The sequence below is a fragment of the uncultured Porphyromonas sp. genome, assembly GCF_902489635.1.
Classification (GTDB): Bacteria; Bacteroidota; Bacteroidia; order Bacteroidales; family Porphyromonadaceae; genus Porphyromonas.
This window is the reverse complement of record NZ_CABUAN010000015.1, coordinates 1-46,059: the sequence shown is the minus strand read 5'-3', so window position 1 is coordinate 46,059 and position 46,059 is coordinate 1. Positions and strand designations below refer to the sequence as shown.

General features: G+C 53.5%; 36 protein-coding genes. 34 read left to right on the top strand and 2 right to left on the bottom strand.

The window, feature by feature from the left end; translation table 11 throughout:
- Positions 1-140: 140 nt before the first annotated feature.
- From RDM37_RS04465 to RDM37_RS04305, 33 genes are all read left to right on the top strand, one after another.
- Positions 141-1,061, top strand: coding sequence for an Ig-like domain-containing protein (locus RDM37_RS04465; protein ID WP_308555371.1), 921 nt, complete (start codon positions 141-143; stop codon positions 1,059-1,061).
- Positions 1,062-1,222: 161 nt separating this feature from the next.
- Entirely contained in the window at positions 1,223-3,817 is a 2,595-nt protein-coding gene (gene clpB / locus RDM37_RS04460; protein ID WP_308555369.1) for an ATP-dependent chaperone ClpB, read from the top strand.
- A gap of 155 nt (positions 3,818-3,972) precedes the next feature.
- Positions 3,973-4,659, top strand: coding sequence for a 16S rRNA (guanine(527)-N(7))-methyltransferase RsmG (gene rsmG, locus RDM37_RS04455; RefSeq protein ID WP_308555367.1), 687 nt, complete (start codon positions 3,973-3,975; stop codon positions 4,657-4,659).
- On the top strand, positions 4,656-5,309 hold the full coding sequence (locus RDM37_RS04450) for an MBL fold metallo-hydrolase (protein ID WP_308555365.1): 654 nt from the start codon (positions 4,656-4,658) through the stop codon (positions 5,307-5,309). The genes rsmG and RDM37_RS04450 overlap by 4 nt, the downstream gene beginning before the upstream one ends.
- A 5-nt stretch (positions 5,310-5,314) precedes the next feature.
- Positions 5,315-8,200 carry an aminomethyl-transferring glycine dehydrogenase gene (gene gcvP / locus RDM37_RS04445; RefSeq protein WP_308555363.1) on the top strand — a complete coding sequence of 962 codons (2,886 nt, stop codon included), beginning with the start codon at positions 5,315-5,317 and terminating at the stop codon, positions 8,198-8,200.
- Between the two features lie 8 nt (positions 8,201-8,208).
- Complete coding sequence (gene mscL, locus RDM37_RS04440) at positions 8,209-8,634, top strand: large-conductance mechanosensitive channel protein MscL (protein WP_308555360.1); 426 nt, start codon at positions 8,209-8,211, stop codon at positions 8,632-8,634.
- A 519-nt stretch (positions 8,635-9,153) separates the two neighbouring features.
- A complete protein-coding gene (locus RDM37_RS04435) occupies positions 9,154-11,961 on the top strand; it encodes a TonB-dependent receptor (RefSeq protein ID WP_308555357.1) in 2,808 nt (935 codons plus the stop codon).
- Positions 11,962-11,983: 22 nt separating this feature from the next.
- Complete coding sequence (locus tag RDM37_RS04430; RefSeq protein ID WP_308555355.1) at positions 11,984-13,300, top strand: DUF4876 domain-containing protein; 1,317 nt, start codon at positions 11,984-11,986, stop codon at positions 13,298-13,300.
- A gap of 80 nt (positions 13,301-13,380) precedes the next feature.
- Entirely contained in the window at positions 13,381-14,910 is a 1,530-nt protein-coding gene (locus tag RDM37_RS04425; protein WP_308555353.1) for a DUF6850 family outer membrane beta-barrel protein, read from the top strand.
- A gap of 31 nt (positions 14,911-14,941) precedes the next feature.
- On the top strand, positions 14,942-17,362 hold the full coding sequence (locus RDM37_RS04420) for a hypothetical protein (protein ID WP_308555351.1): 2,421 nt from the start codon (positions 14,942-14,944) through the stop codon (positions 17,360-17,362).
- A 121-nt stretch (positions 17,363-17,483) separates the two neighbouring features.
- A complete protein-coding gene (locus RDM37_RS04415; RefSeq protein WP_308555349.1) occupies positions 17,484-18,071 on the top strand; it encodes a hypothetical protein in 588 nt (195 codons plus the stop codon).
- 24 nt (positions 18,072-18,095) lie between these two features.
- On the top strand, positions 18,096-18,677 hold the full coding sequence (locus RDM37_RS04410) for a PepSY-associated TM helix domain-containing protein (protein WP_308555347.1): 582 nt from the start codon (positions 18,096-18,098) through the stop codon (positions 18,675-18,677).
- Positions 18,678-18,744: 67 nt separating this feature from the next.
- Positions 18,745-19,629, top strand: coding sequence for an ABC transporter ATP-binding protein (locus RDM37_RS04405; protein WP_308555345.1), 885 nt, complete (start codon positions 18,745-18,747; stop codon positions 19,627-19,629).
- A 10-nt stretch (positions 19,630-19,639) separates the two neighbouring features.
- Positions 19,640-20,311, top strand: a complete 672-nt coding sequence (locus RDM37_RS04400) for a hypothetical protein (RefSeq protein WP_296951620.1) — start codon at positions 19,640-19,642, stop codon at positions 20,309-20,311.
- A gap of 6 nt (positions 20,312-20,317) precedes the next feature.
- Complete coding sequence (locus RDM37_RS04395) at positions 20,318-21,352, top strand: DUF4857 domain-containing protein (RefSeq protein WP_308555343.1); 1,035 nt, start codon at positions 20,318-20,320, stop codon at positions 21,350-21,352.
- 637 nt (positions 21,353-21,989) lie between these two features.
- The gene (locus tag RDM37_RS04390) at positions 21,990-23,420 is read left to right on the top strand and encodes a DUF4270 domain-containing protein (RefSeq protein ID WP_308555341.1); all 1,431 of its coding nucleotides are present in this window, start codon (positions 21,990-21,992) and stop codon (positions 23,418-23,420) included.
- Positions 23,421-23,452: 32 nt separating this feature from the next.
- Positions 23,453-24,727: a nucleoside permease gene (locus RDM37_RS04385; RefSeq protein ID WP_308555339.1), complete on the top strand. Its 1,275-nt coding sequence runs from the start codon at positions 23,453-23,455 to the stop codon at positions 24,725-24,727.
- A 31-nt stretch (positions 24,728-24,758) separates the two neighbouring features.
- Positions 24,759-25,514 (top strand): ABC transporter permease, encoded by a 756-nt coding sequence (locus tag RDM37_RS04380; RefSeq protein WP_308555337.1) that lies wholly within the window; start codon positions 24,759-24,761, stop codon positions 25,512-25,514.
- A 22-nt stretch (positions 25,515-25,536) separates the two neighbouring features.
- Positions 25,537-26,256 carry an ABC transporter ATP-binding protein gene (locus tag RDM37_RS04375; protein WP_374043025.1) on the top strand — a complete coding sequence of 240 codons (720 nt, stop codon included), beginning with the start codon at positions 25,537-25,539 and terminating at the stop codon, positions 26,254-26,256.
- A 36-nt stretch (positions 26,257-26,292) separates the two neighbouring features.
- A complete protein-coding gene (locus RDM37_RS04370; protein WP_308555331.1) occupies positions 26,293-27,207 on the top strand; it encodes an HlyD family efflux transporter periplasmic adaptor subunit in 915 nt (304 codons plus the stop codon).
- A 4-nt stretch (positions 27,208-27,211) separates the two neighbouring features.
- The gene (locus RDM37_RS04365; protein ID WP_308555329.1) at positions 27,212-28,147 is read left to right on the top strand and encodes an ABC transporter ATP-binding protein; all 936 of its coding nucleotides are present in this window, start codon (positions 27,212-27,214) and stop codon (positions 28,145-28,147) included.
- Positions 28,148-28,150: 3 nt separating this feature from the next.
- On the top strand, positions 28,151-28,897 hold the full coding sequence (locus RDM37_RS04360; protein ID WP_004331448.1) for an ABC transporter ATP-binding protein: 747 nt from the start codon (positions 28,151-28,153) through the stop codon (positions 28,895-28,897).
- A gap of 143 nt (positions 28,898-29,040) precedes the next feature.
- Positions 29,041-29,472, top strand: a complete 432-nt coding sequence (locus tag RDM37_RS04355) for an Hsp20/alpha crystallin family protein (protein WP_308555327.1) — start codon at positions 29,041-29,043, stop codon at positions 29,470-29,472.
- A gap of 531 nt (positions 29,473-30,003) precedes the next feature.
- Entirely contained in the window at positions 30,004-32,133 is a 2,130-nt protein-coding gene (locus tag RDM37_RS04350; RefSeq protein WP_308555325.1) for a hypothetical protein, read from the top strand.
- An 865-nt stretch (positions 32,134-32,998) separates the two neighbouring features.
- Positions 32,999-33,778, top strand: coding sequence for a ParA family protein (locus RDM37_RS04345; protein WP_299366819.1), 780 nt, complete (start codon positions 32,999-33,001; stop codon positions 33,776-33,778).
- Between the two features lie 24 nt (positions 33,779-33,802).
- On the top strand, positions 33,803-34,699 hold the full coding sequence (locus RDM37_RS04340) for a ParB/RepB/Spo0J family partition protein (RefSeq protein ID WP_308555323.1): 897 nt from the start codon (positions 33,803-33,805) through the stop codon (positions 34,697-34,699).
- Positions 34,683-35,576, top strand: a complete 894-nt coding sequence (locus RDM37_RS04335; protein ID WP_308555321.1) for a DUF5683 domain-containing protein — start codon at positions 34,683-34,685, stop codon at positions 35,574-35,576. The genes RDM37_RS04340 and RDM37_RS04335 overlap by 17 nt, the downstream gene beginning before the upstream one ends.
- A 12-nt stretch (positions 35,577-35,588) precedes the next feature.
- Positions 35,589-36,953 carry a transglycosylase SLT domain-containing protein gene (locus tag RDM37_RS04330; protein ID WP_308555319.1) on the top strand — a complete coding sequence of 455 codons (1,365 nt, stop codon included), beginning with the start codon at positions 35,589-35,591 and terminating at the stop codon, positions 36,951-36,953.
- A gap of 48 nt (positions 36,954-37,001) precedes the next feature.
- Positions 37,002-37,472, top strand: coding sequence for a hotdog domain-containing protein (locus RDM37_RS04325; RefSeq protein WP_308555318.1), 471 nt, complete (start codon positions 37,002-37,004; stop codon positions 37,470-37,472).
- A 144-nt stretch (positions 37,473-37,616) separates the two neighbouring features.
- Positions 37,617-38,567 carry a YitT family protein gene (locus tag RDM37_RS04320; RefSeq protein ID WP_308555317.1) on the top strand — a complete coding sequence of 317 codons (951 nt, stop codon included), beginning with the start codon at positions 37,617-37,619 and terminating at the stop codon, positions 38,565-38,567.
- Between the two features lie 3 nt (positions 38,568-38,570).
- Positions 38,571-39,248 (top strand): peptidylprolyl isomerase, encoded by a 678-nt coding sequence (locus RDM37_RS04315; RefSeq protein WP_308555315.1) that lies wholly within the window; start codon positions 38,571-38,573, stop codon positions 39,246-39,248.
- A gap of 13 nt (positions 39,249-39,261) precedes the next feature.
- Positions 39,262-40,647 (top strand): hypothetical protein, encoded by a 1,386-nt coding sequence (locus tag RDM37_RS04310; protein WP_308555313.1) that lies wholly within the window; start codon positions 39,262-39,264, stop codon positions 40,645-40,647.
- Positions 40,648-40,678: 31 nt separating this feature from the next.
- Complete coding sequence (locus tag RDM37_RS04305; protein ID WP_308555311.1) at positions 40,679-41,650, top strand: NAD(P)-dependent oxidoreductase; 972 nt, start codon at positions 40,679-40,681, stop codon at positions 41,648-41,650.
- A 66-nt stretch (positions 41,651-41,716) separates the two neighbouring features.
- Here the strand turns inward: RDM37_RS04305 and RDM37_RS04300 are convergent, their stop codons facing one another.
- Positions 41,717-42,931, bottom strand: coding sequence for an Ig-like domain-containing protein (locus tag RDM37_RS04300; protein WP_308555309.1), 1,215 nt, complete (start codon positions 42,929-42,931; stop codon positions 41,717-41,719).
- A gap of 376 nt (positions 42,932-43,307) precedes the next feature.
- On the bottom strand, positions 43,308-43,544 hold the full coding sequence (gene xseB / locus RDM37_RS04295; protein ID WP_308555307.1) for an exodeoxyribonuclease VII small subunit: 237 nt from the start codon (positions 43,542-43,544) through the stop codon (positions 43,308-43,310).
- Between the two features lie 108 nt (positions 43,545-43,652).
- On the opposite strand from xseB, the gene RDM37_RS04290 reads away from it, so the two are divergent.
- On the top strand, positions 43,653-45,773 hold the full coding sequence (locus RDM37_RS04290) for a M3 family metallopeptidase (protein ID WP_308555305.1): 2,121 nt from the start codon (positions 43,653-43,655) through the stop codon (positions 45,771-45,773).
- Positions 45,774-46,059: the final 286 nt, after the last annotated feature.

Sequence of the window (46,059 nt, the reverse complement as noted above, 5' to 3'; positions counted from 1 at the left end):
GAAGTTATCAAAAACATCATTCTTGAGAAATTGCATTAGCGGGTGGAATGTACGAGGGCACAGTGCGACAAGTGGCATGTTTTTTCTACCTTTGTACCACTTAGACAAAAAGACTCTCTACCCCCCTAAGATCCAACCATATGTTCTTCAAGACACTACCATTAAACGTTTTACTCCTAGCTCTGACGCTCTCTCTCATAGCTTGTCGCAAGGAGCCAGGCACAACGCCGAACCCATCCACGGAGCCTACTCACACGACGCTCTCCGTCTCACCCGAGAGGCTCTCACTACGGGTAGGAAAGCGTGCACAGCTGAGCGTCTCAGCGACACCCGCCGATGCGACACTGCGATACACCTACCAGTCAACAAATGAGGCTGTCGCCACCGTCAGCAGCCAAGGATTAGTAACCGCCGTGGCTGAGGGGCACTGTACTATAACTATCGCTGCTGGCGAAGCTCGTGCCACCGTTTCTGTCCAAGTCTTGCCGGCTGTCCAGATTGATGCCAAGAGATATATAGGAGCTGATGACCCCGACAGACGATTTGTCCCAATCTACATACCAATCCTTGCGGAGATAGAGCAACGCAAGGATGAGATACAGGCGGCAAACGAGGCTAAAGACTGGCTCTTGGAAGATGATCGCAAGGTGCCTGGGGGCTCTTCCTACGCACTCTCCTTTATTGCCCCGAGTCAAAAAGGTAATTATACCGATATGCGCTACATCAAGCGCATCGCTTACAGATACACTCCTGGACGTACGGATCGATCTTTCCTGCTACTCTTCACCGCCTATCTATCCAATGAAGACATTCTCATCAAAGCGTACCAAAAAGACAGCGAAGCTTACGACCTACTCAAGAGTATCGCTCAGGGGTACGGCTTTACCGACGACTTTAGTATGACAAAGGATGAAAGAAAAGGGCCACTCTTCCATGCTTATTGTAGAGACCGATACCCCGAGGGTGACTTGTGGCTTTGCATCCAGTCTGTGCCAGCTACCGATGGGGCTGGCTTCGGGCTGAGACTACAGATTGCCACTTCTACGGCCCCGAAGAGGTAAGCTGCCAATCAAGACACCCTTATATATATATAATAGTAAGAGGAGGTGAGCGAAATGTGCTTGCCTTCTCTTCTTTTGTATGAACTAAAGATGCTAGTGCGTGACATTTTGTCCTTTGGCACATCAGTTGCTTGAGGTAGTCAAAATCAAACCTTAAACACATGAACATAGATAAGTACACCATCAAATCGCAGCGGGTGATCCAAACGATGATCGCCCAAGCGCGTCAGCAGGAGCATCAGGCTCTAGAGCCTATATGCCTCCTAGATGCGCTGCTACGTGAGGGGCGTGACGTCGTCGAGTATGTCGCTACCAAGGCAGGTGCTTACATGCACCAGATAGAGCAGTCGGTAGCACAGCAACTGGAGCGTCTGCCTCACGTATCTGGCGGAGAGCCTTACCTCTCTAACCAGACAAACCAAGTGCTCACCCAGTCCGAGCAGATAGCTAGTGAGATGGGTGACCAATACATAGCTGTGGAGCATATCTTCCTAGCCCTTCTCAAGGTGACCAGCGATGCGCGTCAGCTACTCCTCGATGCAGGCTTGACCTACGCTGACGCTGAGGCGGCTATCCGTGAGCTGCGCAAGGGACGCAAGGTAGACTCCGCCACGAGTGATCAGCAGTATAACGCCCTTGGCAAGTACGCTATCAACCTTTGCGAGCGAGCTCGTGAGGGCAAGCTAGACCCGGTCATAGGTCGTGACGAGGAGATACGTCGTGTCCTACAGATACTCTCTCGCCGTACGAAAAACAACCCTATCCTCGTCGGTGAGCCGGGTGTCGGTAAGACCGCCATCGCTGAGGGGTTGGCGCACCGTGTCATACGTGGTGACGTGCCTGAGAACCTCAAAGACAAGCTCATCTACTCACTCGATATGGGTGCTCTCATAGCAGGAGCAAAGTATCAGGGAGAGTTTGAGGAGCGTCTCAAGTCAGTCGTCAACGAGGTGACCGCCTCCAATGGTGAGGTAATCCTCTTCATCGATGAGATCCACACACTCGTCGGTGCGGGAGCTTCGCAAGGTGCTATGGACGCGGCAAACATTCTCAAGCCGGCCCTCGCTCGTGGTGAGCTACGGGCTATCGGTGCCACTACCCTCGATGAGTACCGCAAGTACTTTGAGAAGGACAAGGCTCTCGAGCGTCGCTTCCAGATGGTAATGGTCGACGAGCCAGACGAGATGAGCAGTATCTCTATCCTCAGAGGTCTGAAGGAGCGGTACGAAAACCACCACAAGGTGCGTATCCAAGATGATGCTATCCTAGCGGCTGTACAGCTGAGCGAGCGATACATCACCGACCGCTTCCTCCCCGACAAGGCGATCGACCTCGTGGACGAGGCTGCTGCACGACTACGCATCCAGATAGACTCGATGCCCGAAGAACTAGACGAGCTAGAGCGTCGTATCAAGCAGCTAGAGATAGAGCGTGAGGCGATCAAGCGTGAGCACGACGAGCCTAAGCTGGCGGCTCTCTCCAAGCAGATAGCCGATCTAGAGGAGGAGCGCAATGCACTGGCAGCTCAATGGCATGGTGAGAAAGATCTAGTCAATGAGGCACAGCAGCTGAAGGTAGAGCGTGAGCAAACCTCTATCGAGGCCGACAAAGCGGAGCGACTAGGCGACTACGGTCGTGTGGCTGAGCTACGCTACGGACGACTCAAGGAGATCGATGATCAGATAGCTCAGATCAATAAGAAGCTTGCCGAGCAGCGTGCATCTGGCACCGCCCTAATCACCGAAGAGGTGACAGCCGAAGATATCGCTGACATCGTAGCGCGCTGGACTGGTATCCCCGTAAGCCGTATGCTCATGAGCGAGCGCGACAAGCTCCTCAACCTAGAGACCGAGCTGCACAAGCGTGTTGTCGGTCAGGAGGAGGCGATCACCGCTATTGCCGATGCGGTGCGTCGTAGCCGTGCCGGCTTGCAGGACCCCAATAGACCGATTGGCTCCTTTATCTTCCTCGGCACGACAGGTGTCGGTAAGACTGAGGTGGCCAGAGCTTTGGCTGAGTGTCTCTTTGACGATGAGCACATGATGACTCGTATCGATATGAGCGAGTATCAGGAGAAGTTTAGCGCGACTCGACTCATAGGAGCACCTCCCGGCTACGTCGGTTACGACGAGGGTGGTCAACTCACCGAAGCTATCAGGCGCAAGCCATACTCGGTTGTGCTCTTTGATGAGATTGAGAAGGCTCACCCCGACGTCTTCAACCTACTCCTCCAAGTACTGGACGATGGCAGGCTTACGGACAACAAGGGGCACGTGGTCAACTTCAAGAACACGATCATCATCATGACCAGCAACCTAGGCTCCGACTTGATCCGTCGCAACTTCGAGCATATCGACGAGCAGAACCGCGAAGAGGTCATCGAGCGCACCGAGGAAGAGGTCAAGACGCTACTCAAGCAGACGATCCGTCCTGAGTTTGTCAACCGTATCGACGAGACCATCGTCTTCACGCCGCTGACTAAGCCTCAGATCGCTCAGATCGTACGTCTACAGCTCGACAAGGTAGCTCGTACACTCAAGGAGAACGGCGTAACGCTCCACTACAGCGATGCCGCCATCGACCTGCTAGCCGAGCGGGGCTACGATCCCGAGTTTGGCGCACGTCCTGTCAAGCGTGTCATACAGCGTCTCGTCCTCAACGAGCTCTCGAAGGCACTCCTTGCTGGCACCGTAGAGCGCACGAAGCCTATTACGCTAGACGTAGGGGCTGACAAGCAGCTCACCTTCGTAGACTAACTAGACAGCGCCCTACACTTTGCTGCGGCTTCTAGTAGAAGAGCAGCACGAAAAGATCAAGAGCACAACTCACTACACCGTGGGTTGTGCTCTTTTTTCGTACATTTGTGGGGAGATATGACGCTTCTCCCCCTATTAATTGTGCGTTTGTAGAGATGCCCACCACACCAAGCACGACCCCCACGGAGCAATTGGATAGGCTCCTGAGGCAGTTTCCTGCGCTCTCCCCAACTGCCCAGCAGCAGTTGACCGCGCTCTATCCGCTCTACAAAGAGTGGAATGCACGCATCAACGTCATCTCCCGGCGAGACATAGACAATCTCTACCTGCACCACGTGATGCACTCACTGGCACTCGCGTGGCTTCTGCCCCACGAGCCGACCAGCTACACCATTGCTGACGTGGGCTGTGGCGGTGGCTTCCCCAGCATCCCGTTGGCTATCCTATATCCTCAATATCAGTTCCTGCTGATAGACAGCATTGCCAAGAAGCTCCACGTAGCTCAGTCCATCGCTGACGAGATAGGCCTGACCAATGTCTCTACGCACCACACCCGTGTCGAGAGCTGCGACCTCCACTGCGACTACATCGTGTCACGCGCTGCCATGCCTCTGGGACGTCTCTATGAGTACACACAGCACATGCTCCAAGGCTCACAAGCTCCCCGCTCTGGCATCTACTGTCTCAAGGGCGGCGATCTCAGCGAGGAGATAACGCAAGCAGGAGTGCCCGCACAGCTCACCGCGATCAGTACACTGGCTGACTACCCCGACTACTATCAGGACAAATGGATCGTCTATGTCGCCAAGCAGGACAAACCAACTAACCGAAAAGGACTATGAACTGCGAAGTATCTACATTCGTATGTAACGTCATACAGGAAAACACTTACCTTCTCTCGACCAGCGATGGTCACGCAGCCATCATCGACTGCGGATGCGCCACCGCAAGCGAGCAAGAGCGTCTCGCACAGCGCATCAAGCAGTGGGAGCTGAGCGTAGACCTGCTCCTCTTCACGCACCTGCACTTCGACCATCTCTGGGGCTTGCCCTGGGCACTCCAGACCTTCCCCGAGGCAAAAGCTTATGCACACCCTGTCGAGCTAGCACAGGCGGTCTCTCCCGAGGCGCAGATGCGCGCTTGGGGATTCGAGGTACCAGAAGGGGCCTTCGATCTCTCTCAGATCCATCCACTGCCGAGCGACCAGCCGCTACGACTGGGCGAGCTACCTATCTACGATCTCTTCGTGCCAGGACATACAGCAGGCCATGTCGCTTACTACCTACCGAGCGAGCGGATCGTCTTCACAGGCGACGTACTCTTCCGAGGCGACATCGGTCGCAGTGACCTCCCAGGCGGAGACTACCAGACACTCCTCCATAGTATCAAGACCCAACTGCGTCCCCTGCCCGACGACACCATCGTCTACCCAGGGCATGGACCACACACAACCATATACAACGAAAAAAGTAATAACCCTTATATCAACTAAAATAGATGGATACAAGAAACTTTGCCTATCGTCACATAGGCATCTCCGAGGCTGACCTGCCCGAGATGCTCCAGGTCGTCGGCGTAGACAGCGTAGATGCGCTAATGCACAAGGTATACCCCGAGGGCATCTTCCTCGAGAAGCCTCTCGATCTACCAGAGCCAATGACTGAGCGTGAGCTCAGCGAGCATCTCTTCGAGCTAGGATCTCGCAATCGTATCTTCACCTCATACATCGGTATGGGCTGGTATGATACAGTGACTCCACAGCCTATCATCCGCAATGTCCTAGAGAATCCCGTATGGTACACCAGCTACACACCTTACCAGGCTGAGGTATCGCAGGGTCGTCTCGAGGCACTCTTTAACTTCCAGACCATCATCACAGATCTGACAGGACTGCCTCTGACCAACTGCTCGCTACTTGACGAAGCTACCGCAGGCGCCGAGGCTGCCCTCATGCTTTACAACGAGCGGTCTAGAGAGCAGAAGAAGGCCGAAGCCAACCAGCTCTTCATCGACAAGCGCGTCTTTGCCTCTACGCAGGCAGTCATCCAGACACGCGTTCCCCAGCAAGGTATGGAGATCGTCGTAGGCGACTACGAGACCTTTGACTTTACAGACAAGGTCTTCGGAGCTATCATTCAGTACCCAGACGAAAAGGGTAGCATCCACTGCTACCACGACTTTATGGAGCGTGCCAAGGCTGCGGGTGTACGTGTAGCCGTAGCCGCCGACCTGATGAGTCTCGTGCTCCTCACACCTCCAGGCGAGTGGGGCGCAGACATCGTCTTCGGATCTGCACAGCGCTTCGGTATCCCCATGTACTTCGGCGGTCCTAGTGCCGGCTATCTAGCCTCTACGATGGACTATAAGCGCACCATCCCTGGACGTATCATCGGTATCTCCAAGGACACCTACGGTCGTCCCGCCTATCGTCTAGCGCTACAGACACGCGAGCAGCACATCAAGCGTGAGCGTGCTACTAGCAACATCTGTACAGCACAGGCTCTGCTCGCTACGATGAGCGGCTTCTACGCTGTTTACCATGGTCCCGAGGGGCTACGTAACATCGCTCACCGCATCCATGCTTATGCAGGTTATCTAGCAGAGCAACTTGAGGCGATGGGCTACAAGCAGCTCAACGACAACTTCTTCGACACTCTATACATCGAGCTACCCGAGGGACTCGCTGCCGAGAAGCTCCGTGAAATCGCCCTCGACTGCCAGGTCAACCTACGCTACTACGAGGATGGTCGTCACGTCGGCATCAGCATCGATGAGACCACACTCGAGAGCGACCTGTCCGTACTCCTCTACATCTTCGCACAGCTCCAGGGCAAAGAGGGCGACATCGAGGGCGTTGAGGTCAATGAGACGAAGGTTTACTTCGACAAGAAGTTCGCTCGCCAGAGTGACTTCCTGCAGTATGACACCTTTCAGAAGTATCACTCCGAGACCGAGCTGATGCGCTACATCAAGCGACTAGACCGCAAGGATATCTCACTGGCTCAGTCTATGATTTCGCTAGGCTCCTGCACCATGAAGCTCAATGCTGCTTCGGAGGTAGCACAGCTGAGCAATCCACAGTTTGCCAATATCCATCCCTACGCTCCCGATGATCAGGTCGAGGGCTACCTAGAGATGATACGCAATCTGTCCGCTCTCCTCTGCGAGATTACGGGTATGAAGGGTGCTTCGCTCCAGCCCAACTCAGGAGCTGCTGGTGAGTACACCGGTCTGCGCGTCATACGTAGCTATCTACAGGCTACCGGTCAGGGTGCTCGTGACCTCGTCATCCTACCCGCCTCTGCACACGGCACCAACCCCGCGAGTGCTGTACAGGCAGGCTTTGACACGATCACCATCCGCACGGCCGACAATGGCGATATCGATATGGATCACTTTATGGAGCTCACCGAGCAGTACAAGGATCGTATCGCAGCCATCATGATCACCTATCCGAGTACGCACGGCATCTTCGAGAGCAATATCCGCACCATCATCGACCGCATCCACGAGATCGGCGGACAGGTCTATATGGACGGTGCCAACCTCAATGCGCAGGTAGGCTGGACCAACCCCGGCTATATGGGAGCTGACGTCTGCCACCTGAACCTACACAAGACCTTTGCGATCCCGCACGGTGGTGGCGGTCCTGGTGTCGGTCCGATCTGTGTCACTGAGCACTTGGTACCCTATCTACCCAAGCATGTGGAGCGCTGGTCTGATGCTACAAACCAAGTATCGGCAGCACCCTTCGGTAGTGCTGGAGTCTTTGTGATCACCTACGCTTACATTCGCCTCCTAGGCTACGAAGGCTTGCGTCAGGCTACCGCTATGGCGATCCTCAATGCCAACTATCTGAAGGCACGCTTCCACGACAACTACGGTGTTGTCTATACGGGCGACCGTGGCTTCGTCGGACACGAGATGATCCTCGACTGTCGTGGCGTCAAGGCTCAGGCAGGCGTCGACGAGGGAGACATCTCTAAGCGCCTGATGGACTTCGGCTATCACGCTCCGACGGTTTCCTTCCCCGTTCACGGCACGCTCATGATCGAGCCGACCGAAAGCGAAAGCAAGGCTGAGCTAGACCGCTTTGTCGCTGTGATGAATCAGATCTACCAAGAGGCTCAAGATATCGCTTCGGGCAAGGCTGACGCAGAGGACAACGTCATCAAGAACGCACCACACCCGCAGTACGAGGTCTGTGCCGACGAGTGGCATCACGCTTACACACGTCAGCAGGCAGCCTTCGCACTACCCTACCTTGAGGACAATAAGTTTTGGGTCAATGTGTCTCGCATAGACAACGGCTTTGGCGACCGCAACCTGATCCCAGCTTTTTGTGCCTGCACTCCAGAGCTCATCGATGAACTAAATAAATAAACAACACTATGGCTAGTTTCAAGCAAGAATTCAAGGAGTTTGTCCTCCGTGGCAATGTCATGGATATGGCAGTCGGTATCATCATCGGCGGAGCCTTTGGCAAGATTGTCTCCTCACTTGTTGACGACATCCTGATGCCCGTGATTGGGCTATTTACGGGTGGTATCAACTTCTCCGAGCTCGCTTATGTGATCAAGCCCGCTGAGTTCAATGCCGCTGGCGAGGAGATCGTCGCAGCTACGACGCTCAACTACGGACTCTTCATTCAGAACGTCGTCGACTTCCTCATCATCGCGCTGGTCATCTTCATGATGATCCGTGCGATCAATAGTCTGAGGAGAAAGCATGAGGAGCCCGAAGCACCCGCTCCCGAGCCCTCTGACGAGGTCAAGCTACTGACCGAGATCCGCAACCTGCTCGACAAGAAGCAGTAAGCCGCCTCGATCTGTAGGCTACATAACTAAAGCACCGCCCGTGTAGGTCACTCCTACGCAGGCGGTGCTTTTTTGTCTCTTGTCTCTTCGGATAAATCTCCACGTAGATATCGCCCGTTCCCGCCAAAAACGTGTCCCGACCCACCAGCCAGCTTCCCGTCAATCCCGAGGCTCCGCTCTATAACCTCTAACTTCTAACCACTAACCACTATTTACATATCTTTACGGGGGAATTCGTCCGATTACCTCCTTTCTCGAATATCCACGTGGAGAATCTCAAATCTCCACGTGGATATCACTTTTCCCCGACACAGCTCCGTATCGATATGTCGTCAACTCTAAATTATTGTAACGAGTCGGCGTTGTATTTGTCCAGCCAGGGAGCAGGCCGAACTTTTGACTCCTTGCTCACAGCTCCTACCCAATATCAATGAGTGGAAGAGGTCAAAATACCTACTAGTAGTTATTTCTTCGGGGGCGAAGCCGCCGTACCTTTGCAGAGGTTTTTATGCTTCTCCTATGAGTAGGTCTATCCGTAGAGTTCTTCTATCCTACATACTCTTTTCATTGCTCTCCTGGAGTCTATATGCTCAGGGTGCCCGTCATACCTTCACCGGGATGGTGTACGATGCGACTACTAGCGAGCCGATAGCCTACGCTCTAGTGGCTCTCTCTGCCGAGGGGCATAAAGATGTCGTGACCTACACGGATGATGACGGACGCTTTGCCTTTCAGTCTGTACTAGCGGGGCGATACCGCCTACAGGTGCGCTACGCAGGTCTGCGCAAGGAGCAGACGATCACCTTGCAGCGAGACCAATACCTGCGCATCCCCTTTAAGCTGGAGCAGATACTAGGAGAGGTGGTCGTGACTGCGCAGGAGGGACGACAGCTGACCAGCTCCTCGACGATCGAGCGGGCAGCTATCGATCATCTGCAGCCTAGTAGCTTCTCCGACCTGACGGCACTCCTACCTGGTGGCAAGAGTAGCATACCTAATATGAGTGGGGTCAATAACCTCTTGCTCCGTGAGACAGGCACTATCAATATGCAGGGCAATAAGACGAACAACCAAGACTACGCCATCAGTTCGCTGGGTACCCTCTTTATGGTAGATGGAGCTCCGCTCAACACGGATGCGGATATGCAGTACACAGCCTCGCCGTCTGGCTCGCTCCTTGGTGCTGGCAAGGTCAATGTGAATCGAGGTGTGGATATGCGCACGCTACAGACGGACAATATAGAGCGGGTCGAGTTCATCCGTGGTGTCCCCTCCGTAGAGTATGGCAATATCACCTCGGGTGTGGTGCTGGTGCATCGTAAGCGACAAGCCTCGCCTATGCTGAGTCGCTTTAAGGTAGATGGTTATAGCAAGCTGGCCTCTGTGGAGAAAGGCTTTGCCCTCACACCCTCCCAGCACCACATCCTCAATGGGGATGTGAGCTATCTAGATGCTAAGCCCGATCCACGTGTTCCCTTTGAAACTTACCGGCGCTTGACTGGCTCACTGCGCTATCACGGTACGAGTAGTGACCAAGCGCATAGATGGGAGGTGAGTGGAGACTATACGGGTACCTTTGACAAGAATAAGGTAGACCCCGACCTCTCCTACGGACGCACCGATGAGTACCGCACAGACTACAACCGTATAGCACTCACCTCACGCTATATATACGCTCCGTCAGGCCGCAGGGAGGGCCTACAACGGGTGGAGCTAACACTATCCGCTGCGCAGCAGTTTGACTACCTACATCAGCGCCGTCTCGTAGCTCCAGACCGCATGTCTATAACCCCTACGGGCGACCAGGCTGGCGAGCACGAGGCTAGACTGATCGGCGGTGAGTATATAGCAGACTATGTGAGCGATGGTAAGCCTCTGACGCTTTTTGCCAAGGGCCAGACACTATATAATATAGAGTGGGGAAAAGCTTCGCATAAGTTGAAGGGAGGCTTTAACTATGAACTGTCCAAAAACTTCGGTCGCGGGCAGGTCTACGACCTCTCCTATCCACTCTTTCCCAAAGCGTGGGACAGTCGTCCACGACCCTACTACCAGATTCCCGCCTTGCAGCAGCTAGCACTCTATGCGGAGGATCTATACAGGCAACCGCTCGGAGCGCATACGCTCCAGCTAGAGGCAGGCGTACGACTCTCCATGCTCTTAGGCTTAGCACCACAGTACACGCTGAGCTATAAGCCTTACCTAGATCCACGTGTCAACCTGCGCTGGAGCTTGCCTACCTGGGAGCTGCTGTCACGAGATCTCAAGCTCTCACTCGATGCCGGCTGGGGCCTGACGACTCGTATGCCTACACTCAACTATCTATACCCCGACCCGCGCTACATAGATATAACGCAGCTAGCTTACTACGACATCAATGCACCTTATGAGCGCAGTCTATACTACGTCCGCACCTACATAGAGGACGCAACGAACTATAAGCTACGCGCTACGCGCAATCAGAAGCTAGACCTACGTCTCTCGGCCGAGTGGGGACGTAACAAAGTCTCCGTGAGTTACTTTCGCGAGTTGATGACCACGGGCTTTAGATACCGCTCCACGGCACAGGTCTATGCCTATAATAAGTATGACGCCTCGGCGATCGACTATACCCAGCTGACGGGACAGCCCGACATCTCTACCATCCCCTACACTCCCGCTGCGCGTATCGAGTCGACGAGTCGCCCAGAGAATGGCAGTATGATCCGCAAGGAGGGTGTAGAGTTTCAACTTATGACGGAGCGCATCCCCGTGATCAATACGAGTCTGATCCTCGGGGGCGCATGGTTTCGCTCTACCTACTCGAATAGCGTACCGCTCTTCTATGCCGTCTCTGGAGTCTACGGAGATGTAATCCTATCGGATCAATACTTAGGGCTCTACAACTGGCAGGATGGATCGGAAAATCAGTCGCTCTCGACTAACCTACTCCTCGACACGCAGATCCCGCAGTGGGGACTTATCCTGACGACTGCCATAGAGAGTACCTGGCTGGTCTCTCGTCGCCGCCTCCCCCAGGATGGTCGTCCGATAGCTTACCTAGATGTGCACGACGGCAAGCTACACCCCTACACATCGGAGTCAGAGCGAGACACCTATCTGCAGCATCTCTTGATACGCTATAGTGACACGCTCTTTAAGCCGAGTCGCATACCTCTAGCTCTTGGGATCAATCTAAAAGTATCCAAGCAGCTGGGCAAGCTCTTTACGCTATCGCTCTTTGCCAACAATGTCTTAGACTACCTGCCCGACTACAAGGTGGGGACGGCTACACTCAGACGTACTGCCACGCCTTACTTTGGCATGGAGCTACGCATTAAGATATAATCAACTCAACAAATAGATCTCTATGAAACGATTACTGTATATACTACTTTTACCAGCCCTGCTGGTCACTGTGACCGCCTGTCGTCCAGACCCAGTCACACCAGACAATCCCAAGGAACAAAAGACCATCGCTTGCCTCTTCGAGCGCACACTGCCTGAGGATGTCACGGACTTGACCATACAAGAGGAACTCCTCACGATACGCAACATCACCACGGGTCAGGACGTGGAGTATAAGACGCTGGAGGGTATCAAGCTCGCTCCTGGACTGTACAACCTAAACTACACAGCAAACTGCCGCTATAAGCTCAAAGGGGTCTCAATGGAGGGACGACTGGTCGCACAGATTGAGAATATGGAGGTGACCGACCAAACGACCGAGCCACTCAAGCTACGCCTAGAGCTACGCATCGTGCCTACGGTTCAGGACTTTGTCATTCAGGAGATTTTCTTTACGGGCACACTGACCCCTGCAGGCAAGCAGTATCATGGGACCAGCTATGTGGTTCTCTACAATGGAACAGACAAAGTCCTTTATGCAGACGGGGTCGCCTTCTGTGAGAGTGGATTTAACCCCGCAAACAAGTTTGACTACAAGCCAGACATACGTCAAGAAGCCATGGCAGTACACGCCGTCTATGTCATCCCGGGCAGTGGTAAGGAGCACCCCGTGAAGCCTGGCGAGCGACTGATACTGTGCGACATAGGCATCGACCACAAGGTGAATAACCCCAATGCTTTCGACCTATCCAAGGCTGACTTTGAGTGGTATGACGTGTCTAGCTCACCGGCACATCAAGACTTTGATAGTCCCACAGTGCCTAACCTTGATAAGTGGTATTGCTACACGAAGTCGTTTTTCATCCTACACAATAGAGGCTTTGCATCGTACGCTATAGCCCGTATGCCGATAACTAAGGAGGAGTACCTCAAGGACTACAAGTATGACTACACCTACGTCTTGACACACAATGGGAATAGCTATGATATGTCAGGCTCATGCTATAAGCTACCCAACGATTGGATCATAGATGGAGTCAATTGCAGTGTCGAGGCGGTGCATCAGTGGACGATCCTACCCGAGACGATAGACGCTGGCTATACAAACTGTGGCACAGTAGACGGACAGAAAGATCGCTACTTCCACAGCGTACGACGTAAGTACCTAGGCAAGGATGCCGAGGGACATGTGATCCTGCAGGACACCAATAACTCGTTCGAGGACTTCAACCCGATGGTCACGGCCTCGCTCATTGAGGAGCAAGGTACAGCGATCAATGCTAAGGGTACACCCTGCACGACTAAGACTTATGATGGGGTCGTGCCTATTGAGCAGTAAGGTCTCTTCGATAGATTATGGTGCATCATTCTTCGGTTTGTTTTAGCAGATCTCTTGCGCTCTTACTCTGTCTCCTAGGTATGCTTACGAGCTCGCTCTATGGGCAGCAGCAAGAGCCAGAGATGACCTCACGACCTGCTGATACCCTCTCGGTGGCGGGGTCGCTCCTAGAGCAGAGGCGACCTGGCTACGACCTATCGGTATCGCCAGTAGTGTCGCCGCTCTACTTTTTCTCAGAGCGAGGCTCTCGTACAGACCTCTCGCTGGGCGGAGCTATGCGGCGAGATAGAGGCGAGACAATGATCCCGCAACTGGGCAAGCAAGACATCGATGGGTCGGTGCATATCGAAAGTGCTTTGCGTCAGCGCAACAACTTCGCTTGGGGTGCTGCCTCCTACACTTATCGTGCTACGGAGGGGATACGCTTCAACGAGACGACAGACTACCCCCTCCTCGCGCCCTACGTCATGGGAGACACGGCGCATACAGCGCGTCTGCACCAAGATCTCTACACCTTTGGCGCAGGTACGGTGCATCGTCTCGGCAATTGGCTACTCTCCCTGACAGCTGACTATCGCGCCACCTTTGCCTACCGCACGCAAGACCCTCGCCCTCGCAATCTGGCTACACACCTGGAGGGGCAGATCGGCATCGGCTATCAACTTACCGACTATGCGCTAGCTCTAGCAGGTACGCTAGGTCGCTACAAGCAAAACAATCAGGTAGGCTTCCTGAGTGAGCTCGGAGTGGCTAGTGAATATCACTTTACGGGCATCGGGGGAGACTACTATCGCTTTAGGGGAGGCAATACGTCGCTCTTCTATCAAGGGCTATCTTATGGCATATCGCTCGGGCTAACCCCTACTAGTGAGGCGCGTCAAGGCTTCTATGCTTTGGCTGCGTGGCATCTGCTAACGACCGACCGTATCATACGAGAGCTCAACAACCTCCCCCTCTCGACACTCTCCAGTCACACGATAGATCTGCAGGCGGGGTACACCGCTCGCTCAGCACGACTGGGGCGTTGGGGCGTAGCACTCTACACACAGGGCGACATACGTCGAGGTGCTGTCCACCTCTTCGGTGATCCTAAGGGAAATATCTACCCACGCATAGCCACTGAGCGGTCATACTATGGCCAGACCTTAGAGTTTGGTGCTAAAGGCTTTTGGGATAGTCAGGACACGCCTCGCACGCCTTGGTCGTGGGGCGTATCCACTTCGCTCGGCTATCGACTACACGAGGAGGACTTGCTACCCCAAGCAGAGCGGCTCTTCTACCATCTAGGAGGGACATTGGCTCCGTATGTTAGCTTTTATCGTGGGCAGTACTTTGTCTCTCTGACACCTACTTATAGTGTATGGGCAAAGACGGGACACCCTTCGCTACAGTTAGCACCTCAGCATCAGCCTATACCTACTTATGCTGAGACACTGGAGCGAGCCTTCCAGATAGCTAGTTCCACGCAGATGACCTACGGGCTCTCTATGACTCACGGCTATCAGCTCGGCAGTAGCTATGCGCTGTGGCTCTCACTAGACTACCTCCATATGCAGACGAGTCTGTGTGGTAGCAACTACGGAGCCATACGCTGTGGCATCTCATTCTAATAGTAAATCCAAACAATCAAATATCTTCAGTATGCGAAAACAACTACCAGTATTACTTATACTCCTCACGCTCTTCTGTACTGCGAGTGTGACGATAGCTCAGACTCCAGACGAGGGTGTCGCAAAGAACTTCCTCTGGTACCGTCTTGTCTCCAATAGTGTAGACCGTATGCAAGTACCTCAGCAGGTGGTCGCCTCAATGGATGGCAATCTCTTTGCGAGCAATGCCTTCTACAGTAAGGAGCGCACGGACGCTAGCTCAGTCTTCAACTTTGACGCATCCAGCGATGCTGACAAAGCAATCTCCTATGGCGATGACGGCTCGGCTACCAACGGCAACACCGCCCTCACTATCTACAAACTGACTCCTGAGGGCAAGCTACTCTGGCACATATACAACAGCCGCGGAGAGATAGCAAACAATGTCAACTGCATCACGGCTACTCCCGACGGAGGCTTTGTGACCATCTTGATGGCACGCGATGCTCAGGCTAAGTCTAAGAGCAATACAGACACGCTACGCCTGGTGCAGGCTGACGGCACTCCTTACGATATAGAGATGAAGTCTCTATTTGTCGGAGTTGGCGACGACGCCTCCGCAGGAGCTACGCGTCGCAAGATCATACCACTCCTTGTCAAGGTTAGTGCTGCGGGACAGATCGAGTATCACAAAGCTTTCGAAGTAGACCACACCCCTATGCCCGATGCAACTCGCTATAGCTACGGGACCCCTACGGGCTGCGACTTCAAGGGCACGGCTGTAGATCCCGAGGGCAACGTCTATGTCTGTGGAGCCGTCCGCACGGCCATAACCATCGGCGAGACAACCATCAAGGCGAAGAACAATGTCGGGTGGAATGGTGACTCACAGAAACAGATTGGAGACTTCTTCATCCTCAAGTTTGACAACAAAGGTAACCTTCTCAAGTATCTCACCGAGCAGGGAGACCCCATCGGGCGCTCTATGCTAACGGTCATCAAGTATCAAGACGGCAAGCTCTATGCGGCTGGACGCTTCACAGGAAGTAAAGCGAAGACCCCTATCACCATCGATGGCAAGCAACTCATCCCTAGCGATAAGGAGAGCCTTGTCACCCTCTGCCTAGACACAGATCTAAAGGTCTCGTGGATCTCTCAGATTGATGTCAAGGCTGTAGCTTTTGTCGATGGCATAGCTGTCGGCAAGGACAAGGTCTATATCGCAGGTCGCTGTGTTGGAGCTCTTGTTGATACTGAGGGAAATGTGATCCTCGAGCAAAAAACCAAGATGCACAGAGGCTATGCTCTAGCAATAGACAAAGCTACGGGCAAGCCCAATGCGGAGTGGCATACACTCCTCCCAGAGAAGGGAATCTCCAACTGTACGGCTATCTCTACGCAGGGAGATCGTGTCATCTTGCATGCCTATGCTCTAGGTGCGCAGACCTACTATCGTGTACTAGACCTCAACCTCTCAGAGGGCTCTATACAAGACTACCCGATGGTAAGTAAGGCTATGGTTCCATTCGGTGGCGATATAGTCGCCAATAGCTATGTAGCAGCTGCGCGTTGTCGCGACAGTGCTAAGCTCCTTACGACCGAGGGCTATAAAGAGATGACTTACAAGGGCTGGTTTAGCCTCTTTGTTGCCCACAAGCTCCCCTTCCCCTCAGTCTCTGCTAGCTGCAAGGCTCTCCACCTATCAGAGGGCAAGGGTACTCTACAAGTCCTAGCTTCTGACCTTAAAGATCCGATCCAGGTGACATGCTCTGGCGAAGGCTTTACGGCACAGCTCAAGGAGCTACCCGCTACGGGTGGAGCTCTCGAGATTCAGTTCAAGACGGCTGTCACCAAGACGCCCGAAGAGCGTATCGGCAAGCTCACCCTCACTTCTGGTGGAGCTAGCTACGAGGTTTACCTCTACGCAATGACCGAGACAGAGCAGTACATCAAGGTCTCTCAGAGCGAGATCGACTTCACGATGATACCTGTCGGTGAGCATAAGTCTGTCGATCTGATCGTCACACAGAAGAACCTCATGGACGCTATCACCTGTACGATCGAGGGTGAGGGTGCTAAGTACTACTCAGTGGACAAGAGCGAGATCGCCGTCTCTAATGAGCCTGCGACCCTCAAGGTCACCTACACGCCAGACAAGACCATCGCAGCTAATGCCAAGGCTACAGCTCAGCTCGTCCTAACCTCTGGCGATGTCAAGACGATTGTCACACTATCTGGTCAGAGCAATACAGCTATTGAGGAGGTTGCAGCAGCCAAGCTCTCTATCGCTACCGCAGCTGGTACGCTCTACGTACATAGCGACGAGGCGCGTCCAGTAGCTATCTACACGTCAGCTGGTGAGATGGTTGCACAGCAGCTACTCTCTGGTGACATGGAGCTCTCACTACCTGCTGGTGTCTACTTCATCCAGACAGATCGTGAGGCCTATCGTGTCTACATCCCCGCTATTTAATCTGTTTAGTCCCTCTTCTCTCTATGTAGAGGAGAGGGACTATCCTCTTTTATAAGCAAATCTGTGAAGCTCGCACTTCACACCCTATTATCTCAAAACACAGTCATCACATCAACACAGTATGAACAATAAACTATCTCTCGTGCTTCTCACAGCACTACTCGCCATCGCCCTCATCGGGTGCAATAAGCAAAAGCAAAATCAGACAGCAACCACAGAGACGGAGGCTCCGACCTACATGGAGGTGGACGCACTCCTCGCCTCTGCCGATAGTCTCGTCGGTCAGACGGTTACCGTGCAGGGCATCTGCACCCACCTCTGCAAGCATGGTGCTAAGAAAGCCTTCCTCATGGGCAGTGACGACACCAAGGTGATCCGCGCTGAGGCTAGTGAGGAGATGGGTGCCTTTGCCCAGGAGTGTATCAACAGTATAGTCACCGTCACAGGACAGCTTGTCGAGGATCGTATCGACGAGGCTTATCTGCAAAACTGGGAGGAGCAGCTCAAAGCTCAAGCCGCCAAAGAGCATGGCGAGGGCAAGGCAGGCTGCGCCAACGAAAAGAAGGCTCGTGGCGAAACGGCCGACACACCGGAGTCTCGTATCGCAGACTTTCGCAAGCAGATCGCTGAGCGCGAAGCTCAGGAGGGCAAGGCATACCTCTCCTTTTATCACATCGATGCTACAAGCTATCAGATAGAGCAGCAGTAATCCATCTGGAACTGACAAGACTCTATGAAAGTAAACTTCAAGAAAGTAGGTAGGAGCGTGCGTCGCTGGAGTAGATTACTACACCGCGACCTATCCTTCCTACTTGCTGCACTTATATTCATCTATGCTCTATCGGGTCTCTACATGAACCACCGAGACTCGATCAATCCACACTACATCATCACCCAGCGGGAGTATCAGATCCCGCTAGAAGAGCTACAAGCTGCTGGACGCCTTGACGCATCTGCCGTCCGTAAGCTCCTAGACGAGATAGACCTGTCGGGTAGCTATACCAGGCACTACTACCCTGACGATCACACGCTCAAAGTCTTCCTCAAGGGACGTGCCACCCTACTCCTCGATACCTCAACGGGGGTAGCCGTCTACGAGTCGATCGAGCGACGCCCGCTCATCAGCTCTATGACACAACTGCACTACAACCCAGGGCGCTGGTGGACGATCGTCGCTGATGTGCTAGCCATCGGGCTTATCCTCATCACCCTCACGGGACTACTCATCGTGCCGGGGAGACGCGGACTCATAGGTCGTGGAGGCATCCTTCTCTTGATCGGGCTGGCGGTACCACTACTCTTCCTTTTCCTATAAGGACAAGTAGCATTCACTACTGCCTAAAGAGTAGCCACACCCTCCCCTTATATACCACTTAACTAACATGGACAACTTAATCGAGTGTCACAACTTGACTCACTACTACGGCAAGCGACTGATCTACCGTGATCTTTCCTTTGCCGTGCCTCGTGGTCGCATCCTCGGTCTGCTTGGCAAGAACGGTACCGGCAAGACCACCACAATCAATATACTCAGTGGCTTCCTCCGCCCCAAGTCGGGCGTCTGTCGCATCCTTGGCGAAGACATAACCCGTATGCCTGATCGATTGAGACAAGATATCGGGCTGCTCATCGAGGGGCACGTTCAGTATAGCTTTATGACTATACGGCAGATAGAGCACTTTTACGCTCCCTTTTACCCCAAGTGGCGCAGAGAGGCTTACTACGAGCTGATGGAGCTACTCAAGGTCACCGAGAGACAGCACCTCAGTCGTATGTCTTGTGGTCAGCGCTCACAGGTCGCTCTCGGACTGCTCCTAGCGCAAAACCCCAAAGTCCTCATCCTCGACGACTTCTCGATGGGACTAGACCCAGGCTATCGGAGGCTCTTTGTGGACTACCTGCATCATTATGCCAAGGAGCAGGGTACCACGATCTTCCTCACCTCCCACATCATCCAGGATATGGAGCGCCTGATCGATGACTGCATCATCATGGACTACGGCTCTATACTCCTGCAGCGACCCGTTGCTGAGATACTAGACGAGGGGCGACTCTACAGATGCACCCTCACAGACGATCGTCCTCTCCCTGAGATCAACGGGCTGTACCACTTTGAGGCGCACCACAGACGTGGGGAGTGCTACTCATTCCTTCCACTGCTAGAGGTCGCCGAGCGACTCACTCAGGCTGGCGTCCCCTACCAAGATCTCACAGCACACGAGACGACGCTCGAGGATGCCTTCATAGGACTCACCGGTAAGTACTAACGCTATCTATATGTTTGCCTCTATAATATATAAGGAGTGGCTCAAGCTCCGACTATACGCACTGCTATCGACACTTGTCGCACTGGCCGTACCGCTCTACGGCGTCATACGCATACACCGAGCCATCGCACTACAAGGTGCTGACCATATCTGGCTCGTGATGATACAGAAGGGAGTAGTCTTCGTAGAGAGTATGCGCTACGTACCGCTCATACTAGGCTTGCTCTGCGCCATCGCTCAGTTTGCGCCAGAGCTCTCTCGTCGTAGTCTCAAGCTCACCCTGCACCTACCTCAGTCACCGCTCCGCTCGACCTACCAGATGCTCGCCTGCGGGGTGACGTTACTGCTGTGGCATACCCTATTATATATAGGTGTCCTCTTCATCGGACTGCAAGGAGTCCTAGCTTACGAACTCCTCGCCTACGTCCTCTCCGCCACATTGCCGTGGATCTTGGCCGGCTTCCTCGGCTACCTCCTCATGAGCTGGATACTCCTAGAGCCCACTTGGCGCAGACGCATCCTCTACACCCTCATCGCTGTACTCCTGATGCGTCTCTGCTTTATCTCACCCACGGCAGGAGCTTACGCACCCTTCCTGCCCACGCTACTTATCTACACCATCCTCTCCTCGACACTCGTGTGGCTCTCCGTGAGCCGCTTCAAAGAGGGGAGACAAGACTAGAATATTATGAAGCGCATAGCCACAATACTCCTATACATCACCGTAGCACTACTCATCGCCTGGCAGATACCCTGGTGGTACAACTACCTCCGAGCCGATGCAAGCCGTGAGCCATTCACTATCTATAGTCAGCTACTAGGCGACTTCATCGTCACAGGTCATGATGAGGGAGCGATAACCTACCATAGCGGTAAGGGCGTGCAGTATAGTCGTGAGGAGGTCGACAGCTTGCTCCCCACCTTCTACTACCGCCAGCTCCTGACTGATGGTCGCCTACCCGACACACTCTATGGAGAGGCTGTGACCCCACAGCTTATACAGCGGAGTGGCGTCACCTTTCGCAGCTCACCGCGCACCCTCTCTGCGCCTACCGTAGCGCTCTACCCCCTCCTGGAGAGTGCCTCACGGAGAGTCAAGCTGGAGATGCCCGAAGATCTCTTTCGCATCACCGATCAGGCGATCGAATTTGTAGATATGCAGAGCAATCAGCTAGACAAGGCGAAGAGTGCTAGCTATACGAAGCTCTTTCAGGATAAAGGCTTCGCCTTCCCCGCACAACGGGTTGCTGGCAATGCGACTGCACAAAAGGAGTATGACAACGGCTACCTCCTCATTGATCAGCAGGGCAAGCTCTTTCACCTCAAGCAGATGGCGGGCAAGCCCTACCTGCGGGCTATTGACCTGCCCGAAGGCGTAGAGGCTGCCGAAGCCTTCGTCTGGGAGCTGCCTAGTCGTCGGCATATCGGTCTCGTCTCTACCCGAGACCATCAGCTCTATCTGATCGAGCGTGAGGGCTATCGCCCCTGTCGCCTTGAGATACCCTCGTGGGACCCACTCCGTGAGGATCTCACCATCATCGGCAACGACCTAGACAGCTACACCCTCAAGGTCTCCACTGCCGATGCCACGAGCTACTATGCGCTAGACGCTACGAGCTATACGCTACTGAGCTCGCTACAAGTAGATCACCCTGAGCGGGCTATGCCGGGGCTGCACTTCACCTCGCGCCTAGATGGCTGGGTCAAGCCTCGACTAGACTAACCGCGAGGCCCCTTCTGCCCCCTTCAGGAGGGAGGCATAGATGAGGTCATTATATTATAATGTGTCAGCCCTGCCCTCTAACCTCTACCCACTAACCACTAATTACATATCTCTACAGGGAAATTCGTCCGATTCCCTTCTTTCTCGAATATCCACGTGGAAAATCTCAAATCTCCACGTGGATATTTTTTATTTTCCACGTGGGCGTCATTCATTTCCTCCGAAGTTTCATTTGATTCCTCCGAGGAATTTTTTATTTCCTACCTGGGAAATAAAAAATCTCCACGTGGATATTTCGGAATATCCACGTGGAAATCACTTTTACCCGACATCGCGCCGTTTGGATATGTAGTCGAGTCTAAATTATTGTAGCGAACCAGCGTTGAATTTGACCACTCACGGCTGATGCATTATAATCGCTCTGTCGGGAGCTACACATGAGCGACCAGCAAGGAGAGGCGAGGCCGATGAACTCATTGTAGATAGCGCGTCAGCCCTGTGGCGAATGATAGGAATATGCGGTCAAATCGTTTTTTTCCTTACCTTTGGAGCTAGATTACATGTTAGGTGCTGTCGAGAAGTCTCTAGCTCATCTACCGAGACTGTCGGCACAGCACCCGACACTTAGACTGAATCTATGAATCGGACTATAATAAAAACCCTCCAGATACCACTCCTGATCTGCATCTTATGCGCCTTAGGACTGACCTCTTGCAACGATGACTACTCCACCCTCGGGGGGAGTCTGCGACCTGAGCGAGACCTCGTGACGGCTCGGGGAGACTCGCTACGCTTTCGTGCTGAGACGATACCTCTAGACTCTATATATAGTCGTAGTGCTATCTCGCTATTGGGGCAGATCTCAGATCCCGTCTTTGGAGACTTTGAGGCGTGCTACATCAGTCGGCTACAGTGCGCACCGGGCTTCACCTTTACACAGAAGCCTATCAAGGATCGTATCGACTCGGTTACTATCGAGCTCTCTTACCTAAGTGCCGTAGGCGACACCACCACATGGGGCAAGGCGCAGGTCTATGAAATCACACAGCCTCTGCCTAAGAGTCGCTACTCGGTCGACGATCTGACGCCCTACACGCGAGGGGCTAAGCTGCTCGGTGAGCTGACTTACCAGCCCTCCGATACGGCGGGTGTCAAAGGCCTTGTAGTACGGGTACCCAACGAGCTGGGAGAGCGTTTTCTAAAGGCTTCGCGTGAGCATCCCGAGTGGTTTGCCTCCCAAGAAGCTTTTGAGTCCAATCTACTCCGTGGTCTCTACGTCACCTCGACGACGGGTACCGGGCATATCCTCTCGATCTACTCGACGGCTCTCCGCATCTTCTACACCTTTGAGACGACACAAAAGTCCTCCAAGGGTGAAGACTCGACAGTCTACAAACCTGGGTGGGAGATCTTTAGCAGTAACAAGAGCCTCTACGCACTGAATAGTCTCAAGCACAGCCACATCGAGGAGTTACTCAAGCCTTCGCCTGATGGCAAGACCTATATCAAGTCACCCGCTGGAGTCGTCACCAAGCTCACCTGTAGCAAGGAGGAGCTCAGCCGACTGCTCCACCAGTATGAGGCGATGAGCAAGGATAAAGAAGGCTTCGGATGGGTCATAAATGAAGGCAAGCTACAGGTATCGGTAGATGTTCCCAACGTAGACACGCACTTCAACCCGCCCCCTCAGCTACTTCTGATACCGCAGGATAGCGTGGCGCACTTCTTTGCTAAGAGTATCAACGACCCCCGGGTCGCCTCTACATCCTTTGTGTCTGGGCGTTACAGCGTCTTGGAGCGCAACTACACCTTTAACAATATCAGTCACCTCATTGAGGCGCACATGCGAGGCAATATGGAGACCGATGCGGACGGCAATCATCGTGTGACAAGAGACTTGGAGCTACTCCTGATCCCCGTAACTACAGAGATAGCATCGACACCTAGCTCGTCTGGCCAGACGGTTGCTATCACCAACCTGCTCTACCCCTCAGCCGTACAGCTCAAGTGGGGTGACAAGGGCTTCAAACTGGGAGTCATCGGGACTGGCTTTTATAATCGGAGATAGACCTGAGAGGAAGCACATTAGCGACAAAAGGTATGACTAAAGAAAAAGAACAGATCAAGCTCAAACTGATCGTCATGAACTTCCTCCAGTTCTTCATCTGGGGGGCATGGCTCATCTCGATGGGTCGCTACATGGGCAATGTGATGCAGTACGACGGGCAGGAGGTCGGCGGACTCTTTGCCACGGCGGGCTTTGCAGCAATCATCACGCCCGCACTGACGGGTATCATTGCTGACCGGTGGATCGGTGCCGAGCGACTGCTCTCGATCTGCCATCTGCTCACGGGAGCCTGTCTGATCGCTGTCGGCTGCTTACCTGTGGGGACGTCCTTTGCGACTACCTGGCTGGTCATCTTTGGGGTCAACCTCTTCTTCATGCCTACCCTATCGCTCTCCAACACGGTCGCCTATCATGCGCTCGGCACGGTGCAGGCAGACATTGTCAAGGACTTTCCCCCGATACGTGTCTGGGGTACCATCGGCTTCATCGTGGCGATGTGGCTGGTCAACCTATTTAAGTGGATGGACAGCCCGATGCAGTTCAACCTCGGAGCCTTCGCCGCCATCGCCCTAGCGATCTACGCCTGGACACTTCCTGCAGTACCTCACGGAGTCAAGAAGGCTCAGGAGGGACGTCGCTCGCTCCTATCCATCCTAGGACTGGACGCTCTGGTGCTCTTTAAGAATCGGCAGATGGCGGTCTTCTTTACCTTCTGCATACTCCTCGGTGCAGCGCTACAGGTGACCAATGCTTACGGCAATATGTACCTCGACCACTTCAAGGGGGCCGCTGAGTACGCCGATAGCTTTGCGGTCAAGTATCCGAACATCCTACTATCACTCTCTCAGATCTCGGAGACGCTCTTTATCCTCGCGATCCCATTCTTCTTAAAGCGCTTTGGCATCAAGGGCGTGATGACGATGAGCTTCGCTGCGTGGTTCCTACGCTTCGGACTCTTTGGCCTAGGCGACCCCGGGATGCCGGGCTTCATCGCACTCATTCTCTCGATGGTGGTATATGGTATGGCGTTTGACTTCTTCAACATCTCAGGCTCCATGTTTGTCGATCAGTCTGTCTCGCCCTCGATGCGTGCCAGTGCTCAGGGACTCTTCCTCCTGATGACCAACGGGCTAGGTGTCGTGATCGGCTCGCTAGGTGCGGGCTGGGTCGTGGAGCACTTCACCACGGCTGGCGTGACTGCCTGGACGACCGTCTGGTACATCTTCGCAGGCTATGCGCTCGTCACAGGAGTCCTCTTCTGGCTCCTCTTCCATCCCAAGCAACACGCGACAGCTCAATCCGCTTAAGAAGAAGGCTATCATCCAAGTCCGCTAAGCTATGGCTAATCCAATCGGCAATGCGCTCAGTGTCATGGGCGAGTACACGCTCCTCATGGCGCAAGTCTTCAGACGGCCGAAGAAGTGGGGCATCTTCTTCAAGCAGCTAATCCGAGAGATAGCTAAGTACGGACTCGACTCGATATGGATCGTCGTGATCATCAGCTTTTTCATTGGCACGGTGATCACGATCCAGCTATCGATCAATATGAACTCGCCACTCATACCTCGCTTTACGATAGGCTATGCAGGGAGGGAGATCATGTTTCTCGAGTTCTCCTCCTCTATCATGTGTCTTATCCTCGCAGGCAAGGTCGGCTCTAGCATCGCCTCCGAGCTAGCTACCATGCGTGTGACCGAGCAGATCGACGCTATGGAGATTATGGGTGTTAACTCCGCCAACTTCCTCATCCTCCCCAAGATCCTCGGGCTGATGCTCTTTATCCCAGTGCTGAGCGTCATCAGCATGTCTACGGGGCTGGTGGGCGGATACTTAGCCACTTACTTTATTCCCTCGATCACCCCGTCAGACTTCGAGATGGGACTGCAGACATTCTTCGTTGCGAAGAATATCTTCTACTCGATCATCAAGTCTCTCGTCTACGCTTTTATCATCTCATCGGGTGCTAGTTACTTCGGCTACACGGTCAAGGGGGGTGCCCTCGGCGTAGGACGCGCCAGCACCAATGCAGTGGTGTCGAGCTGCGTGCTGATCCTCCTCGCCGATGTTGTACTCACCAGTCTATTGTTTATGTAAGGCTATGGGACAAGTGACTAAGATCATAGAGGTCAGAGGGCTCTGCAAAGAGTTTGACGACAAGGTAGTACTGGATCACATCAATGCCACCTTTAAGCCAGGAAGCATCAACTGCATCATCGGGCGTAGTGGTGCGGGCAAGACGGTTTTGCTCAAGAGTCTCATAGGTCTCATACAGCCCACGTCGGGAGAGATACTCTTCGATGGGCACAATATGATGCTCTTGTCCAAGGAGCAGCTCAAGCGACTAAGACAAGTGACGGGCGTGCTCTTTCAGGGATCAGCACTCTTCGATAGTATGACCGTCTTGGAGAACGTCCTCTTTCCATTGCAACTTTTCTCCAAGCTATCGCCACGAGAGCGCAAAGCACACGCTATGGCACTCCTCGATCGGGTCGGACTAGAGGGTGCTCAGCGCAAGTTCCCCTCAGAGATCAGTGGCGGTATGATGAAGCGCGTAGCCATAGCCCGTGCCGTGGCACTCAACCCACACTACCTCTTTTGCGATGAGCCAAACTCTGGACTAGACCCTACCACCTCGGCTTCGATAGATAAGCTACTCAAAGAGCTCACCGAGGAGTACCAGATCACGACGGTGGTCAACACGCACGACATGAACTCCATCAAGACCATTGCTAATCATGTCCTCTACCTAGACAAAGGTCAAGTCGCATGGCAAGGCTCGCGAGAGGAGCTCAGTGGTGACATTCCCCTCTCTCTCAAAAACTTTCTTTACCTTTGATACGTCCCTTTCCTTTTTCTTTCTTTGGCAAATAAGATGACACACGCTAAGCGATATATAGGTTACCTCTTCCTCCTCACCCTCCTACTCTCATGGGGGTGCAAAGACCACAGTAGCGACTACTCCGCCCAAGGTATCTTCGAGGCGGAGGAGATCGTTGTTTCGGCCGTCACCTCGGGCGAGCTACTGCGTCTAGACGTCTCTGAGGGGGACCAGCTAGAGGAGGGACAGGTCGTAGGACTGATCGACACCACCTTCCTCGCCCTGCAGAAAGACCTCGTTGACACGCAGCAAGCGACAGTCAATGCAGCGGGACATACCAATGCAGCAACACAGGTCGCACCTCTAGAAGCTCAGCTCGAGGCACTCAACAAAGAGCGTGACCGCTATGCCCCGCTCGTAACTCGTGGCGTCATGGCACAGCGCACACTAGACGAGATCGATGCCAAGATCTCTGCTGTCAAAGGGCAGATAGCCGCCGCCAGAGCTACCATCGGACAGCAAAATCGCTCCGCCACAGGTAGTGGCGACGCACTCACCGTACAGGAGAGTCAGGTAGACCAGATGATCTCTCGGAGCTTCATCAAGGCACCTATCTCGGGGACGGTGCTCACCGTTTACCTGCATCAGGGCGAGCTAGCAGGACAAGGCATGCCGCTCTTTCGCCTAGCCAACCTCAAGCAGATGTATCTGCGCGCTTACGTCACCGCAGAGCAGCTAGAACACGTAACCCTCGGGCAAGAGGTCTCCGTCTATAGCGACATGGGCGAGGAAGAGGCACAAGCCTACACAGGCGAAGTGGTATGGATCTCCGACCGAGCTGAGTTTACCCCCAAGAACATACAGACGCCCGACGCCCGCGCCTCGCTCATCTATGCGATCAAGGTACGCGTCCCCAACGACGGCAAGCTACGCATCGGACAGTACGGACGTGTCGTACTAGACCAGTAGACCTATGTCTGTAGCTCAGGCGACCCAACCAGCAGTATCTTGTCAGGGCGTATGCAAGAGCTTTGGCAAGACCGTTGCGCTCCAGGGCATCGACCTCAGCGTCCGTGAGGGCGAGCTACTAGGGATCATCGGCCCCGACGGAGCCGGCAAGACGACCCTCATACGCATCATCGCCACGCTCCTCAACCCCGACGCTGGCGCGGTCACCGTCTTAGGTCACGACGTCAAGCGCGACTACCGCCCGCTACGTCATCAGATCGGCTACATGCCTGGTCGCTTCTCCCTCTACCAAGACCTCACCGTGCGGGAGAACCTCGAGTTCTTCGCCACCGTCTACAAGACGACCGTTGAGGAGAATTACCACCTCATCGAGGACATCTATAAGATGCTCCTTCCCTTCGAAAAGCGTCCCGCTGGCAAGCTCTCAGGCGGTATGAAGCAAAAGCTAGCTCTCTCCTGCGCACTCATACACAAGCCTCGCCTCCTCCTACTCGACGAGCCGACGACTGGCGTCGATCCCGTCTCACGCCGCGAGTTCTGGCAGATGCTCTCCAAGCTACGCGAGCAGGGCGAGATCACGATGATCGTCAGCACCCCCTACATGGACGAGGCGGTGCTATGCGACCAAGTAGCCCTGATGAAAGATGGCCAGATCCTCTCCATAGACACCCCCGACGGGCTCGTCTCAAACATGGATCGTGCCCTTTGGTCCGCCACCGCAGAAGATATGGGCGACCTGCTCCTCAAGTTGCGCAGCCTCAGTGGCGTACTCAGCAGCTATGCCTTTGGCGAGGCGCACCACTTCACCTTCGACGAGCAAGTGATCACCCCCGAGGAGATCCACACGCGCCTCCTAGAGCAAGGCGTCAAGGGGCTAGACATCCGCAAGATCCCCCCCTCCATCGAGGACTACTTCCTCATCATCTCTCAAGAGCCCTAGCCCATGCCCTCCACCGAGTATAGTATATTGGCCAATAAGCTCACCAAGCGCTTCGGCGACTTCACCGCTGTCGACGAGATCACCTTCGACGTCTTGCCGGGCGAGATCTTCGGCTTCCTCGGAGCCAATGGTGCTGGTAAAAGCACCGCCATACGTATGCTCACCGGACTGCTCAAGCCCACCTCAGGTTACGCCGAGGTAGCAGGCTATGACGTGCGCAAAGAGACCGAGCTGATCAAGCGAAACATCGGCTACATGAGCCAGAAGTTCTCACTTTACGACTACCTCTCTGTCGAGGAGAACATCTTCCTCTACGGACGCATCTACGGTCTCTCGCGACGCATCATACAGAGCCGTATGGAGCGACTCCTCGAGGAGCTCAACTTCTACGATCAGCGCAAGCTCCGCGTGGGCAGCCTACCCCTCGGGTGGAAGCAGAAGCTGGCCTTCTCCGTCGCTATCTTTCACCGCCCCAAGATAGTCTTCCTTGATGAGCCTACGGGAGGCGTAGACCCCGTGGCACGGCGACGCTTCTGGGAGCTCATCTACAACGCTGCCGCCGAGGGCATCACCGTCTTCGTCACCACACACTATATGGACGAGTCGGAGTACTGCGACCGCATCTCCATCATGGTAGACGGACAGATCAGAGCCTTAGACACCCCACGAGCCTTAAAGCGACAATTTGACTGTGACTCGATGGACGAAGTTTTCTACCAGCTAGCCCGCGGTGCCAAGCGCTCCGAGTAGTTTCGTCAGTCGCCTTTTGCGACAAATTGTCGCACTTCCAGCCGTTGGCTTACCCTTTGCTAGATAGTTAGTGCAGGTCTCCCGAGAGATCGGAACCCCTGCACAGAGTAAGTACACAAACACCTATTAAAATCAATACTACTATGACACTATCAAGAAGAGACAACAATTGGAGGCCCACACTATGGAGCGACCTCTTTGACAGCAACTGGATGGTAAGACCCAACGCTACCGCACCCGCTATCAACGTACTAGAGACTCCCGAGGAGTTTCGCGTAGAGATTGCAGCTCCAGGCATGAAGCGCGAGGACTTCAACATCGAGATCAACGAGGAGCACGACCTAGTCATCACGATGGAGCGCCACCACGAGGAGGAGCAGCACGAAAACGAGCAGAGTCGCTATCTACGTCGCGAGTTCTCCTACAGCAAGTTCGAGCAGACCCTCATCCTGCCAGACAATGTCGACGAGGAGCGCATCCAGGCTCGCATGGCCGACGGCGTCCTCACCCTCTCGATCCCCAAGATCAGCGAAGAGGAGCAGCAGAAGGCTCGTCGCACCATCGCTATCGAGTAGTAGCGCCACACCGCTAGACCTGAGCCTCTCGCTCTAGTCTCACCATAAAAATCTAACACACCTAGTAGCCCCGCCCAGCACCTATGCTGCATGGGGCTACTACTTTTCGCCCCTGAGGAGACTGTTGAAAAAGCCAACAGGCTCTTTTGAGACTGTTGCAAAGTCAACAGTCTCAAAATCTTGCTTGCAAGATTGTCTAGACTTTGCAGAAAGGATGAAGCGCAAGGCGCTGAGGGTGAGGTCTGAAGGGAGCATACCTACGTATGTGACCGAAGCCGAATCCCGAAAGCAACACAGCGATGCGCCTTTATGCAACAGTCTCCTTTTGGGTCAAAGTCCTGCCGTTACACTGTCGCCTCATAGGCTATAGACGATGCAAAGGTAATAAGTATGACAAGTGAGGCTACCCGCTACCACCCTAAAGAGCAATATGCTCCAAACTTCTAATGCTATTGCCCTGTTACACAAGTCCAAGAACCTCTACAATTCATTTTTTGTATCTTAGCTGGCATAAACAAGATATGTCTTCGTATGAAAGCTCACAAATCTCTCCGATGCTCCCTGTTGTGTGGGTGGCTACTCCTCTCACTCCACCTCCTCTCATATGCCCAGCAGACAGAGCTACAGGTCTACGGTCTTGTCAGCTCTGACGCAACGACACCTACTGAGGTGTATTCACCTCGTAAGGTGCAACAACTCTCTATGAGAAATATGCAACGAGGGAAGCCTCTCCAGATAAATCTCGTCTACAAGGATGATGTCCCGATGAAGATGGGGTACAAAGAGGTACTAGAGCATGCCGCCAAGATGTGGGGTGACAACCTAACAGTCTCCGAGCAAACGGAGGGAACGCTCAATATAGAGGTCAGCTTCTCGGATGGGATGCCTGAGGACTTAGCCTATGTCGCTACACCATTCTGTCTTAAGGTTGATGATGCCATAGTCCCTGATGCCGTACTATTTGCGACAGGGGAGAAAAAGAATTCAGAATTTCCAAATGGAGCAGTTGGTCGTATACAAATAAATAGAGAGCTCAATTGGTTTGTAGAGGGTTCTATTAATGAGTCTATAACAGCTCAACAGTACGATCTAAAGACAGTCACATTACGGGCGATAGGAAATGTCTTAGGCTTTGCATCCTCTGTGGGAGCTTCAGCTCCTCCTAGCTCTAAAAGGATTGTTCAGGGTACAATACTTGACAAGCAGATACTAGATTCTAGCGGGCTATCTCTTTTTGAGCAAGTAAATGGGAAGGAAGTAGGACAGCTCTCAGCAATAGCTAGTCGAGAGTTCTATTGGATGGGTGACAAGGCTCTCCCTTTGTATAATCCAAGAGTCGTATCTAAAGAGAGCTTTATGAGCTTCTCCGACAAGGTGTCAGGACTATTCTCATGGAGGATCAAGAAGGGTCAAACTGCGCATCAAGTCGACCCCAACTCGCTTCAAGTAATGTGGGGTGTCGGATGGAAGCAACATCACAATAATGAGGTTACTATTCGGGTGAAAGGACAGAGTAGCGAAGATATCCTAAGCCATGGCTCTAGCTACACATTCACATATAAGACCTCCTCATCTCTACCCATCTCACCCATCACATGGCGTGTAGAATACTTGGGAAAGGATGGGCAGTATCATCTGATGAGTTTATCTGAGTCTCAAGATTTAGTTACGGCCATTCGATTCGATACAGACGATGCTTATGTCAACTCTGCTGGTCTCTATATGATACGAGCCAGTCTAGAGGGCATCTGTCAGGGGGCAAAGATATCAGGAGAGCAAATCTACTATGTAGCAACGGCTCCAGGATCTATAAAAGTAACCTTTACGGAGACTGCTAGGACAGCCTATTTTGTTGATGGCATTGTTCGTATTGAGAGTCTAGGAGCAGAAGAATTTCAAATCAGAGTCGCAGACTACGAAGATGGTCACGAAAGAAAAGGACGTATAGAGCATCTCAACTATACAAGCTTTCGAGTTCATGCTCTGCGAGCAGACGGCTATACTGAAGTAGAAGTAAAAGCAACAAATAAGTATGGCTCCCGAGAAGCAGTTATCCCTATTATTGATGAATCTAGATCTAGTAATAATGGGAATAGATCAATAATGCTATCAGAATGCATATCTGATGAATCTGGATGCCTAGAGTACATTTCTGTAACTCCTTGGAAGGGGGATTGGAGTTGTAGGAAAACACAAACAAGCTATCAAGTACGACAAGATTACATCTACAAGGGAGAAATCATAGAAACATTCTTGTCAGAAGAAGAAGAGATAGAATCGGGAGTCTTTATGTATGATGTCAAACTCCATCGTAAGCTGTGCAGAAACGAGCCTGATGATATTTACATCACCTTATACTTACGCACTGAAGACGACAAAGTATTCCAATCTCTTCCCCTATCTATCAGACAGGATTTGAATATTACTTCCCTTTCACGTCCCACTATAGAGGCTCTTGGCTTTGACATAACCTTGCTTTCACCATCTTACCTACAGATTACATTCCAAGATGTAACTAAGCATCAGATCCGACTGCATAGCTTATCAGGAGAGTTGCTTATTTCTGAAGAGGCTCTAGGAAGTACAACCTTAACACTGCCGACCACCTTAGATATAGCTCACTATATCCTCCAAGTAGATAACAAAACCATCAAACTATAACACGACCTAGTCATCACGATGGAGCGCCACAATGAGGAGGAGCAGCAGAAGGCTCATCGCACCATCGCTATCGAGTAATAGCGCCACACCGCTAGACCTGAGCACCTCGCTCTAGTCTTACCATAAAAATCTAACACACCTAGTGAGACTGTTGACTTTATGCAACAGGCTCATAGTAGCCCCGCTTGGTTCGCACCGAGTGGGGCTACTTGCTTATAGGGCTTTCTAAGAGCTCCCCCAGTGGCAAAGGGTGCCGCCGATCAACTTTCCAAAAAGTTTCCACCCTTGGAAATTTAATTTTCCTCCGTAGGGACTTCCAAATTCCTACCTAGGAACCGAAAAGTTCCTCCCTTGGAACTAAAGAGTTCCTTCCTTGGAACTTTTTAGTTCCAAACGAGGAACAACTTTTGGAACTCGTATCCATCACACAAACAGCGCAATACGAGTAGCCCTTTGTAGGGACGCACCGTGGTGCGTCCGTTGTATCAAAGGTTACAGCGTCATGATTTTAACTGGGACGGGCGGACACATAGGTCCGCCCCTACAAGACGTAGTAACACCAGCCAAAAGCCAACAGCTAACAGCCAACAGTCAAGAGCTAACAGCCAAAAGTCAAGAGCTAACAGCCAAAAGCCAACAGCCAAAAGCCAAAAGCTAACAGCCAAAAGCTAACGGACACAACGGACGCCCTTCCGCTAGACACTCCCAGTGCGTCCTTACATTTCGCTGCTCGCCTCGAAACCTCTACAAACCGCTTTGTGTCTCGCTTTGCCAAGATCTTACGGGTGTTAAGTTATCAACAGTTAAGCGTCTATGTCTAGATTATTCAGTAGCTTTGACGCGTTATTTATGACTGATATGTATCATGGGTAGAATCATCTCTCTTGCTAATCAGAAGGGTGGAGTCGGCAAAACAACCACTACGATCAACCTCGCAGCCTCTCTAGCTGTACTCGAGAAGAAGGTGCTCGTCGTCGATGCCGACCCGCAGGCTAACGCTTCGTCGGGACTGGGCGTCAACTCCACGACCCTCAGCGAGACTATCTACGAGTGTCTCATAGGTGGACTACCGCTCGACAAGGTGGTGCGCCCCACGCACGTGGACAATCTCTTCATACTCCCCTCACACATTGACCTCGTCGGAGCGGAGATAGAGATGCTTCAGCTCAAGGATCGAGAGACCGTGATGAGAGAGATGCTCCGCCCTGTCGTGGATCAGTATGACTATATCCTCATCGACTGCTCGCCCTCACTCGGCATTATCACGGTCAATGCTTTGGTTGCTAGTCATTCGGTGATCATTCCCGTGCAGTGTGAGTACTTTGCACTGGAGGGGATCTCTAAGCTCCTCAACACGATACGTATTATCAAGAGCCGCCTCAACCCGACGCTAGAGATCGAGGGCTTTCTCCTTACTATGTACGACAGTCGTCTGCGACTGGCTAACCAGGTGTACGATGAGGTCAAGGAGCACTTCGGGCAGCTTGTCTTCGACACAGTCATACAGCGCAATGTCAAGCTAAGCGAGGCACCTAGCCACGGCTTGCCTGCACTCCTATATGATGCGGACAGCAAAGGGGCGATCAACCACCTGCAGCTGGCCGAGGAGCTGATCCGGCGCACGGCTCAGCGCGCTGCGCTATAACTACACCCTACCCCTACGATCATCATGACAAACAAGAAGAAAGAGAACAAAGTAATAGGCAGAGGACTAGACGCTCTACTCGGCGATGTAAGCAACTCCTCTAGCATTAGCGAGATAGCCATCGACAAGATCGAGCCCAATCCTGACCAACCTCGCAGACACTTTGACCCAGAGAGTCTCGAGGAGCTGGCCGCCTCCATACGCGCCCTCGGCATCGTGCAGCCCATCACGGTGCGGGAGCTGACCGACGGACGCCATCTCATCATATCGGGTGAGCGTCGCTGGCGTGCCTCTAAGTTGGCCAACCTGACCTCTATCCCAGCATACATCGTCAAGGCAAACGATGAGCAGGTGGTCGAGATGGCGCTGATAGAAAACATACAGCGCGAAGACCTCAACGCTATCGAGATAGCACTCACCTACAAGCGCCTCCTAGAGCACTCTGAGGGGACGCAAGAGGAGCTCGCCAAGAAGGTGGGCAAGACTCGTTCGTCGATCAGTAACTACCTGCGTCTCCTGCGTCTGCCTGCTGAGGTGCAGCTGGGACTGACAGAGAAGAAGATCGACATGGGTCACGCTCGGGCCATACTGAGCCTGACCGATCCAGCACAGCAGCTGAAGCTTTACCAGACTACGCTCTCGGAGCATCTGAGCGTGCGACAGGTCGAGGCTTTGGCTAATGAACTGCGAGAGCCGACCGAAGAGCCTACAAAAGCGAACAAGAAGAGACAGACGCTCTCCAAGCTCGCTTCCCATGGCAATGACTACGCTCCTCTAGCTAAGCAGCTGAGTAGCTTCTTCGGCACGAAGGTCTCTCTACGCTGTAAGGAGAATGGTAAGGGGAGCATCACGATCCCCTTTAGCTCTGAGGAGCAGCTCATAGAGATCTGCTCAATCCTAGAGGGTGGAGCTAACCACTAGTCAGCACGCTACAGAGATGCCCCGCACTGTCCTGACTCGCTCACTACTCCTCCTCGTGATGAGCTGCGCTATAGCTTACTATAGCGGCACAGCTCTCTATGCAACTGCGCCCGTAGCGCCACAAGACACAACCGCACTGGTGGTGGCGGCCGACACGTTGGGCACGAGCCTATCCGACACGCTCCGCACAGAGGAGCCAAGCGAGCTGCTCTCCGCACCAACAGCGATCCAGACGGAGCATCAAGTGGTGGGAGACTCGACTGCAATGACAAAGAAGCCGGCGGATTCGCCTGAAGCTTTGCAGCGTACCACAGCAGCGCAAGTGAAGGGGCGATCGGGCGGCACACCTTTTATCCATAAGATGGCCAGATGGTTCACTCGCTACCCCAACTCGAGTGTGGCACTCATCTGCTCCATCCTACCAGGCGGCGGGCAGCTCTACAATCAGCGCTACTGGAAGATACCGATCGTCCTCTCGGCCATGACGGCGGGTGTCTATGCCGTTACGTGGAATCAGCGACTCTACCACGAGTACCACACCGCCTACGCCGATCTGCTGAGCGAGCACCCGCTCGATCACACCTCCTGGCAAGCTTTTATACCGTCTGGAGCAGATCCTAGTAAATATGTCTCCGACGGGAACCTCCGCTCGCGTCTGGAGCGTGGCTCCAAGCAGTACAAGGAGAGCAGAGACCTGAGCATCGTCCTCACGGTGGCACTCTATCTCCTCTCAGCACTCGACGCTTATGTCGATGCGGAGCTATACTACTTTAATGTGTCTCCTCAGCTCACGATCGATATGGGCGAGGGGCTACGTGACAAGCCCTCAGGGCCTCGACCTCAAAGCGTGATGGTCGGTGCCTCGGTGCGCTTTTAGACAAAACTCCTTATGAAGATCCCCAGACTAAGACACGCTTGTGTCAGAATCACGACCTATATAATACTATGCTGTTGCTTGCCGACTCTCCTAGCAGCGACACCTTGGTATGAATCGTTAGACAGTGTAGACACGGAGGGTGCTGTCGAGCTGGACGCTATCACGGCTCGCAAAGAGCTACGGGAGAGCCTGCCGAAGAGTTTAGACACCGACTTGGGTCTGCTCATGGAGGCTTGGCGTACAGGCTATGCGACGCAGCAACGCTTTGAGGTGCCGTGTGGCTCTTACAAGGCTGAAAACATTCGCTCGCTGAGTGACTCCGTGCTGATCTCTCGACTGAAAGCTCTACCCACCGTCATACCGATCCCCTACAACGCGATGGTCAAGGAGGGCATAGCCACCTACATCACTGATCGTCCGCGGCTGATACGTGTCATCCTCGCGCTTGGGGACTACTACTTTCCCATTATGGAGGAGATCTTCGATCGTCACGGGCTACCCGTCGAGCTCATTTACCTTACGGTCGTCGAGTCTGCGCTCAACCCCTTTGCCGTTTCACGGGCTGGTGCCTCGGGACTTTGGCAGCTGATGCTCCCTACGGGACGCAGCTTGGGCTTAACGATCAATAGCCTTGTCGACGAGCGTTTTGACGTCTACAAGAGTAGTGAGGCGGCGGCGCTCTATCTCAAGCAGCTCTACGGGCTCTTTGACAATTGGCTCCTAGCTATCGCTGCGTACAACTGCGGCCCAGGCAATGTCACCAAAGCGATCCGACGCTCTGGGGGGAAGACCACCTTCTGGGGAGTCTATCCCTACCTACCCCGCGAGACGCGCAACTACATTCCGCTCTTTATCGGAGCCTACTACGCCTGCTACTACCACAACGAGCACAACATCTGTCCACAGGCACAGTCGATGCCCCTTGCGACCGACACACTAGCCGTGCAGATACCACTCACCTTCGTCCAGATCTCGCAAAGCACAGGCATACCCACCGAGCAGATCCGCACGCTCAACCCGCAATACAAGCGAGGAGTCATCCCCGCTGCTGGATCGACACCCTACACCATCCGACTTCCACTGAGCGGGGTCTCTAAGCTCGATGATGCGCTCATCAACCTGCGACGCAACCATAAGGAGGAGCTAACCAAGCAGATAGCCGAAGCGCAAGAAGAAATCAAGCAAGCACCCGCCCCCACGCAAAAGAGCAAGGCTACACGGGGTGGTCACAAAACATACAAGGTGCGTCGTGGCGATACACTCTCTAAAATTGCCAAGCGACACGGCGTCTCTGTCGCTGCTCTCAAGCGTGCTAACGGACTCAAAGGTCGCAATCCCAAACTTCGACCTGGACAACGCCTCAAGATCCCTAAATAGTCTAACCTCTAACCTCTAATCTCTAACTTCTAACCTCTAATCTCCAGCATGCTCGCCATCCAAGACCTCTACGCTCCCGAGTACAGCCACTGCTGGGGTTGTGGAGCTGCGCACCCTTACGGTCTGCATCTCAAGAGCTACCTCAGCGATGATCACGCTTACTGTTACTGCCATCACACACCCGATGCGGTCTACACTGGCGGGGTGCCCGACAATCTATACGGAGGCTTCATCGCTATGCTTTTCGACTGCCACGGCACAGCTGCAGCTGCCGCTCTTTACTTAGCAGCTCACGAGGAGGAGCTTACGGCAGATCGTCTCCAGCGCTTCATCACCGCACATCTAGAGGTGGACTACCTCGCCCCGACGCCGATGGGTGTCGAGCTAGAGGTCCGTGCTTACCCCGTAGAGGTGACCGATCGTAAAGTCATCCTATCGCTCGAGCTGCACTGTGGCGAGCGCATCACCGCTCGTGGCAAGATGGTCGCCGTCAAGCACCGCCGCCCCGCAGCTAAGTGAGTAAAAGCCCAGCCAGCGAAGTCTCACACGCCTGTAGAGTCTACAAGATTAAGTATCTTTGTGAGCCTGCTGAGGGTACAGCCTTACCATTGCGGGGCTTTGTACACTCTGCTTAGCATTGGATACATTATTCATTAGCACCCTATGCCTACATCTACGTCCGGCTCCACTCTATCTACTCCTACAAAGGGAGCTATACCGCCACACGAGCGACAGACCTTCACCCCGAGACACTCTCCACTAGCCCTGGAGATACTCTACCTCGTCATCGGTGCTATCTGTCAGGCTGTCGCTTACGCCTGCTTTATCGCTCCGGCAGACATTGTCCCTGGAGGGTGCTATGGTATCAGTATCACGATCAACTATCTGACGCAGGGGACCTTTGAGGCGTTTCCCGAGGGGTTACCCATCGGTGCCGTGGCACTCTGCTTCAACATACCCTTCTTCCTTCTAGCGGCTCGCTCCCTCGGCCTGCGCAGCGGGGGCAAGACGATCGCAACCTTCCTACTCATCTCTATCTGCACCGACCTGATCACCTCGATGACACGAGACATAGTCATCGTGAGCAACGATAAGTTTCTCTCCTCCGTCTATGGCGGTGCTATCCTCGGGCTGGGCGTGCTACTCACCTTCAAGGCGGGCAGCACCAGTGCCGGTACCGACGTCATCGCTCGTGTACTCTCTAAGGGCAATAACCTTAAGACCAGTCACATGATCATAGCCGTAGACTCCGCCGTGGTACTCTTCGGACTAGTCGCCTTTGGAGACTTTAGCGTGCCGCTATACTCTTGGATCACCATCTTTGTCTATGGCAAGGTAGTCGATATCTTGCAACCTGAGAACCCCAACAAAGCGATCTTCATCGTCTCCGACCACACCGCTGAGCTACGCACGCTCATCATTGAGGAGCTTAATCTGCGGGGTACTTTCCTCCATGGTAGCGGTATTTATGCGGGTGCCGAGCGGGACATTATCTTTATGATTGTGGAGCGCAAATATGTCAGTAAGCTCAAGAAAGCGGTACTCCAGGCTGACCCCAAAGCCTTTATCGCAACGACCAATGCAACCAACGACACGGCCCCCAAGATTATCTAGTCTATGAAACAGCTTGCCACCCTCTTACTCCTCTGCGCACTCTGCGTCACCTCGCTGACAGCTCAGACAGAGCCCGAGGCTCTCCCCGCAGGGCGACGGGTACTCGTGGAGACTTCGCAGGGAGACTTTACACTCCTGCTCTATGACGACACGCCTCTACACCAAGCTGCCTTCCTAGAGCATGTACGTCGAGGAGATTACGAGGGAGTCTTGATGCACCGTGTCATAGCGCAGTTTATGGTTCAGGGAGGCAACCTCTCGACCCGTGGAGCAACACGCCAGACGGACGTCTCCATAGATACGCTCTCGACCACTATCCCTGCGGAGATCAGACCCAACCATATCCATAAGCGAGGGGCACTAGCAGCAGCACGAGTCGCTGGCGAGGAGAACCCCGAGATGCGCTCCTCCGGCAGTCAGTTTTACATTGTCACGGGGACCTACTACACCGACTTCGATCTAGACGATATCGCAGCGCAGCGTGATTGGGACTACACGCCTGAGCAGCGGCAGGCGTACAAGACGCAGGGCGGTGCCCCATGGTTGGACAGGCAGTACACCATCTTTGGCGAAGTGATCGACGGCATGCGCACCATTACCAAGATCGAAGACCTCCCGACCGACAGTGCCAACCGTCCTAAGCGAGATGTGGTCATCAAGCGCATGAAGCTCCTGCCCTAACCCCGCCGACACGATGCAGACTCCCATCCCGTCTGGCCTAATCGCCAAGCTAGCGCAAGACTACCCCGAGCATGCCTCTCGCATTGTCGAGACTCTAGAGACGCCTCCATCGGTCTCTCTGCGGCTTAATCCTGCTCGCACCTTATCGACACACCCCTTTGCAGAACTGGAGGATGGAACTATACCATGGCTACCTGCGGAGCTGGAGGGTTACTGGCTCAGCGAGCGTCCTATCTTTGCGCTAGACCCACTATGGCACGCTGGGACTTACTACGTGCAGGATGCTAGTGCTATGACGCTCGCCACTATTTGGGAGCAGCTCGACTGGCACACACAGCCTCGGCTAGCACTAGACCTCTGCGCAGCTCCAGGTGGCAAGAGCACGCTACTCCGCGACCTACTCCCCAAGGAGACGCTCCTCGTGAGCAACGAGATACTCCCCAAGCGGTGCAAGATCCTTGTAGAGAATATGGTCAAGTGGTGCGGAGCCGACCAAATGATCATCACACAAGAGGAGCCACAGCGGCTCACGCCCCTACTGCGCGGTGCCTGCGACCTCATCTTAGTCGACGCACCCTGCAGTGGCGAGGGACTGATGCGCCGTGACGAGGAGGCGAGACGTATGTGGTCGCCACAGCTCGTTGCCGACTGCGTGACCCGCCAGCGGGCGATCCTACAGGAGGCGATGCGCATGCTGGCTCCCGAGGGTATACTCCTCTATGCCACTTGCACCCTCAATCAGGAGGAAAACGATCAGATGGTTCAGTGGCTTCTTGACCACTACCCTTGCGAATTCATCGACCTCTCCCGCTTTGCAGAGCGCATCGCTGGAGCTTATGCCTCTTCGTACGGCCTGCACCTCTGGCCAGGCATCGTACGTGGAGAGGGACAATACCTCGCCGCACTACGCCTCACCGACATCGTCGAGACCCCGAGCGAAGCGCGCAAGGCCAAAGGCTTGACACGCACCAGCCGACAGGAGTTAGCTGGTCTCTCTTGGCTCAGCGAACCAACATCCGCCGACTACTTTACCATCGGTGAGCGCATCTACCAGCTCACACTAGAGGCGGCTCAGCTCGTTGCCGAGGCATACAGAGAGCGTCTCGCCGTTGCCACGCCAGGACTGGAGATAGCCTCCATGCGCCACCAGGCGAAGGGCTACGAACCCTCCTTTGCCCTGCTACACCATAAACTATATGACGCTATTAAGCTACCCGCGCTAGAGCTGCCCCTAGAAGAAGCACTGCGCTATCTGCGAGGCGAGGCACTTACGACAGAGACCCCGACAGAGCGGGGCTTCACAGTCATCACCTATCGGGGCATCCCCTTAGGGCTGGCACACAGCACAGGCACACGGCTCAACAACTTATACCCTAAGCCGTACCGCCTACGCATCTAAAGACAAAACACCTAACCTGATATAGAACATTATGGACAAGAAAAAGAAAGTACTCATCTCCTTTGACACCGTACGCCCCGGCTTCGAGGAGCTTGCCGAGTGGGCCGATATGACCCGCCGTCCTGAGGGCGAGAGCTTCACACGTGAGGAGATGATGGAGATAGGCGCACAGTATGATGCGCTCGCCACGCAGTTCACCTTCCCCGTAGATCGTGAGCTGATCGACGCTTTTCCAAATATCAAGCTGATCGCCAACTATGGTGTCGGCTACAACAATATCGATGTCGCCTATGCGCATAGCAAAGGGATCACCGTGACCAATACCCCTCGTGCCGTGATCCAGCCTACTGCTGAGCTAACCATGGGTCTACTCCTGAGCTGCAGTCGCAAGATCGCTATGTGGGATCGTCACATGCGTCGTACCAAGAGCAGTAGCAAGTCGCTCTCCGACAGCTCCGGCATGGCGACCAACCTCTGTGGCAAGACCATCGGCATCATCGGCTACGGCAACATAGGTCGTGCCGTGGGGCACATGGCACAAGCCTTCGGTATGACCGTCCTCTACAACAAGCGTCACCAGCTCGATGCTGCGGCCGAGCAAGAGCTAGGAGTTACCTATGCCGACCTGGACAAGATCTTTACGGAGTGTGATGTTGTATCCCTCCACACCCCTTACAATGAAGACTCACACCACCTAGTATCCGCTAGCCGCCTAGCACAGATGAAGCGCTCAGCTATCCTCATCAATGCGGCGCGTGGAGCAGTCGTCGACGAGGCTGCCCTCGTGCATGCGCTCCAGACAGGCGAGATAGCCGCTGCGGGACTAGACGTCTTCGAGCATAGCGACAATCCGCTCCCCGAGCTGTACGAGATGGAGCAGGTGACTATGACACCACACGTCGGCACACAGACCTACGAGGCGCGCGTTGCTATGGCACGTGAGCTGTGCAACTGCATCATCGGTTACTTCGAGGGCGACCGCCCCATCAGCATCGTTCAGTAAAGAGAAAAGACCCTAGAGAGACAGCAGCCTCTCTAAGGTCTTCTTTTTTCTCCTCACACTACCCGTCTATAGGGAGTCCGCATCTACAAAGCCAAGCATAAAGCATTCGCTATCCATATCATAGAAAGCAACACATTGGTCTCCTTTCTCATTGAAAGCAGACAGCTGACCATACATAGCGTCGTAGACAATGTTCTTGTCGAAGCCATTGGTCGCTAGCCAAGCTCTGAAGGGTTCACTATTTAGCTCTTCGTACGACTGGATGCAGTTGAGCTTGACACGAAGTTCGTTGTAGCCGTCAGGGGTTGTATCCAGATGATATATGACAGCACTAATGTTAGACTTTGCTTGCATTGCCTCGTTAGTCACAAAGACGATGTCTCCATCGACACTCTTCTCAGCATCCCAAGCTCTAAAGCCTAGAGTGCTCTCGAAGGACTTGATCTGACTCTCATCTAGGCTATTGAGCGCTGCCAGTGACGGGAAGTCCTGAGCGTTTGGCATGATCTCATGTAGCTTGGTGACCACTGGTTCGACCTTCTTGCTGAATATGATGTATAGCGTCGATTGGTAATCGGGGATAGGATCGTCATAGAGTAGGACAAAGATCTCAGGGTCATCATCATTAGTCCCATACAGAGCTCGCCGACCATCCGTAGTCGTCTCCTCTCGCAATGTTGAGAATCCACACGCCCGAAGCATAGCTCTCGTCTGCTCGCAGTCTGCCAGCGACTCCTTACTGAGAGCTTGTATGAGATCTAGATTCCCCACGGAGAAATCGTAAATGCAGGCCGTTATAGTTAGGTTTGTATTGACATAGCCATTCAAAACAAAGTACTCCGAGAGAGAGACCTCTTGTGGCGTACGCCCTAGAGAAGCCTCATGAGCCTTGACACGATTCAGCGCATCTCCTTCGAGCACTCCAAACTCTAGGAGGGGTAGCTCCTGTGTGATTGCCTGGGTGACCGTGACCGTGACCGAAGCTCTCTGGTCGGCTAGCTGGATCAAGATCTCTGCTACTCCCTCGGAGACAGCCGTCACAAGGCCCGTCTCCGATACCGTTGCAATGTCTGGTCGGCTAGAAGTGCAAGAGAGCCGCGCATCGCTCGGAGTCACAGTATACTTGATCTGCGCAGTCTCTCCGACAGCAAGTTCAAGCTTTGTGGTCTCTACCTTCAGGGAGACTTCGTCTGGAGTCGTCGAGGACGACTTATCGCAAGAGGCTAGTAGCCATCCTACTAGAATTAGTAGGGGGGTCGTAAATAGGTTTATTCGTTTCATAGTGGGTTTATGTTATTATGGCTGTATGCGAGATCCCTTATGCTCTGTTGCCAGAGATTTATTCTGCACGCAAGTTACAAAAAAAAGCATTGCAACAAGCTCGCCACATCACTATGTCGCAGGTCGTTGAAAAAGCCAACAGTCTCCTGAGCCTAAGCTACTTCTCAAATAGAGGTTAGCGCGTCATAAGTCTATGAAGTCGCTTACACTGGATGACGAATTCACGTCCCGGGTTCTTTTCGAGCAAGAGGGCAACCGCCCCATCAGCATCGTTCGGTAAAGGCTAGTCGTATCACTACGATCACAAAACAATAACTCCACGGGAGGTGTCACGCCTTCCGTGGATTTTTGTTTCTCTCAGATTGTCTCGCTCAGGCTACTTCTCCTGACTCTCGTCGAGCTGCTGCAGGAGCTGTGAGACCTCCTTGTCGATAGAGGTGAGCCGTGTGGAGCAAAACTGTATCAAGCCGGTCGCCTCCTCGATGAGCTTGGTCAGTTCGTCCACCTCTATATCGCCCGTCTCGAGGAGTCGCACGATCTCCTGAATACGTGTGATCGCCTCTTGGTAGGTCTGCTGGGGTTCCTCAGCGTGGGTCTTGCTAGAGTCTGTCATGGGGTATGTGTTTTATTATTAGTATCTTTGTCTCGTGTAGTATCTCGTCAGGATACCTCATCGCTATGCAAAAGTAACTATATATATCATACCAAACGAACTAAGACTATGCGTAGACAAGTAATTATGCTACTAGCCATCGCCATGATGCTGACCGCTTGTAACAAGCAAAAGCAGCAGCAGACTGACCTGGCTGACAATCCATTCGTTCATCCAAGTGAAACCTACATGAATGCACCCGACTTTACCAAGATCAAGGCGGAGCACTTCGCACCCGCCTTCGACGAGGGTATGCGTCAGCACAACGAGGAGATAGCAGCCATCGTGGACAATGCTGAGGCACCTACCTTTACCAATACCATCGAGGCACTCGAGCGTGCTGGACAGGTACTCCAGCGTACATCGGCTGTCTTCTTCGCTCTAACTAGTGCCGACACCAACGATGAGCTACGCGCCATCGAGGAGGAGTACGTACCCAAGTTGACTGCGCACAGCGACGAGATCATGCTCAACGACAAGCTCTTCGCTCGTATCAAGACCGTTTACGAGACTGGTCTCGAGGGACTACAGCCCGACCAGGTACGCCTCACCAAGCAGTACTACGACAACTATGTCAAGGCTGGTGCTAACCTATCCGCTGAGGATAAGGAGAAGCTCAAGAAGCTCAACGGCGAGGAGGCTGAGCTCACCGCTAAGTTTGGCAATATGCTGACAGACGCAACGAACGTACCTGTCTTCTTTACCGACAAGGCACAGCTCGACGGTCTCTCTGACAGCGAGCTACAAGAGGCAGCCGACCTAGCTAAGGAGGAGGGCAAAGAGGGCCAGTGGGCTATCCGCCTAGTCAATACGACCCAGCAGCCTGTCATGGCTAAGCTCAACAACCGCGACACACGCAAGGCTATCCTCGAGGCTTCGATCAATCGCTGCAACAACGGCGACAAGTACGACACGCAGGAGATCATCAAGCGTCTCGCTACGCTCCGTGCTGAGAAGGCTCAGCTACTAGGTTTTAAGACCTTTGCTGACTGGACGCTACAGGACGCACTTGCTAAGAATGGCGAGACAGCTCGCAACTTCCTCGAGCGTCTTGCTAAGCTCTACCAGCCTAAGGCTGCTGAGGACGCTAAGATGCTAGAGGAGTTTGCACAGAAGAGCGAGGGCCCAGACTTCAAGCTAGAGGCTTACGACTGGGCTTACTACGCAGAGAAGATGCGCAAGGAGCAGTACGACATTGATGAGACACAGCTCAGCGAGTACTTCGTCCTAGACAACGTACTACATGACGGTGTCTTCTACGCTGCCAACAAGCTCTATGGTCTCACCTTCGAGCAGCGCACCGATGTTTCTGTTTACAACCCAGACGTGACAGTATATGATGTCAAGAACGAGCAGGGCGAAGTGATCGCGCTCTTCTACTTCGATCCTTATGCACGTCCCTCTAAGAGCGGTGGTGCCTGGATGAGCAACTTCGTCGAGCAGTCTACTCTCCTAGGTAACAAGCCAGTCATCTACAACGTCTGCAACAATAAGAAGCCCGCTGCTGGTCAGCCCTGTCTGATGACTTGGGACGAGGTGACGACACTCTTCCACGAGTTCGGTCACGCACTGCACGGTATGCTCTCTACGCAGACCTATCCTTCGATCTCTGGAACTAATGTCTCAAGAGACTTCGTCGAGTTCCCCTCACAGTTCAACGAGCACTGGGCTTCTGAGCCTACTGTCTTTGCCAACTATGCTAAGCACTACAAGACTGGTGAGCAGATGCCTGCTGAGCTACGTGAGAAGATGATCGCTGCTGGCAACTTCAACCAAGCTTACTCAATCGGTGAGAACATTGCCGCATCACTCATCGACCAGTGCTGGCACGCACTCACTGTAAGCGACAAGATTGATGACGTTCAGGCATTTGAGCAGGAGGCACTCACGAAGTACGGAATGCTCAATGCACAGATACCACCCCGCTACCGCTCACCTTACTTCCGTCACATCTGGAGCAACGACTACTCTGCTGGATATTACTCTTACCTCTGGAGCGAGGCTGTAGACAACGAGGTATACGCTTGGATCGAGGCTAACGGTGGTATGACCCGTGAGAACGGTCAGCGCCTTGCAGACATCCTCCTCTCTCGTGGTAACAGCGAGGATCTGATGGTACTCTTCGAGCAGTTCACCGGGCACAAGGAGGTCGACATCGAGCCACTCCTACGCTTCCGCGGTCTCCGCTAATCACACGGTGCAATTAGCCGCTCAAGCAGCAGCTAGCACCTGATACATACTACACAAGAGCCTGCCACGAGATGTGTCGTGACAGGCTCTTCTTTTATGTCGCCAGCTCTGCCCTCTAACTTCTAATCTCTAATCTCTAATCTCTAGTTCCCATTTACATATCTTTACGGGGAAATTCATCCGATTCCCTCCTTTCTCGAATATCCACGTGGAAAATCTCAAATCTCCACCTGGATATTTTTTATTTTCCACGTGGGCGTCATTCATTTCCTCCGAAGTTTCATTT

What these genes read in the sequence shown, in the direction of transcription:
- RDM37_RS04465 (WP_308555371.1), top strand. Translation starts at nt 141, where the DNA reads ATGTTCTTCAAGACACTACCATTAAACGTTTTACTCCTAGCTCTGACG.
- clpB (WP_308555369.1), top strand. Translation starts at nt 1,223, where the DNA reads ATGAACATAGATAAGTACACCATCAAATCGCAGCGGGTGATCCAAACG.
- rsmG (WP_308555367.1), top strand. Translation starts at nt 3,973, where the DNA reads ATGCCCACCACACCAAGCACGACCCCCACGGAGCAATTGGATAGGCTC.
- RDM37_RS04450 (WP_308555365.1), top strand. Translation starts at nt 4,656, where the DNA reads ATGAACTGCGAAGTATCTACATTCGTATGTAACGTCATACAGGAAAAC.
- gcvP (WP_308555363.1), top strand. Translation starts at nt 5,315, where the DNA reads ATGGATACAAGAAACTTTGCCTATCGTCACATAGGCATCTCCGAGGCT.
- mscL (WP_308555360.1), top strand. Translation starts at nt 8,209, where the DNA reads ATGGCTAGTTTCAAGCAAGAATTCAAGGAGTTTGTCCTCCGTGGCAAT.
- RDM37_RS04435 (WP_308555357.1), top strand. Translation starts at nt 9,154, where the DNA reads ATGAGTAGGTCTATCCGTAGAGTTCTTCTATCCTACATACTCTTTTCA.
- RDM37_RS04430 (WP_308555355.1), top strand. Translation starts at nt 11,984, where the DNA reads ATGAAACGATTACTGTATATACTACTTTTACCAGCCCTGCTGGTCACT.
- RDM37_RS04425 (WP_308555353.1), top strand. Translation starts at nt 13,381, where the DNA reads ATGCTTACGAGCTCGCTCTATGGGCAGCAGCAAGAGCCAGAGATGACC.
- RDM37_RS04420 (WP_308555351.1), top strand. Translation starts at nt 14,942, where the DNA reads ATGCGAAAACAACTACCAGTATTACTTATACTCCTCACGCTCTTCTGT.
- RDM37_RS04415 (WP_308555349.1), top strand. Translation starts at nt 17,484, where the DNA reads ATGAACAATAAACTATCTCTCGTGCTTCTCACAGCACTACTCGCCATC.
- RDM37_RS04410 (WP_308555347.1), top strand. Translation starts at nt 18,096, where the DNA reads ATGAAAGTAAACTTCAAGAAAGTAGGTAGGAGCGTGCGTCGCTGGAGT.
- RDM37_RS04405 (WP_308555345.1), top strand. Translation starts at nt 18,745, where the DNA reads ATGGACAACTTAATCGAGTGTCACAACTTGACTCACTACTACGGCAAG.
- RDM37_RS04400 (WP_296951620.1), top strand. Translation starts at nt 19,640, where the DNA reads ATGTTTGCCTCTATAATATATAAGGAGTGGCTCAAGCTCCGACTATAC.
- RDM37_RS04395 (WP_308555343.1), top strand. Translation starts at nt 20,318, where the DNA reads ATGAAGCGCATAGCCACAATACTCCTATACATCACCGTAGCACTACTC.
- RDM37_RS04390 (WP_308555341.1), top strand. Translation starts at nt 21,990, where the DNA reads ATGAATCGGACTATAATAAAAACCCTCCAGATACCACTCCTGATCTGC.
- RDM37_RS04385 (WP_308555339.1), top strand. Translation starts at nt 23,453, where the DNA reads ATGACTAAAGAAAAAGAACAGATCAAGCTCAAACTGATCGTCATGAAC.
- RDM37_RS04380 (WP_308555337.1), top strand. Translation starts at nt 24,759, where the DNA reads ATGGCTAATCCAATCGGCAATGCGCTCAGTGTCATGGGCGAGTACACG.
- RDM37_RS04370 (WP_308555331.1), top strand. Translation starts at nt 26,293, where the DNA reads ATGACACACGCTAAGCGATATATAGGTTACCTCTTCCTCCTCACCCTC.
- RDM37_RS04365 (WP_308555329.1), top strand. Translation starts at nt 27,212, where the DNA reads ATGTCTGTAGCTCAGGCGACCCAACCAGCAGTATCTTGTCAGGGCGTA.
- RDM37_RS04360 (WP_004331448.1), top strand. Translation starts at nt 28,151, where the DNA reads ATGCCCTCCACCGAGTATAGTATATTGGCCAATAAGCTCACCAAGCGC.
- RDM37_RS04355 (WP_308555327.1), top strand. Translation starts at nt 29,041, where the DNA reads ATGACACTATCAAGAAGAGACAACAATTGGAGGCCCACACTATGGAGC.
- RDM37_RS04350 (WP_308555325.1), top strand. Translation starts at nt 30,004, where the DNA reads ATGAAAGCTCACAAATCTCTCCGATGCTCCCTGTTGTGTGGGTGGCTA.
- RDM37_RS04345 (WP_299366819.1), top strand. Translation starts at nt 32,999, where the DNA reads ATGGGTAGAATCATCTCTCTTGCTAATCAGAAGGGTGGAGTCGGCAAA.
- RDM37_RS04340 (WP_308555323.1), top strand. Translation starts at nt 33,803, where the DNA reads ATGACAAACAAGAAGAAAGAGAACAAAGTAATAGGCAGAGGACTAGAC.
- RDM37_RS04330 (WP_308555319.1), top strand. Translation starts at nt 35,589, where the DNA reads ATGAAGATCCCCAGACTAAGACACGCTTGTGTCAGAATCACGACCTAT.
- RDM37_RS04325 (WP_308555318.1), top strand. Translation starts at nt 37,002, where the DNA reads ATGCTCGCCATCCAAGACCTCTACGCTCCCGAGTACAGCCACTGCTGG.
- RDM37_RS04320 (WP_308555317.1), top strand. Translation starts at nt 37,617, where the DNA reads ATGCCTACATCTACGTCCGGCTCCACTCTATCTACTCCTACAAAGGGA.
- RDM37_RS04315 (WP_308555315.1), top strand. Translation starts at nt 38,571, where the DNA reads ATGAAACAGCTTGCCACCCTCTTACTCCTCTGCGCACTCTGCGTCACC.
- RDM37_RS04310 (WP_308555313.1), top strand. Translation starts at nt 39,262, where the DNA reads ATGCAGACTCCCATCCCGTCTGGCCTAATCGCCAAGCTAGCGCAAGAC.
- RDM37_RS04305 (WP_308555311.1), top strand. Translation starts at nt 40,679, where the DNA reads ATGGACAAGAAAAAGAAAGTACTCATCTCCTTTGACACCGTACGCCCC.
- RDM37_RS04300 (WP_308555309.1), bottom strand. Translation starts at nt 42,931, where the DNA reads ATGAAACGAATAAACCTATTTACGACCCCCCTACTAATTCTAGTAGGA.
- xseB (WP_308555307.1), bottom strand. Translation starts at nt 43,544, where the DNA reads ATGACAGACTCTAGCAAGACCCACGCTGAGGAACCCCAGCAGACCTAC.
- RDM37_RS04290 (WP_308555305.1), top strand. Translation starts at nt 43,653, where the DNA reads ATGCGTAGACAAGTAATTATGCTACTAGCCATCGCCATGATGCTGACC.